The following is a 57,671-nucleotide window of genomic DNA, read 5'->3' as shown; positions in this document are numbered from 1 at the left end:
AGGGGCTAAAAACAGATTTAGTACTTTAAACACGGTTTTCAATTTAAAAAGTAATATAAGATCTTATGAAAAAACCATATCCTTAATATGCAAAGAAGAATTTCAGTGTGATTACTTAAATGACTTAAAAAGTATGCTATTTAAAAAACAAAATGGAAAATTAAAAAATGCAGCAGAAGAAATATATAAACTAAAAAGGATATCAGAGAGCATATCTCAGCGCCAGAACATTGCCTATATAATACTTAATATATTTTTCCTTTGGGATTATCAGTGTATGTTTGCCTTTGAAAAGTGGAGGGAACAAAATGGCAGTGAGCTTTATGGATGGATTGAAACTGTTGGAAAATTTGAAATGTTGAGTAGTCTTGCAGTTATAGCATTTGACCATTCAAGTTGGACAATGCCTGAAATTTTGGATAAATCCTTAGTCTTAAAAGCAGATTCCATGGCACATCCTCTTTTAGGGGATAAGGCAGTTTGTAATAATCTAGATTTGGGCAAAAATTCTAAAGTAGCACTTATCACAGGATCAAATATGTCGGGGAAAAGTACTTTTTTAAGAACAGCAGGTATAAATTTAGTACTTGCTTATTCGGGGGCACCGGTTCGTGCAAAATCATTTTGTTGTTCTATAATGAGTATTTACACCTGTATGCGAATAAGTGACAATTTAGAAAAAAATATATCTTCTTTTTATGGAGAAATTTTGAGAATAAAATCTATTGTAGAAGCTGCTAATAGAGGAGAAAATATTTTTTTCTTATTAGATGAAATATTTAAAGGTACTAATTCTATAGATAGGCACACTGGAGCCAAGATACTTATAAATGAATTGATGGACTCTAATACCTGTGGTATGGTATCAACTCATGATTTGGAATTATGTGATATAGAGAATGAAAGTAATGAAAGAGTAAAAAATTATCATTTTAGAGAATATTATAAAGATAATAAAATACAGTTTGATTATAAATTGCATAGAGGTGCATCGAAAACGAGAAATGCTCTGTATCTTATGAAAATGGCAGGAATTAATGTACCTGACAATTAATCTGATATATTTTTTGCATATTCAATAATATTTTTACAAAATGTACTTTAGAGTATAAAATCTATTGACTAACTTAAAGTTTTAGTTCATAATATATTAATATAAGTGAATAACTGAGGTAGAGGTGCAGAATTTAAGAGTAGAGTTGAGGAGTTAAGCACTATGATACAGCTTGAAAGGAAATTTTGCCGAAGTTATTTAGCAAATGCTTTAATGCTAAGTAATTGGGTTTACATAAAATATATGTAAAACTGTCACAAGGTTAATTTGTGGAGAGCTATCATTCGTTATAGGATTAATATGTCTTTATATAACCTTGAGTGTACTCTCAAGGTTATTTTTATGATCACCTTATGTCCGTCTTAGTTATATCACTTATCGGAAATTAAAAACCGATAAGGGGGGAAAAAAATGCAGAGTGTTGCAGAACAAAAACAAGAGGGGACCTATGAACTTAAAAGAGGGCTTAAAGCCAGACATTTAAATATGATTGCTTTGGGTGGAGCTATAGGAACAGGGTTATTTTTAGCTCTAGGAGCTACGATTAAACAGGCAGGTCCTGGAGGAGCACTTGTGGCTTATGGCTGTATAGGAGTTATGGTTTATTTTTTAATGACAAGTTTAGGAGAAATGGCAACGTACATGCCTGATTCAGGTTCCTTTAGTACATATGCCACTAAGTTTGTAGATCCTGCACTGGGGTTTGCACTTGGATGGAACTATTGGTACAATTGGGCTATAACTGTTGCAACAGAAATGGTAGCAGGGGCCTTGATAATGAAATTTTGGTTTCCAGGTGTACCATCTATTATATGGAGTATATGTTTTTTAGTACTTATAGTTGGACTTAATTTATTGTCTGCAAAAGCTTATGGAGAATCAGAATTTTGGTTTGCAGGTATTAAGGTCTTTACAGTTATCGTATTCTTAATTGTAGGTGTGGCAACTATTTGTGGAATATTTAATGGAAAACCTGTAGGATTTAAAAACTTTACAGTAGGAGATGCACCTTTTGTAGGTGGTTTTAAATCTATATTTTTAGTTTTCTTAATTGCAGGATTTTCTTTTCAAGGTACAGAGCTTATAGGTATAGCAGCAGGAGAAAGTGAAAATCCAGAAAAAACTATACCAAAGGCAATTAATGCTGTATTTTGGAGAATAATATTATTTTATATAGGTACAATATTTGTAGTAGGAGCTCTTATACCTTATATGAATGCAGGAGTTGATACAAGTCCTTTTACGATGGTATTTCAAAAGGCAGGTATAGCAGGGGCAGCTTCTCTTATGAATGCAGTTGTTTTAACCTCAGTTCTATCTGCAGGAAATTCTGGAATGTATGCTTCAACAAGAATGTTATATTCTATGGCTAAAGAAAAAAATGCACCTGCATGTTTTGCAAAAGTTAATTCAAGGGGAGTACCAGTAAATTCACTTATACTTACTACTATAGTGGCATCTGCTTGTTTTTTAACTGGATTTTATGCAGAAACTACAGTGTATGTATGGCTGGTAGCAGCTTCAGGACTAGCAGGATTTGTAGCATGGGTTGGAATAGCACTTTGCCATTATCGCTTTAGAAAGGCATATGTTTTTCAAAAACGTGATTTTAGTAAATTAAAATATAAAGCTAAATTATTTCCACTGGGTCCGATTATAGCACTTGTACTTTGCATTGTGGTTATCTTGGGTCAAGGTATTACTTATTTTGGAGAAGCTAAAATAGATTGGGGTGGAGTTATTTCTTCATATATAGGACTGCCTTTATTCTTAGGTCTATGGATATGGTATAAAAAAAGGCATAGTACAAAAGTTATTAAATTAGAGGATGTAGATTTTAATAGTATTGAAAAAGAAGTAGAAAATATGAAGTAATATTTTGGCAAAAAGTTTCTAGGGAGTTTACTTTCCTAGGAACTTTTTTATGTTTTATAGATTAGACTATTATAGATAATTTATGGTAGAATTAGAAGAGCAATGATGAAAAAAATCATGTTCTTGTCTAGTATTGTATTTTTAAATTAAAATTAAATCTGCTAAAATATTTAGCTAAGCTTAAGGCTTTATCAATAAGGGGGGGGTAATAGTATTTATAAAAAGGTATTTACAAATGTTATCCTTATATTGTTTACTGCATTACTTTTAAAAGTTATGGCTGTAACTTTTTATTACAATACCAATTCTCTTTCTCTTAAATATTCGTCTAATATAAGAATTAATAAATTAAATGATATAAGTTACAAAAGAAAAGACAATATACCAAAAAAAGTTAATAATACTGTAATGCAAAATGAACCTATAGTAATAGCTCATCGTGGAGCAAATAGATTTGCTCCTGAAAATTCCATTCCTGCTATTGATATTGCAGGTAAAATGGGATATTGGGGAGTAGAATTAGATGTATGCTCTTCCTCCTATGGTGTTTTATATTTACTCCATGATCCTACACTTAATAGAACAACTAATGGAAGGGGACCAATAACAAAAAAGTCGTCAGACGAAATAGATGAGCTTAAGATTGATAAGGGGGCAAATATAGCTCAATATCCTAATTTAAAAGTACCTCGATTTGAGGAAGCATTGACGGAATGTTCTAAATACAATCTCGTACCAATATTTGAAATTAAATTTCTAAGTAGAAGAAATAGAGATATTAATACATTTTTAGATATTATCCATGAATATGGTTACGAAAAAAAAGTCATTGTTCATTCATTTAATTATCAAGCTTTGGAATATTTAAAAAGTAAGGATAATCAGATTCGTATAATGCCAATTATAAATCCAAATAGCAGACTCCATGGTTATATGTATGCGAAGTCTATAGGGGCTGTAGCTTTAGATTCCAGATATGATTTTCTTACTAAGAAAATTGTACAATTGGCTCATAAAGATGGGTTAAAGGTATTTTGTTGGACAATTGATAGAAGACAAGATTTTAAAAGAGCTGCTAAAATGGGGGTAGATTATATATATTCTGATACCATTTATCCAACTAAGAAAGAAGTAAAATTAAGAAAAAATCCTGTATAGGTATTAAAGTGAAATTAAAAATTGAGAATTAAAAATTAGTAGTTATGGATGATTCCCTTCCGTTAACACTACAGAAGATCTAAAATATAGTGCTATTGCAGCTTTACTTCAATAAGATTTAAATTTAAGATTTTTTAAATTACAATGGGCATTGCTTGAGACCCTTTGTATGAAAGATTATTAGTCCTAAGGAGTTTACTAACTTAAAAATCAACTTATACGTAGGAACATTTTTACAATAATGAAGCTTTTTTAAAATTTTTTTCTTAGCCTTATCAAAATATTTAATTGAACTGAATGTTGTAAAAAATATTTGGAGTATAAGTTGATTTTTTTGTTCGAAACTCTATAAATCATTGACATTACTTAAATAAGACATGAATTAAATCAATAGCTGTTTTATTACAAACACTGTAATTAACTTCAAGTCCATTTCTAGTTCCTTCTATAATTTTTGCTGTCCTTAATTTTTGTAAGTGTTGTGATAAAGTTGACTGAGGAATTTTAAGGCAATTTTGCATGTGTGTAACATTACAGCAGCCCTTATCTAATAGCCCTCTGACTATACATAGTCTAATAGGATGTGCCAGTACCTTAAGAAGTTCAGCAGTATCGGCATACTCTTTATAATTATTGTCCATAGTTCTACCTCGCTATATTTCTATATTTAAATCTTTACATTTATATATTATGATATACAAATATAAACGTCAATATATAATAATTATAAAAGATTTATTAAATTTTAAAATAGTAAAATATAATTATGTAATATATAATATAGGCAAAACTAATTAGTGTACAAGCAAGTACACTAGATATGTGAAGGAGATTAACTATGAATTATGATAAGATCGATAAAAGTGCTATAAAATCATGGATTATTGGAAGAACAGTAATTAGTGTTATATTTATAGCTTTATATGTGCTATGTGTGAATTTATTCTTAATGCCAAGAATTGAAGATATGAAAGTACTAAAATGTGGTTTAAATCTTTTAACTGCAATAATAATATTTGTTTCAATTTTGGATAGTTTTATATGGCCCTTTTTAGAGTATAAACAGTGGAAATACGGAATATTTGAAGATAAAATTGAACTTATAGAAGGCATAATCATAAGAAAAAGAACAATAATTCCAGTTTCTAGAATCCAGAATTTAAAAATAGAACAAGGACCAATTGAAAGAATGTGCAAAATAGCTTCTGTAAATATAATAACTGCAGGGGGTACACATAAAATCCCTGCTATAGCTGTGGAAGATGCTGAAAAAGTCGCAAATAACCTTAAAAATGTTATAGAATTGGGTGATAAAATTGGATAGGGTAGAGAGAAATCATTTCTTTAAATTATTTTATAGTTTAGGCACAATATTAAAAGAAATGATAGGAATTATTTTTGCATCAGGATTCTTGATTAAGTGGATTGGATTTAGATTGGGAATTTTAATTGCAGTAATTTTATTAATACTACTTCTAGCATATGAGATTATAGAATGGAGAAAAAACATTTTTATAATAAGAGAAAAGTATATTTATCACAAAGAAGGGGTCTTTAGCGTAAAAAAAATAGAAGTTCCTTTAGAAAAAATCAATACAGTTGACATTTCAACAAATTTTTTTGAACAAATTTTTAATGCAGCAACTATAAAAATTGATACAGGAGATGCAAAGGATCATGGAAATGAATTGAAATTCACTTTAAATAGAGGTAGGGCTGAGGAGCTTAGAAATATACTGCTTAAAGAAAATACGAATACACTTAAAAATAAATATGAACAGGAATCTTATAGTTTAGGTTCAAAAGAATTATTTATATATTCTATTATTTCTAATTCACTGTTTAAGGGACTAGCTATATTGCTTGCTATACAGCAATTTTTTGAGGAACGTGTTAAAAGATTACTTAAACTTAATATTGATATATCTAAATATTTTAGAGGGTTTAATTATACAACTTTTTATGAAAAAATTTATACAATCGCAATTATAGTTTGTATTATATTATTTGTAAGTTTATGTTTGTCTATTATATATAATTTTATAAAATATTATAATTTTAGAATGTGGGCTGATAATAATAAAATTTGCATAAATTATGGAGCCTTAAATAAGAAAAATTATAGTTTCGATAGAGAAAAGATTAAAGGGATACATCTTAAACAGACTATTTTAATGCAGGTTTTTGGCTATTTTACTATAGAAATAGAAAGTATTGGATACGGAGATGAAAAAGGAGAAAAAGCTATACTATATCCCATATGTAATAGCCAATTGAAAGATAAAATATTAAAAGATTTACTTGATGAATTTTTATATGAAGATAATTTTAATAAACCTCTTAGTAATGTATATTTTGGCTTTTTTTATAAGAAAATTGTATTTTGGGTAATTGTAACTTGCATGATTGCATTTATAAAACCAAGCTTTATTTTATTTAGCATAGCCATGTTTATAATATTATTTATTATAGGACATATGGAATTTAAAAATACGGCATTGGGGATAAATAGAAGTTTAGTTTGCATATGTCATAATAGTTTTAATAAAACTCAATCTGTTTTAAAGATGTCGACTATACAATCTATTACTTCATCATATAATTATTTTCAGCACAATAAGAGAGTTTGCAATTACAAGTTTATTTTATATAGTTCTAATTATGGTAAAGAATTAAAGGTTAAAAATTTAAAAGATAATGCTGTTGAGAAATTTTTTAGATAAGGAAAGACAGCTACACTTAGAATGATTGCAGGCTTTGAAAAACTCAATGGAGTTTATTATGTAATAGTTAATGGACATGTAGTAGTTGAGTATGGTAAAATTAAAAAAGATATTTTGCCTTGAATGGTAATTAGAATGAATTAAATTATAAAGAGCATACCGTTTTTTAATTAGGCTATGCTCTTTATAACATTATATAGAGCATAATTACAACTATAGTAGACAAATAGGATAAAATAGATATAAAATATAAAATATAGTATTTAAATGACTATAAAGTTATAATTTATATTGGAGGTTTTATAATGGCAATTTTAGTTTGCGGTGGAGCCGGATACATAGGCAGTCATATGATTGCGGAGTTATTGGAAAATAAAAAAGAAGTTATCGTATTAGATAATTTTGAAAAAGGACATAGATCTGCAATTTTAGGTGGAAAGGTATATGAGGGAGATTTAAGAGATGATAATATACTTGACAGAGTATTTGGAGAAAATGAAATTGAAGCTGTAATAGATTTTGCTGCTTATTCTCTTGTAGGGGAAAGTGTAGATGAACCTCTTAAATACTTTGATAATAATGTAGGTGGAACTTTAAATTTGCTTAAAGCAATGAGAAAGCATAATGTAAAGTATATTGTATTTTCATCAACCGCAGCTACTTATGGGGAACCAAAAAGTATACCAATTTTAGAAAATGCAGTTACATATCCTACCAATCCCTATGGAGAATCAAAGCTTACAGTGGAGAAAGTTTTGAAGTGGAGTGATAGGGCATATGGTATAAAGTATGCTGCGCTGAGATATTTTAATGCAGCTGGAGCACATATAAATGGGGTTATAGGAGAAGATCACAGACCTGAAACTCATTTAATTCCAATAATACTTCAAGTAGCTTTAAAAAAGAGAGATAAAATATTCATATTTGGGGATGATTACAATACAGAAGACGGTACCTGTGTTAGAGATTACGTTCATGTAACTGATTTAGCTAATGCTCATCTTTTATCACTGGATAAAATTATGAAAGATAATGAAAGTAAGATTTATAATTTAGGTAATGGAAAAGGATTTTCTGTAAAAGAAGTAATTGAAGTTTCAAGAAAAGTAACTGGAGAAAAAATAGAGGCTGAAATTGCACCTAGGAGGCAAGGAGATCCAGCAGTACTTGTGGCTTCTTCTAAGAAAGCCCAGGATGAACTTGGATGGAAGCCAAAGTATAATTCTTTGGAGAACATTATTGGAACTGCCTGGAATTGGCATAAGAATCATGTAACTGGATATGAAAAGTAATAGAATGTAAACAGGAGAGGAGTTGAATATTGTTAAATAACCATAAAGTTATTTAACATAAAGTTATGGATTATAAAGAAATAATAGCAGAAAGAATTAAAGAAAATGTAGATTTAGAATTGGATTTTATAAAAGGTTTAATAGAGATACCTCCAAAGCCTGAGATGGGAGATTATGCCTTTCCATGTTTTCAATTGGCAAAAACATTAAGAAAATCTCCAAATATGATTGCAGAAGAATTAAAAAGTAAATTAGGCAAAGAATATTTTGAAAAAGTTGAAAATCTAGGACCTTATTTAAACTTTTTTGTAGATAAAGCAGCTTTTACAAAAGATACCTTGGAGAAGGTATTAAAAGAAGGAGAAAATTACGGAAAATCTGAGCTAGGTAAAGGAAAAAATATAGTTGTAGAGTTTTCGTCACCTAACATTGCAAAGCCATTTCACGTAGGACATCTTTTTAGTACATCTGTTGGAAATGCGTTGTATAAAATGATAATTTCTCAAGGGTATAACTGTACCAGAATAAATCATTTGGGAGATTGGGGAACTCAGTTTGGAAAACTCATATCTGCTTATAAAAGATGGTGTGATGAAGATTCCCTACATAAAGATCCAATAAAAGAGCTTTTAAGGATATATGTTAAATTTCATGAAGAAGCTGAAAAAGATCCTTCACTCAATGAAGAAGGTAGAATGTATTTTAAAAAATTGGAAGATGGATGTGAGGAAGAAGTTACTCTCTGGAAAAAGTTTAAGGATTTAAGCCTTAGAGAATTTAAGAAGATATACGATCTTTTAAATGTGAATTTTGATTTCTATACAGGAGAAAGTTTTTATTCAGATAAAATGGATGCCGTTGTAGAGGAAATAGACAAAAAAGGGCTTTTAGTAGAGAGTAATGGAGCAAGAGTTGTAATGCTGGATGATTATAACATACCTCCTTGTATTGTAAAAAAATCTGATGGAGCTACTATATATGCAACACGTGATTTGGCTGCAGCTATATATAGAAAGAAAACCTATGATTTTGATAAATGCATATATGTAGTAGGGCTTGACCAGTCACTTCACTTTAAACAGGTATTTACTACACTTAAATTAATGGGAAATGATTGGGCAGATTCATGTACACATGTAGGTTTTGGTCTTGTAAGATTTGCAGATAAAAAACTTTCTACAAGAAAGGGAGATGTAATATTTTTAGAGGATTTATTAAATAGATCTATAGAAAGAACCCTTGAAATAATAAATGAAAAAAATCCTGAACTTGAAAATAAGGAAGAAGTTGCAAAAAAGATAGGAATAGGTGCTGTTATATTCACTTATTTAAAAAACAACAGAGAAAGAGATATAGTATTTGACTGGAATGAAATGCTAAGCTTTGAAGGAGAAACTGGTCCTTATGTACAATATAGCTATGCTAGAGGAAAAAGTATATTAAGAAAAGCTCCTGCCTGTATAAGTGAAAACGTAGATTACAGCAAATTAAGTAGTAAAGAGGAATTTGAACTTGTAAAAATACTTCATGGTTTTAATAAGGCAGTATTAAGTGCTATAAATAAGTTGGAACCATTTATAGTAACTAGATATGTAATAGATGCAGCTAAAGCTTTTAATAAGTTTTACAATGCACACAGCATTATAAATGCTGAAGATGAAGGTGTGAAGTCAGCTAGGATTCAGCTTGTAAAGGCTTCCTGCCAGGTAATAAAAAATGGCTTGAATTTACTTGGAATAGATGTAGTAGAAAAGATGTAAAAATAGCATTTGTATTTTGAATTCAATTCTACAGCAGAATGGAGATGGAGAAGTTACTTAGTAACTAGGTTATGGAAATCAAAGAGTATAAACAGCGTATAAATATTTCACAAGATATATTTTTAAGTTGTAATATGGATGATGTAGCATATTTTGATATAGAGACAACAGGATTTGACAGAGAACATGACAACATAATACTTATATCTTTTGGGAGATTCTTAAGCAGGGATGACTTTGAAATGAAACAGTATTTTTCGGATGTTTTAGAAGATGAAAGAGAAGTTATATATAATTTTGGATTAGATGTAAAAAAATATAGCAGCTGGTGTTCCTATAATGGAATAGCATTTGATGAGCCTTTTATAAAAGAAAGGGCTCATCAAAACAACATGTGTTTTAAAGCTCCTGGACATCACATAGATTTGTACAGGCTTATAAGACCATACTATAAACAACTTGGAATGGAAAGATGTAATTTAAAGACTGTAGAAAAACATGTGGGAATAGACCGAAAAGATAAAATAGATGGTGGAATTAGTGTAGATCTGTATAAAGAATTTCTAGAAAGTAAAAATGAAAACATAAAGAAAACTATAATGCTGCACAATTATGAAGATGTTTTAAATTTACCCAAAATACATGAATTTGCTTGCAAAATTAAAAATAATAATTTGCTTGTAAGGGAAGATTGTATTACAGAGAAACAGTTAAAATATTTAAAAATACTTTTGAAAAAGAATAATATACAACTAGATGTTCAATTAGAAAAAGTATCTAAAAGAGCTGCTTCTCATGTTATAGACCATCTCCTAAAAGGTGAAAATGATTGTGATGAATTAGTAAATATAATAAATAATAGTTACTAATACTTTTAGTATAAAATTAAATTTTTAAAATATTTGTACTTTATATTGAAAAATAATTGTATAATTGAAATAAGGAGGGATAATAGTATGGTAGGAGAGATAATGCATTCTGATATTGTAAAATTGAAGAGAGAAGATAGTCTCCATAAGGCTCTAGATGTAATGTATGACCATAATATAAATGGAGCACCCGTAGTTGATGAAAACGGTAAACTAACAGGTATGATAGTAAAAGCAGATATATATAGGTTCTTAATGGAAGAAGGACATTATGATACATGCCCTGTTGACTGGGTTATGGCAAAGAATGTAGTTACAGCTAAAAGTGACGAGGACATTTTAGCTGTTGCAAAAAGGCTGAGGGAAAAGAACATAGTATCTATTCCTGTAATCGATGATGAAAATACGGTTAAGGGAATTATATCCATCGAAGATATAGTGGATTATATTATAAAAAAGTTCTGATATTTATCCGATGACTACCTGCTCTAATACTCCCGCTTTTCCAAGTGGGAGTAAAGAGCAGCTACGTCCCTGGATAACGATTTCTAAGCATCAGATGGAGTTAAAACTCCATCTGATGCTTAGAAATCTGTTTATATCAGAACTTTTTTATATTATTACAATCTTTTGTATGATAGGGACATTTTGAACCAGCACAGGATCCGCAATCACATTTACCTTTGGCTTTATTTTTAATATTTCTATAAAGTATATACAAGGCTGTCCCTGCAATAATTATTGTTACTATAATTTCTAACAATTAAAACGCCTCCATTACTTAAATATAAGTGAAGCTATATTAAATACGGTAAAAGAAGATATCCATGCTAGTAAGAGTTGATATGTTACGGAAAATACTGCCATTTTGTTCCCGTATTCTTTTTTCATGGTTGCTATTGCAGATATACAAGGGGTATATAGTAATACAAAAACTAAGAATGCATAAGCGGAAATAGGGGAAAATTGACTTTGAAGAGAAGTGATTAAATTTCCACCATATACAATACTCATAGTACTTAATACAATTTCTTTTGCGGTGATACCTGTAATAAGTGATACTGAACTTTGCCAGGTGCCAAATCCCATTGGTGAAAATATAGGACTTATTAGTTTACCGATAGAAGATAGAATACTTTTATCCATGGATACCATACCAGATAAATTGAAGTTAGTCAAAAACCAGATTAAAACCGACATGGAAAATATTATGGTACCTGCTTTTTTTAAGAATCCCTTAGCTTTTTCCCAGGTGTGAAATAACAAACTTTTTAATTCAGGAATATTGTATTCAGGAAGTTCTATTATAAAAGGTTCTTCGTCTTTTTTAAATAAGGTATTTTTAAAAATGAGGCCAATTAAAAAGGCTATAAAGATTCCAAGAATGTATAAAGAAAATACTACAGTAGTTTTATTTTTAGTGAAAAAAGCTGATGCAAATAATGCATATATAGGTAACCTGGCGTTACATGACATTAAAGGTATAAGTAATGCTGTTAATTTTCTATCTTTTTCACTTTCAAGTGTTCTAGAAGTCATAATTGCAGGCACGGAGCAACCAAAACCTACTATAAGTGGTATAAAAGCTTTTCCAGACAACCCCATTTTTCTCATAAGTTTGTCCATTATAAAAGCCCCTCTTGCCATGTATCCACTGTCTTCCAGAAAAGATACTCCTAAAAATAAACAGAATATAACGGGGAAAAATACAACTACAGATCCTACACCAGATAGAATACCATCTACTAAAAGAGAACTAAACCAGTTACTTGTTCCTGCTAAGAGTATCTTTAGATCCGGTTTTAAGAAGCTTTCTAAAAAATTGTCAAAAATATCTGCAGTAGGTTGACCTACCCAGCTAAAAGTAAATTTGAAAATCAATATTAAGCATATTAAAAATATTGGATAAGCTAAAAATCTATTTAAGACTACTTTGTCTATTTTTTCAGTAGTTGAAGTAATATTTTTTTTTGTTTCCTTAACACATTTGTTTAAAATATTATTTATATAGGAATAGGCTGCTTTTTCATTTTCAAAGATAAATTTGCTATTATCTGTTTCCTTTAAAAAGTTACCACTTTTAAGAATTTCAAGAAGGTTGTCTATACCTTTTCCTTTAGCTGCTACAATTGGAACCACTGTTACTCCTAGTTCTTTAGAAAGTGCTGAAAAATCTATTTTTAATCCTTTAGATTCTGCTGCATCCATCATATTCAAAACTAATATAATAGGTTTATTAAATTGTTTCAATTGAGTTGTAAGATATAGATTCCTATTCAGATTTGATGAATCTACAATATTTATTATTACGCTTGGATTTCCTGTAAGTAAAAATTCTTTGGATACTTTTTCTTCATTAGAATATGTGTCCATGGCATATATCCCGGGCAAATCTACAATTTTTATAAAATTATCTACGTAACCTTCTTTTTTTTCAACGGTTACTCCAGCCCAGTTTCCAACATATTGATTTGAACCAGTTAGATGATTAAATAAAGAAGTTTTACCTACGTTTGGGTTGCCAAGTAAAGCTGCTACGATCATATTACTCCTCCCGTCTATAACTTCATTATTAATAATTTTACGCAGGGACATTTACTGATATATTTTGTGCATCCTTTTTACGTATAGCTAAATTGAAACCCCTTAAGTTTATAACTATAGGATCCCCTAAAGGAGCACAATTTTTTAATAATACTTCAGTTCCTTCTATGCATCCAAGAGCAAGAAGTCTTTTAACTAATTTTTCATTACCCCTTATACTTTTTATCATTCCAATTTCACCTAGTTTTAAATCGCAAATACTCATATAAAGCCACCTCCCAATTTGTTAAATATAATGAAAATCATTATCATTTCTGATATTATAATATCATATTAGAAATATACTGTCAACCGATTATTTTTTTTCGAATATTGATATTATAAGTATGTATGTTAAAATAATAAGATATATTTATGTTTTTTAAAATAATAGTTAAGGAGAATAAAGAGTATGAGTATAGCAGCTTTTTTTGATATTGATGGTACTTTATATAGAGAGGGTCTTATAACAGAGGTATTCAAAAAACTGGTAAAATATGAAGTAATACCTGGAGAGAGATGGTATAAGGAAGTTAAACCAGAATATGAAAAGTGGGATAAAAGAGAGGGAAATTATGATAATTATCTTTTAAAGATTGCTGGTATATATATTGAAGCTATAAAAGGTCTTCACAGATCTCAAATAGAATTTATAGCCAAAAATGTAGTTTCACAAAAGGGACATAGGGTGTATTCTTATACTAGGGATATGATAAAATGGCATAAGGAGCAGGGACACAAGGTTATAACTGTATCCGGAAGCCCAGTGGAACTTGTAAGGGAGATGGCTGTTAGATATGGATTTGACGATTATGTAGGAGCTGTGTATATTATAGATAGTAGGGATATTTATACGGGAGAAGTTGTTCCTATGTGGGATAGTGTTAGCAAGAAAAAAGCCATACAATTATTAGTTGAAAAATATGGTATAGATTTAGCAAAAAGTTATGCATATGGGGATACTTCAGGAGATTTTGCAATGCTTAATATGGTTGGAAATCCTGTCTGTGTAAATCCAACCCGAGAACTTTTGAAAAAAATAAAAGATAATAGTGTTTTAAGCGAAAAGGCAAAAGTAATAGTAGAAAGAAAAGATATGATATACAAACTAGAAACAAAGTGCATAAATGATATATAAATTGTTTATGTTTTAAAATGAATTGGAGAAGAGTGATAAAGTGATAGAAAGACTTAATGATGTTGGTGTTGAAATGCCTATGACAGAAAGTTCACTAAAAGTAGAGAATAATAACTGTGTTTTTAAAGATTCTATATTTTTTGATTTAGAGCATTATATATATAAGAAACCAATATGTATAGGAGTATTTGGATGTTGCTTTTATGATTACAAAAATCAAATTTTAAAAGTAACTCAGTATATGATAGAAAACAGCAAAGATGTAAGAGATATACTTGATTTAGCAAGAAGTTACTTTGAAACTATGATTGAAATGGGAAAAAAATATATAGTGACTTTTTCAGGTAACAATGATTTTACAGTAATAAACTATCTTTTTGAGAAATATGGTATAGAATTTAATATAAAAGATTATTTTATAAGTATAGATTTGCAAAAAGAATACGAAAAAGAAATGCATAAATCCATAGGGCTAAAAGCACTGGAAAAAGAATTTGGAATAAATAGGGAAAACGAAGTAATAAGTGGTTCAAATTTGGCTAAAACCTTTAGTAAAATAGCAAAAGATGATGAATATATAAAGAGAATGCCTGAAATGAAAAAACAAAAAATATTATTATATAACGAGCAGGATGTAGTAAGCTTATTTGGTATATATACAAAGTGGAATGATGTTTTTGCAGGCTCTGCTCAAAATATATAGAAGACTTATGCAAATATAAGATAAAATGAATTGAGGTGGCTCATTTGATGTTTACACCTATAAAGAGTACAAAGGTATATGAACATGTAATAGTGCAAATTGAAAATATGATTATGGATGGTACTTTAAAAAGGTGAGACAAACTTCCTTCCGAAAGAGAGTTAGTTGATAACTTTAAAGTTAGTAGGACTTCTATAAGGGAGGCTTTAAGGGCACTTCAAGTTATAGGACTCATAGATAGCAGGCAGGGGGAAGGAAATTTTATAAAACAAAGCTTTGAGGATAGTTTGTTTGAACCATTGTCCATAATATTTATGCTCCAAGGTGGGAAACCTGAAGAAATAATGGAAGTTAGAAAAATTATAGAAGTGAGGACAGCAGCTATAGCTGCAGAAAAAATAAATGATGAGCAGCTAAGTAATCTGGAGAGATTAGCAAATGCTTTCAAAACTTCTAAAGATGAGAAAGATAATGTAGAACTTGATAAACAATTTCATTATCAAATTGCCCAGGTTACTGAAAATTTTTTGATAAAAAATATTTTAAATTCAATGTCTTTTTTAATGGATTCCTTTTTAAAAGAGGCTAGAAGTAAGATATTAGTAGATGAAGGAAACTTATCAGTACTTGCAGCACAGCATATTAAAATATGTGAAGCTATTAAAAACCATGATGCTGCAATGGCTTCAGAAGAAATGAAAAAACATTTAGATTTTACGGATAAGTATATTAGAAATAATATGTAGTGATCTGACAAATGTAAAAAAAGCCTTTTGCTTAAATAAAATAGTTAACTTATTAACGTTAATAAGTTAACAGCTAGTACACTATAATATGAAAATTAGGGTACAGATAAAAATTTTTATCTGTACCCTAATTTTATGAAAACGTTACGACCACAACATAATTTAATTAATTCAATTTATTATAAGTAATGTTAACAATATAACAATTGTAGAAAAATTGAAATGATTATGCTAATATAATGTCAAAAGTGGTATTACCATAATACCAATAAGGTTTTTTCAAGGGGGATTAAAATGAACAATTATTTACTTTTTCTTATTGCACTCATACCAATTGTTTGGCTAATGGTATCACTTGGGGCTCTAAAAATCCCGGGACAAAAGACATGCCCTTTCACATTAGTTGTTACTATGATTTTAGCTATAATTGTATGGAAAATGCCAATTTTTAATGCAATTACAGCGGCACTTGAAGGTGTAGCTCTTGCAATATGGCCTATTATGATTGTCATTATAGCTGCTGTCTTCACCTATAATATTACAGTTTATACTAAAAGCATGGATGTAATAAAAAAAATGATGACAGGAATTACTACAGATAAAAGAATATTAGTTCTAATTTTAGCCTGGGCCTTTGGAGGATTTATGGAGGCTATAGCAGGATTTGGAACTGCAGTTGCCATACCTGCAAGCATACTGGCAGGACTTGGATTTGATCCTGTATTTGCAGCTATAATATGCCTTATTGCAAATACAACGCCTACTGCTTTTGGAGCAATAGGAATCCCTGTAACAACTCTTGCAAAAGTTGCAAATATTAATGTAACTCAGCTAAGTTATGCAGTAGGACTACAGCTTGTAATTTTAATTGTGGTTGTTCCAGTTGTACTAGTAATGCTTACAGGAAAAAGTGTGAAAGCCATAAAGGGATTTTGGGGAATTTCCCTTGCATCAGGAATTTCTTTTGCAGTTCCGCAGCTTTTAGCTGCAAAATATCTTGGAGCTGAGCTTCCAGCTATACTTGGATCTGTTTGCTGTATGATAGTTACAATTGCTGTAGCTAAAATATTTTATAAGGATACTGCTGATAAGCAAGCAGAAAAGGTTTCCACAAAAGAAGGAGTACTTGCATGGATGCCTTTTATACTGGTATTTCTATTTGTAATATTGAGCAGTGCACTGTTCCCACCAATAAATAAGGCGCTGTCTTCTGTAAAAACTTCAGTACTTATTTATTCGGGAAAAGGAGGATCACCTTATACATTTAACTGGCTGTCAAATCCAGGAACCTTAATTATAATAGCTACATTTATTGGTGGACTTATCCAGGGTGCTAAGATTACTGAAATAATTGGAGTTCTGGGAAGTACCTTTAAGCAGATGTATAAATCAGCTATTACTATAATTGCCATAGTAGCTCTTGCAAAGATAATGGGCTACAGCGGGATGATAAAGTCCATATCAATTGTTTTAGTAGCAGCTACCGGAAGATTTTATCCACTTATTGCTCCTATAATTGGTGCACTTGGAACTTTTGTAACTGGAAGTGATACTTCAGCTAATGTACTATTTGGAGGACTTCAGGTTGAAGTTGCCAAATCGCTTGGATTAAATCCGTACTGGCTTGCAGCGGCTAATACTGGAGGAGCAACAGCAGGAAAAATGATTTCACCTCAAAGTATAGCAGTTGCAACAGCGGCTACTGGACTTGTAGGGCAAGAAGGAAAAATACTAAATTCAACTTTAAAGTTTTGCATAGTTTATGTAATTGTTTTAGGGATTATTGCTTATTTTGCAGGACCTATATTTGGATTTAATTAGATTAATACTAGGTAATTGCGAAACTCGCTAATAAAAATGAATAAAAGATGTTTAGAAGTTGCAAAAGTATTGTTAGAAGTTTAAAGACAAATTTTTATGATTTGAAATAGCCATATTGATAAAAAAGGGCGCACGAAATAAAGCAAAGTTGGGTTTCTATTTTTTACAAATAAAATTTATGCAATTAATGGTTTTAGGCTTCTAATATATTCATTTTTATGTATTTTATTTGCTACAATAACTGTTATTAGCTGAGTTATACCGGCTAGAAGTAAGTCAGAATGAAGCGTTAGCTCATTTTGTGTCTTACGATCCGCAACGCAATAACTGCCTTTGAAATGGTTGATGTTTTTCTCGACAGCAGTCCTGATTTTATAAGTGTTTTCCCATTGGAGAGTTCCACGAGTAGTTCCAGGATATGCACGAAGATTCTTTTCAGGATAAATGTAAAACATTCTGCCGCAAGAAGATTTTGTACATGGATTTTCACATAGAGTTACACGTTTGCTCTTTTTAGTTTTTTTATTGTATACCCATTTCATTTTGGGACATACGAATTTCATTGATGGAATTCCAGAACGTAAGTGTGTTTTACTGCCTTCTCGTTTCATTGGAAGCGAATGGTCATAAGGACAGCATGGAATACCATTTTCATTTAAAGGGCAGTCGAATTCTTTTGATGCAAGTTTAGTTTTTAATGGAATGAATGCCTTTTCAAATTTCAAATCATGCAAAAGGTATCGATAAATCAGAATGCTGTCAAAAGCAGCATCACCTAAAAAGATTTTTGGATTTATCAAAGGATGTTTTGCAAAGAAATCCATAAGAACAGGTATAAGAGCTTTAGAATCAGCAAGAGATTTATCTTCATCCGGTGAATCAGATTTTTTCTCAATAACAATATCAGGATGTGCTTTTAGAAAATCCTGATTGTAAAATGAAATATCTCTTACAATACCAAGTCCGTTGGTTACAATGCCAAATTTAAAAGCATAGCAAAAATGACCGTTAATGTACATTTGTTGAATGGCCGGATTAGCTGAAGCGTGTGGAGGCATAGAACCATAGGCAGCTTTATAAGGATCATAAGAATCATCTAAAGCATGTACTTTCTTAAAAGTCTTAAGCTGTTTTATGATGCGGTTAGCATACTTAGGGTTGTTTTCAGTAACAAAAGCTTCGATACCAGAAGTATCAAAAATAGTCATAGAAGCAAGTTTGGGGTCAATTTGCTGGCATATTGGTTCAGTAATATCAACGAGATTATCAAATATCAATTGTAAGTCCAGAATAAAATCCTGTTTAAAACGTGTGAATTTAGAAGCATCAGGGACTTTAAGGAAACCGCAGAAATCCCTTAACTCTTGAGAATATTTAAGAAAAATAATCAAAAGGGAATCCGTAGGAATAGAAAAAATGTGCTGCAAAATCAAAGCACGGAGCATGGCGTAAAGACTGTATTTACGGGGCCTTCCAGTAGAAGCATAAAAATGATTTATGAAGGAAGCAGGGATTAAATCATCAAGGTTAATAGTATTTTCAAGTAAAGAAAGAAACTGAGGCTTGTTATTTTCAAATTTTTCTTTGCAATCAGAAAAAATATCTGCCAAAGAAAGCTGTTTATATGGTATCATAAATATATAACTCCTTTCTGAGGTATATGGTGATTTTGTTTCTTTGCAATTCAATTTTACCATAAATCAGTGAGGAGTTATTTTGTTTTGTAACAAAAAATACACCGCATTTATACGGGTTGTAGCGTTTCGCAAACGCCTAAGATTAATACTTACGAAAGGAGAATTTGATTATGTCTAAAGTATGTTTACCTTATAGTAAAAAGACAATTGAAATTCAAATTGATGATAAAAATTTAGTTGGAGTTTTAAGATCAAGGGCAGAACATTACAAACCTCAATTTGGGGAAGCAGAAATAGTTGAGAGGGCACTTGATAACCCAATTGCTTCATCTAAATTGGAGGATTTAGTAAAGGGTAAAAAGGATATGGTTATAATAACTAGCGATCATACAAGGCCTGTACCAAGTAAAATAATAACACCAATACTTTTAAAAAGAATAAGAAAGGTAAATCCAGATATTGATATAAAAATTTTAATAGCAACAGGATTTCACAGGGCTACTACTAAAGAAGAACTTATAGCTAAATTTGGAAAAGATATAGTTGAAAATGAAAATATAATAATACATGATTCTAGAGACGAAGAGAGCCTTGTTAAAATTGGAACACTTCCATCAGGTGGAGATCTCATAATAAACAAAATTGCTGCTGAAACTGAACTTTTAATGGCAGAAGGTTTTATAGAATCTCACTTCTTTGCAGGATTTTCAGGAGGAAGGAAGAGCATTTTGCCTGGAATAGCTTCTGCAAAGACCATAATGGCAAACCATTGTTCTGAATTCATAGCAAGCCCTTATGCAAGGACAGGTAAGCTTAACAATAATCCTATACACAGGGACATGTTATATGCTGCAAAAAAAGCAAAGCTTGCATTTATAGTAAATGTAGTTATAGATGAAGATAAGAAGATAATAAATGCTTTTGCAGGAGACAGTAGGATTGCCCATGAAGAGGGATGTAAATTTGTGGAGGATTTATCTAAAGTTGATAAAGTCCAAGCTGATATTGCCATTTCGACAAATGGAGGATATCCACTGGACCAAAATATATATCAGTCAGTTAAAGGCATGACTGCAGCTGAAGCTACTTGCAAAGAAGGCGGTGTAATAATAATGGTAGCTGCCTGTGATGATGGCCATGGCGGTGAAGGATTCTATAATAATTTGGCAAATGTAAATTCTCCAAAGGAGTTTTTAGAGAAAGTTTCTAAAGTGCCTAGAGGAGAAACAGTACCTGATCAATGGGAATCTCAAATACTTGCTAGAATATTAAGTACACATACTGTAATAATGGTCACAGATATGTGTGATCCTGAAATTATAAAAAATATTCATATGCAGCATGCTTCAACTATTTCTGAAGCTTTAACTAGAGCATATGACATTATGGGAAAAGATGCTAAGGTAGCAGTTATTCCTGATGGAGTTTCAGTTATTGTAAGTTAATTTATAAATTCATATAAAAATTTTGGAGGTAACTTAAATGGATATATTAGTATGTATAAAACAGGTACCAGGAACTTCTAAAGTTGAAGTTGATCCTGTAACTGGTGTTTTAAAAAGAGAAGGGATAGATTCCAAAATGAATCCTTATGATCTATATGCACTTGAAACTGCACTTAGGATCAAAGAAGAAAAAGGAGGAACAGTAAAAGTTATAAGTATGGGACCTCCCCAGGCTGCTGAAGTTATAAAAGAAGCTTATATGATGGGTGCAGATGAAGGTGTGCTTCTTTCAGATAGAAAATTTGCAGGAGCTGATGTACTTGCAACTTCCTATACTATTGCTCAAGGAATAAAGAAAATGGGACATATAGATTTAATATTATGTGGAAAGCAGACTACAGATGGAGATACTGCACAAGTTGGACCTGAAATGGCTGAATACTTGCAAATACCACATATAGCTAATGCACTTAGCATAGAAAAGGTTGAAGAAAAATCAATGGTAGTGAAAATGGATATGCCAAATACAGTTGAAGTAGCTGAAATAAAATATCCTTGCCTTTTAACAGTGGAAAAAGATATATTTCAGCCTAGACTTCCATCGTATAAAAAGAAACTTGAAACCAAAGATAGAGAAGTAAAAGTATTTGGATACAAGGATTTTGAAGATAAAGATGAAAATAAATATGGATTAAATGGATCTGCAACCCAGGTAGAAAGAATATTTCCACCAGAAGTGAATAATGATAAAGAAATGTGGAAGGGAAATGGAATTGAACTTGCAGACAGACTTTCACAAAAACTTAAAGAACTTAAATTTATCTGATGGCTACCTACTGTAACACTCCCACTTCTATCAAAGTGGCAGCTAACAGTAGCTACGCCCCTAGATAATTCATCTAAACTTAGTGGGAGAAACAAGCTCCCACTAAGTAAGATTCATTGATAGATTAAAATTTCAAGGAGGAATTGATATGGGTAAATTAGTAATAAATGAAAATAAGCTTACTCCTTCAATTATAGAAGAATTGGTTGGAATATGTCCATTTGGAGCAATGGAAAATAAAGATGGAAAATTAGAAATAAGTGCTGCTTGTAAAATGTGCAAGATGTGTGTGAAAAAAGGACCTTGTGGGGTAGTTGAATTTATAGAAGATGAAATTAAGCAAATAGATAAAAGTTTGTGGAAGGGAATAGCTGTATATGTAGACCATGTAGAAGGAAATATACATCCTGTAACCTATGAACTTATTGGAAAAGCAAGGGAGCTTGCGGCTAAAATAAAACATCCTGTTTATGCAGTATTTGTTGGATGCAATATAAAAGACAAAGCAGAAGAATTGCTCCATTATGGTGTAGATGAAGTATTTGTATATGATTATAATGAACTTAAAGATTTTAGAATAGAGCCTTATACTGCAGCTCTTGAAGATTTTATAAACAAAGTAAAACCTTCTACATTTTTGGTTGGTGCAACTACAGTTGGAAGGTCACTGGCACCTAGAATAGCAGCTAGATTTAGGACTGGGCTTACAGCTGACTGTACTGTACTTGACATGAATGAAAATACAGATCTGGTTCAAATAAGACCTGCATTTGGAGGAAATATAATGGCTCAAATATTGAATCCAAACCATAGACCACAACTTGCCACTGTTAGATATAAAGTCATGAATGCACCTGATAGATCAGAAAAAATATCAGGTAAAATAACTGTAGAATCTATGGACAAAAATAAACTTAAATCGGATATAGAAGTATTAAAAATAATCAAGAAGAAAATTGAAGAGGAAATATCTGAAGCTGATGTAATAGTTGCAGCAGGAAGAGGAGTTAAATCCGAGAAAGATATGGAACTTATAAAAGAACTTGCCAGTTTAGTTGGAGGACAAGTTGCTTGCACAAGACCTCTTATAGAAGCAGGATGGTTAGATGCAAAGAGACAGATTGGTCTTAGTGGAAGAACAGTTAAACCAAAACTTATAATAACTTGTGGTATATCCGGTGCTATACAATTTGTAGCAGGAATGAACAATTCAGATTTGATTGTTGCAATAAATAAAGATCCAAAAGCTCCTATATTTAATGTAGCAAACATAGGGATTGTAGGAGATATATATGATATTATACCTAAACTTATAGAAAATATAAAGTCTGGTAAAAATTTGTGTGAAGCAATTTAAGACATATTTTAGTTTGGAGGAAATGATATGGAAAAGTGTATTGAAAAGTATAAAAAATTGGACAATACTGATATAGATTTTTTAATAGATTTGCTTGGAAAAGATAGAGTTTTTGTTGGAGAAGACATAAACTCAGATTACAGCCATGATGAATTAGGAGGTGTAAGTAAATATCCTGATGCAATGGTAGAAGTACTGAGTGCACAAGAAGTATCAAATATAATGGCCTATGCATATAAAAACAACATTCCAGTAGTGGCAAGAGGGTCAGGCACCGGTCTTGTTGGTTCATCTGTTCCAATAGAAGGTGGAATAATGATAAATTTAACAAAGATGAACAATATACTTGAATTGGATGAAGATAATCTTACATTGACATTAGAACCTGGAGTCCTTCTAATGGATATAGGCAAATTTGTAGAAAGTCATGATTTATTTTACCCACCAGATCCTGGTGAAAAATCTGCAACAATTGGTGGAAATGTAAGTACTAATGCAGGAGGAATGAGAGCTGTTAAGTATGGAGTTACAAGGGATTATGTAAGAGGACTTGAAGTAGTTCTCCCTAATGGAAAGATCTTAGAATTTGGTGGGAAAATTGTAAAAAATAGCTCCGGTTATAGCATAAAGGATTTGATATGCGGTTCAGAAGGTACACTAGGAATAATTACAAAGATAATATTGAAACTAGTTCCACTTCCTAAAAAGTCAATAAGCCTTCTTATACCATTCCCTGACTTAAATAGGGCTATAAGCACGGTACCTAAGATAATAAAGTCAAAAGCTGTACCTACTGCTATAGAATTTATGCAAAGAGAAGTAATACTTGCAGCAGAAGAATTTTTAGGCAAGAAATTTCCGGATAACTCTTCAGATGCCTATTTACTCCTTACGTTTGATGGAAATAGCAAAGATCAAATAGAAGGAGATTATGAAAAGGTAGCAGATATATGCTTAAAAGAAGGTGCGCTTGACGTATATATTACAGATACTGATGAAAGAAAGGAATCCGTTTGGTCTGCAAGAGGTGCTTTCCTTGAAGCTGTTAAGGCAACTACTACAGAGATGGATGAATGTGACGTTGTAGTACCTAGAAATAGAGTAGCGGAATTTGTTAAGTACACAAATGAAGTTCAAGATAAATTTAATATTAGAATAAGAAGTTTTGGACACGCAGGTGATGGAAATTTACACGTTTATATTTTAAAAGATGACTTGTCAGAGGATGAGTGGCATAAGAGATTAAGCGGTGTATTTGACTGTCTGTACAAAAAATCTGAAGAACTGGAAGGTGCAGTTTCAGGAGAACATGGAATAGGATATGCTAAAAAGAAATATATAAGAAGACAATATGGAGAAGAGTATATTGAACTTATGAGAAATATAAAACTTGCATTTGATCCTAAAAATATACTAAATCCAGATAAAGTATGTGAATAGTTAGAGGGAATCTCTAAAGAAAATTTGACATATGCAGCGGGATATACTGTCAATTTGAACACCATTAAGACTTATGAAAAAGTTTTTAAATGTGTTTTGAATTTTGGCAGTATATTTTTGTATAAGTTTAAATTGCATTCTAAAATTTAAGTCCTTATTTGATATTCCAATTGGAACTAATAATTCTTGTCCTTCAGATATTTGATGTGGCCCAAATATATTATTAGACATTGCAAGCATTCCAGCACAAATTCCGAAATGATGTGCTATAGTATATAGTGTATCACCATGTTTAACTTTATAAGTTATCATGAAACTTCTCTCCTATAGAATAATAAATCTTCTTTATTATTCTATTCGTTACCTTATTAAGTAGTTACAAAGAAGCGCTGGAAAACGAATAACTAAACATTTGAATATTAACTGATTTTTGTTTTTATATCTAAGGATACTTAATATAAAAAAGGCTAATCCTATAATAGTATAAGTATAATAAGAAAGGTATGAGTTTATGGATGGAATTGATTTAATGATTGAGGAACATAAAAACATAAAAAGAATGTTAGTTGTTATTAGAAAAGAATGTTTAGGTATTATGAATGGAAAAGAAATTGATTACGGGGATTTTGAAAAGATAATTGACTTTGTAAGAAATTATGCAGATAAAAATCATCATGAGAAGGAAGAAAAAGTCTTATTCAATAGAATGATAGATGAGATTGGAGGAGCAGCTGAGAAATTAGTTAAGTTTGGAATGCTTGTTGAACATGACTTTGGAAGACTATATATTAAGGAGCTTGAGGAAGGAATTGCTAGGGTTAAGGTCGGTGACAATGAGGCCAAACTTGACGTAATTGCTAATGCTATATCTTATACACATTTATTGAATAGGCATATAGATAGGGAAGACAATGTTGTTTATTCTTTTGCCAAGAGAGAACTTTGTGAAGAAACATTAAATAAAGTCAATATAGAATGCGATAAATTCGAAGAAAAAATGTATAGAGATGGTGTTCAGACTAAGTATATTCAGATATTAGAATTGCTTGAACAAAAGTACAAATAAGATCTAATTACTTATAAAAATTAACTGTAGTTTTATTAACTATGTCTAAAAAGGCAAGAAAATGAAATAGTAAATTATTTAATGTGAAGTTTCTTTAAATACTGTCGTTGTCCACCCTTGCAAATTATAAATTGAAGGACACACACATCTTTAATTGACATAAATCTTAATAAGCTATAACATATGTATTGGATTTCTATCAAATATACTTTGTATAATGTTTCCTTTCCTCAATAAACTGCATATGTAGAGACAGTGGCAAAGCAATATAAAAAATAAAAAAGAGGAGTAATATTATGGATGGAACGATACGAAAAAATATAAAAGTAGGAATAAAAGTCTTAGTTGTACAAAAACAAGATCAGCGTTCTGGGAAATTAACTGAGGGTGTAGTACAAAGGATACTTACAAACTCACAGGTTCATCATCGAGGCATCAAAGTTATGTTTGAAGGTGGTATTGTAGGAAGGGTTAAAGAAATTAAACATGAGATTAGATAAATTTTTAGCAGAATCATCCCTTGGAAGAAGGAAAAAGGTTAGGACTTATATCAAAGAAGGTATGGTTAAGGTAAATGGAGACGTAGTAACAGAACCAGCAGTAGAAATTAACGAAAGTTCTGATGTTATTGAATATCTTGGTAAGGTAGTTACTTATACTGGAAAAGTATATTATATGTTTAATAAACCTGCTGGTTATATTACTGCAAGGAAAGATAAAGTTCATAAAACAGTATTTGATTTTTTTAACGATGTTAACATGAATGGAATATTTCATGTTGGAAGATTAGACAAAGATACAGAAGGATTATTGCTTTTTACCAACGATGGTGAATTTGAACATCAATTAATGTATCCCCAAAAGCATGTTGAAAAAACTTATTTTTTTTGGGCTTTGGGTTCTTTAGACGAGGAAGATAGGAAGCAATTAGAGCAGGGAATTTACATAGGGAAAGGTAAAATACTAACGAAGCCTGCAAAAATAGAAGTGCAAAAATGTGGAATATATAAAGAGTTTAAACATGAAATGCCTGCTCGAAATTTACATAATATAGATTCAGACCAGTATAACCAGCCCGTTGTTTCTGGATATCTTACTATTTCAGAGGGACGTAAGCACCAAGTGAAGCGCATGTTAAAGGCAGTAGGCTGCTATGTGGTGTATCTAAAAAGAGTTTCCATTGGAGGGTTACTGTTAGATGAATCATTGGAAAAGGGCCAGTATCGGTTCTTGACAGAAGTTGAAATTCAAAAGTTATTATTAACGATTTAATTAAAGAAATTAAAGAAAAGTAGAATTCAACAACAATTAAATATCAAGTGTGAAAAAGTATGCTAAAATTGCTTAATTAGCGTGCTTTTTTTTACTTTCAATCAGTTATAACTTATTTATCCGATGACTACCTGCTCTAATACTCCCACTTCTCCAAGTTGGAGTAAAGAGCAGTTACGTCCCTGGATAACGATTTCTAAGCATCAGGTGGAGTTCAAAACTCCATCTGATGCCAAGAACTCTGTTTATGATATAATAAAAGGATTGAAAAATTTAAATTTATAGGGAGAAGTTATGTTAACTGAAGATGCATTGTTACAAATATTTAATGAACAAACTACAGGTGAAAATTATTTAAAAGGTCACAGAGTTCTAGACAATGATCTAGTGTCCTCCATAGATATAATAGATGAAGACAAATTAATTTGTATAGAGGGAAATGTGATTTCAGAAAATCTTTTTAACGAATACAATACTAAGATTGAAATGGATATGGGTAATAAAAGCATTTTTTCTACATATTGCAGCTGCCAGGATTATGAAAAAAATGAATTTAAAAAAACAAACTACTGCTGTAAACATCTCACAGCAACTTTTTATAAGGCTCTAGGGGATTTAGTTCAGCATGAAGCTTTAAAAGATGATGATATAAATAGTATATTTAAAAATAAAAGTAATGTTTTATCTTTGCTTTTAGGAGATGAAAAAGATAAGGAAGAATTAAAAATAGAGGTTTATATAAATAAAAACCAATGGAATGGTAATATAACAGCTGAATTTAAAATAGGGGTGAAGTCCACAAGTTCAAGTAACCTCTATGTTTTAAAGGATATAAATCATTTTTTTACATGCTATTATAATAACGTTCCTATAAAATATAGTAAAAATTTTACCTTTGATATAAAAAAGCAAAAGTTATCCACTAAGGATAAGAGACTCATTTCCTTTATAGAAACTTTGAAGGAAATGGAAAAGGATTATAAATATTTTCGTAAAAAAGGTGACGAATGTGTAAGTGGAAAGTATATTATCATTCCCAAGTATTTAGTTAGAGAATTTTTTGAAGTTATAAAAAAGCATAGAATATATCTAAATGAAGGATTTTTTTCTAGACCTATAGAAACAGAAATCCTATTTGAAAATCCATCTGTGGAGTTTGACTTGAAAACCATAAAAGACAATTATGTTTTAAAATCTTTATCGGGCATGCCAGAGTCTCTTAGCTCTAAAAATGATGTCTTCTTATATGGTTCTACTATATATCTACCAGATTATGAATTCTGCTATAAAATAAGTCCTTATTTGAAGGTATTTAACGAAGCTAGGGTAGTAACTATTGATAAAACTCAGGAAGATACTGTATTAAAAAAGCTCATTCCCAATCTTAATTTTTTATCAGATAGAGTTACTTTGTCAAAGACTATAAGAAATAAGGTAGTAATTGATAAGTGTAAGTTTAACTTCTATTTTAACAAGGAAGGTAAGGACATCACACTTGTTTTAAAAGTTAAATATGGACAATTTGAATTTAATATTTTTGAAGATTGTGATGAAAAGATTATATATAGAGAATCTAAAAGGGAATCTCAGGTTATTGGAATTCTCACCTCACTAGGATTTGAAGAGGTAAATGGGAAATTTTATTTCCTTATGGGGGATGATTATATTTTCAATTTCTTTAAAAATGAAGTATTTAAACTTCAAGAAATAGGGGAAGTTTACTATTCAGAAAACTTTAAAGGCATAAAATCCATAGGAAGTAAAGGTATAAATGGCGATATCAAAACAGGTAAATATAATTATTTTGAAATGAATTTTAAAATAGGGGATATAGATCCAAGAGAAACTACAGGTATATTAAAAGCATTTAGAGATAACCTGAAATATTACAAGCTGAAAAGTGGAGAATATCTTGATCTTGAAGAATTAGAACTTAAGAAGTTTTTAAAACTTTTAGATGCTGTTTCCTATAATAATATAGAAGATAATAATATAAAGATAGATGCAAACAAGGCTATCTTCATTGATGGATATTTGGAAGATAACAATATTACATATATAAAGGGAAAAAAAGAAATAAATAAAATAAGAAATAAATTTAGAAATGTAGACAAATTGGAATTTGAAGTCCCAAAAGAATTACATGCTTCCTTGAGGGAATATCAAAAAGTAGGGTATAAGTGGTTAAAAAATTTAGATTACTTTGGATTTGGTGGAATTCTAGGAGATGAAATGGGACTTGGAAAAACACTGCAAACTATTACTTTTATACTTTCCAGCCAGAAAAGCAAATCTTTAATTATAGTCCCCACATCCTTGGTTTACAATTGGATAGATGAATTTGAAAAGTTTGCGCCTACTTTAAAAGTATTACCTGTTGTAGGAACAAAAGAAGAAAGAGAAACAGATGCTTTTCATATGGGAAACTACGATGTTATTATAACTACATATAATCTTTTAAAAAGGGATTTGAAAATGTACTCTGAAAGAGAATTTGATTACTGTATATTAGATGAAGCACAATATATAAAAAATCCAAATGCTCAAAATACAAAGGCGGCAAAACAAATAAAGGCAAAGACACGGTTTGCTCTATCTGGAACCCCTATGGAAAACTCTCTTATGGAACTATGGTCTATATTTGATTTTATAATGCCAGGTTATCTATATGATAAAAATAGATTTAGTGTAAGATACTATAAAAAGCTTAAAGAGAGTCCTGAGGTAATTGAGGATTTAAATAGACTCATAGCTCCTTTTATACTTAGACGGAAGAAAAAGGATGTTATAGTGGAATTACCTGATAAAATAGAAAAGACACTTATGGTTACTTTAGATGATAAGCAGAAAAAAGTTTATAAAACTTATGCAGATCATGCAGTTGACCTCATTGAAAAAAAAGTAAAAGAGGATAAATTTAAGAATAGTAAAATAGAGATACTTTCCTATATAACGAAACTTAGGCAATTATGTTTAGATCCTAGTATATTAATAAATAATTACAGCGGTGGAAATGGAAAAATGGATGCACTAGTGGAGCTCCTTCATAAAAGTATAGCACAGGGACATAGAATACTTGTTTTTTCTCAATTTACATCTGTGCTTAAAAATATAGGAGAAAAAGTTTCTGGAGAGAAAATTCCATTTAGTTATTTAGACGGTACTATAAAATCAGAAGAAAGAATAAATATAGTAAAAAAATTTAACAAAGGTAAAAATCCAGTGTTTTTAATAAGCTTAAAAGCTGGAGGAACAGGATTAAATTTAACTTCAGCAGATGTGGTAATTCATTTTGATCCCTGGTGGAATACAGCTGTAGAAGAACAGGCTGCAGATAGGACTCATAGAATAGGACAAAAAAATGTAGTGGAAGTTATAAAAATTATAGCTAAAGGTACAATTGAAGAGAAGATAGTACTTCTTCAAAACGAGAAGAAAAAGCTTATAGAAAAATTAATGGAAAGTAAATTGGTGGCAGGTGAAAGTTTAAAAAGTTTTACTGAAGAGGATATACTTGGATTATTTCAAAATAGATAAACAAAGTTATTGGCATCAGATAAATTTTTGTATAGTAATCTTAAAAATTGCATATTTATAATTAAATGAAATTTAGAACAAAGTGCTTTATACATTGATGATATTTGATTTATATGAAGTTTACTAAAAAAATATATTTATTTTTATAAAAAATATTGCATATTTATTTATAAAGTCATATAATAACTACATATTTATAAAGTTATATTACTTTTCACATGGAACTAAAAGGGGGCAAATTATATTGGTACAAGTAGGAATTATTGGAGGAACTGGCTATGTAGGTGCAGAGCTATTAAGACTTTTATCAAATCATAATAAAGTGAAAATATCAGCTGTATCTTCTACCAGTTATAGTGGAAAAACTATTTCTAGTATATATCCAAATTTTTATGGAATAAATGAAATTGTATATGGAAATGAAGATGAAGTTATAGAAAAGAGTGACCTTATTTTTTTAGGTCTTCCAAGTGGATTAAGTGAAAGTATTGTGGAAAAGGCAGTGAAAAAAAATAAAATATGTATAGATATGGGAGCGGATTTTAGATTTAAAAGTGAAACTGCATATAAAAAATGGTATAAAAAAGATTTTGAAATAATGGATTTACACGAGAAGTCCGTATATGGGCTTCCTGAGTTAAATAGAAAATATATAAAAGAAGCAAAAATTATAGGTAATCCAGGGTGCTATGCTACATCTGTTGAACTTGCTCTTCTTCCGCTTATTTCAGGTGGTTTCATAGAGGAAAAAGGAATAATTGCAGATTGTAAATCAGGGGTAACAGGTTCAGGAAGATCATTAAAGGAAGGCAGCCATTTTGTAAATTGCAATGAAAGTTTTAGTGCTTATAAAGTAGCAAATCACAGGCATACTCCTGAAATAGAAGAAAATTTAAGCAGTGTATCAAAAAAAGATGTTAAGTTAACTTTTATTCCTCATTTAATTCCTATAAACAGGGGAATATTATCTACAGTATATACAACTCCTAAGGATAAAATAGATATGGAAAAACTACATGAAGATTACTGTAAATTTTATAAGGCAGAGCCTTTTGTAAAAGTACTTCCTCTAGGAGAAGTAGCAAAAATAAATAATGTTAGGCTCTCAAATTACTGTCACATTTCTCTTCACTACGATGAAGAAAACAATAAACTTATAATGATATCGTGTTTGGACAATATGGTAAAGGGTTCTGCAGGTCAGGGAATTCAAAATATGAATATTGTACTGGGGTTTGATGAAAAGGAAGGACTTAATGCTGTTCCAGCCATTTTTTAATCAAAGGCACATTCAAAAAAATAACTAGCCACAATGCTAGCCTATTTTGAATCTTTGAATTGCTATTTTCTTTTATATACTTAAATTTTAAGGAGGACATTAGAATGAATTTTGAAATTATAGAAGGAGGGGTTACTTCTCCAAAAGGATTTGTATCTGCAGGGATTAGCTGTGGTATTAAAAAAAGAGATTCGAAGGACCTGGCTCTTATAAAATCAATTAGCTCTTGTAATTCAGCAGGAGTTTATACAAAGAATATAGTTAAAGGAGCTCCACTTATAGTTACTAAAAAGCATCTGGAAAATAAAAAAGCTCAAGCTGTGATTGCAAATAGTGGAAATGCCAATACTTGTACTGGTGAAGAAGGATTAAAAAATGCAGAAGAGATGTGTGAATATGTAGCAAGAGAACTTAAAATTGAAAAAGAAGATGTACTTGTAGCATCTACTGGCATTATAGGAGTTAAATTAAATATTGAAGCTATAAAAAATGCAGTACCGGATTTGGTTAAAAAACTAGATAAGGATGGATATAAAGATGCATCCAAAGCTATAATGACTACAGATACTTTTCAAAAAACTATAGCTATAAAATTAGAACTTGGAGGAAAGACAGCAACTATTGGTGTTATGGCCAAAGGATCAGGAATGATACATCCTAATATGGGAACTATGCTTTCTTTTATAACTACAGACGTAAATATAGATCCAGATCTTTTAGACAAGGCTTTGAAAGAGAGTGTACGAATAAGTTATAATAGGGTTTCAGTAGATGGAGATACTTCAACCAACGATATGGTTGTTATACTGGCAAATGGATTGGCTGAAAATCCACTTATAAATGAAGAAAATGAGGATTACAGATTATTTTTACAGGCACTTAAAAAATTAAATGTTGAAGTAGCCAAAATGATTGCAAAAGATGGAGAAGGTGCTACTAAATTAATAGAATGTAAAGCACTAAATGTTTCTAGTGAAGAAAAAGGTGAGATACTTGGTAAATCTGTAATTTGCTCTAACTTAGTAAAAACAGCCTTATTTGGATGCAATGCAAATTGGGGCAGAATACTTGATGCTATAGGATATTCAGGAGTTGAATTTGATATAAACAAGATTCAGGTAACAATGGAAAGTAAAAAAGGAAGCGTCTTAGTATTTGAAAAAGGAGAACCTGTTCCATTTTCAGTAAAAGAAGCAACTGATATATTATCAGAAGATGTAATAGATATAATTATAAACTTTAATTCAGGTAATTATAATGTATGCTGTTGGGGATGCGATCTAACCTATGATTATGTGAAAATTAATGGAGAATATATGTCTTAAAAATAAAATTATTATAATGCATAGGGGGCACGGGAGTTGAATTATAATGAAGTGGCTAAAATTTTAGCAGAATCGCTGCCATATATTCAGAAATATAGAGGAAAAACAATAGTTGTCAAATATGGCGGTAATGCAATGATAGATGAGGAACTCAAAAAATATGTTATAAATGACTTAGTACTTATGAAATGTGTTGGAATAAATTTAGTAGTTGTCCATGGAGGAGGTCCTTTTATTTCATCTTATTTAAAGAAATTAAATAAGGAAAGTGTATTTATAGACGGACTTAGATATACAGATGACGAAACTATGGATATAGTACAGATGGTTTTAAGTGGAAAAATAAATAAAGACCTTGTTAAATTAATTCAAAGCTATGGTGGAAAAGCTATAGGTCTTTGTGGGCTAGACGGGGCTATGATAAGAGCTAAAAAACTTTGCGAAAAAGTGGATTTAGGAAGAGTTGGAGAAATAACTGAAATAAATACTGAAGTAATTAAAAACTCTATAGACAGCGGCTACATTCCTGTAATAAGCAGTGTGGCACTTGCAAATGATAATGAAGGTGTCTACAACATAAATGCAGATACCTGCAGCTATAGAATAGCTTCTGCACTAAAAGCACAGAATTTAATATTGCTTACGGATGTACCAGGAGTAATGACAGATATAAAGGATCCTTCTACACTTATTTCAGAACTTAAGTTAAAAGATATTTCAAAACTATATGATAATAATATTATAAAAGGTGGAATGCTTCCTAAGATAAACTGTTGTGTTGAAGCTATAAAATCAGGGGTTAAAAGTGCACATATTATTGATGGTAGAGTACCTCACTGTCTTTTAGTAGAATTATTCTCTAAGCAAGGTATAGGAACTATGATTTATTAAGGAGGAAAAAATATGAATTATTTAGATTGTGCAAAGGAATATCTTATGAATACCTATAATCATCTTCCTGTAGTGTTTACTCATGGAAAAGGATGTAAGGTATATGATACTTCAGATAAGGAATACTTGGATTTTACATCAGGTATTGGAGTAATGTCACTAGGTTATGGAAATGAAAATTGGATAAAGGCTGTAGAGAACCAGCTTGAGAAAATACCACATACTTCTAATATATTTTTAAATATTCCAGTACTTGAACTTGCCAAGAAATTTACAGAGCTTTCAAAAATGAGCAAGGTATTTTTCTGTAATTCAGGAGCAGAAGCCAATGAAGGAGCTATAAAACTTGCGAGAAAATATAGCTTTGATAAATATGGGAAAGGTAGATCTACTATAATTACATTAAATAAGAGTTTCCATGGTAGAACTATAACTACACTAGAAGCAACTGGACAAGAAAAATTTCATAATTATTTTTATCCTTTTACAGAAGGATTTAAGTATACTGATGTTGATGTTAAGTCACTAGAAGATACTATTGATTCTACTTGTTGTGCTATTATGATAGAAGCTGTTCAAGGTGAAGGCGGAGTAAATCCTTTAAGTAAAGAGTTTGTAAACAAAGTATTTGAAATAGCTGAAAAGAATGATATTTTAGTTATATGTGATGAAGTACAGTGTGGTATAGGCAGAACTGGAAAGATGTATGGCTTTAATAATTATGATGTACATCCTGATATCGTATCTACAGCAAAAGCTCTTGGAGGGGGTCTTCCTATGGGTGCTGTACTCTGCAATGAAAAACTAAAGGATACCTTTAAATATGGAGATCATGGATCTACATTTGGAGGAAATCCAGTTTGTACAGCAGGTGCTATAGAAGTTTTAAATACAATTAGTAAAGAAGGTTTCTTAGATAAAGTAAGTGATAAAGGACAATTTATTAAGGAATACTTTAAAAATAAATCTTCTAAAAATGTAGTAGAAGTACGAGGAATAGGGCTAATGATTGGAGTAGAAATTAAAGGAGAATCTTCAAAGGTACAGAAAAAGGTACTAGAAAAAGGACTTCTTGTTTTAACTGCAGGACCAAATGTAATAAGGCTTCTTCCTCCACTTGTGATTTCAGAAGAAGAATTAGAAAAAGGACTTAACATACTTTATGAAGTTATAGAAAGTATGTAATTTATATTTTTATGCTGCTGTAAAATTATTTTATAGCAGCATATTTTATTGCACATATCAATCATTGTGAACTGTCCATTGCACATTATGAATTCCAGTTAAAAATTCTATAAACGTCTAAAGTAGCATATATAAATATTGAATATTTATTCATTTATAGACGTTTTAAAGATGTATTTAATTTATAATTACAAATATCAAATGAAAATAATCTACAGTAAATTTAAGGAGGCAATTGATATGTCAAAGTTGGTAGAGTGTGTTCCAAATTTTAGTGAGGGAAGAAATAAAGAAATAATAGAAAGCATTGTAGATGAAGTTAGGAAAACTGAAGGTGTTAAACTTTTAGATTATTCATCAGATAAAGACCATAATAGATCTGTAGTAACTTTCTTGGGCGGACCAGAAGAAGTAGAAGAAGCAGCATTTAAACTTATAAAAAAAGCTGCTGAGCTTATTGATATGAGAAATCATCAAGGTGCCCATCCTAGAATGGGAGCTACTGATGTAGTTCCATTTATACCTATTAAAGATGTAACTACAGAAGAATGTGTTGAGATTTCTAAAAAACTTGGAAAAAGAGTAGGGGAAGAATTGAAAATTCCAGTTTACTTATACGAAGATGCAGCTACATCTGAAGAAAGAAGAAATTTAGCTGCTATTAGAAAAGGACAATATGAAGGATTTTTTGAAAAAATAAAACAGCCTGAATGGAAACCAGATTTTGGACCTTGTGAGATGAATGTAAAAAGCGGAGCTACAGTTATAGGAGCTAGATTCCCACTTATAGCATATAATGTAAACTTAGGTACAGATAACATAGAAATAGCTAATGCTATTGCTAAAAAAATAAGATACATAGGTGGAGGATTAAGGTATGTTAAGGCTGTAGGGGTAAAGGTAACTGAAAGAAATATAGTTCAGGTATCTATGAACCTAGTAAACTATGAAAAGACTCCTATATATACTGCACAGGAAATGGTTAGAATGGAAGCTAAAAGATATGGAGTGCCTATTGTAGGAAGCGAAGTTATAGGCTTAGTTCCTATGAAATCTTTGTTAGATTGTGCAGAGTATTACCTTCAAATAGAAAATTTTAGTGTAGATCAAGTACTTGAATCCAGACTAAGTGAATAAACAGAGTTCTTGACATCAGATGGAGTTTTAACTCCACCTGATACTTAGAAATCGTTATCCAGGGACGTAGCTGCTCTTTACTTCAACTTGTGGAAGGGGAAGTATTAGAGCAGGTAGTCATCGGATAAAATTTAACTTAAAAGACTGCAGTTGAGTTTTGCTTGAAAACAACCAACTGCAGTTATATTTCCATAGTGTAAATTAAATTTTCTCCTTTAATTTCATAAGTACGTCAATTTCATAGTTATCTAAAGATTTTTTTAAATAGGTAATACCCATATCACAATAGTTTTTTGCATCTTTAGGGAGATATTCTCTGAATATACTATTTAATTTCTTATTTTCCTTAAGTTGTGTACTTATTTTAGCTTTTACCCGATAAACTAGGCCTATTTCATGAGGGCTCTTTAACATTTGAGAATGAGTATGGGCATCTTTTAGATAGCTTAAAGCCTTAGTGTAATCTTTTTTATTTATTTTTAGTAAAGCCATAAAAGCCTCAGCTATGGAACGTCCCCAAGCTAGATCAAAATGCTTGTATATATTAAGAGACCTTTTAAAGTACTCATTTGCAGCAGCATAATTTCCCATGTCAAAGGCTGTTTCACCTGCATTTATACTAAATATAGCAGTGCTGGACATAACACCTTTACCTTCACACATTTTAATGGCCTTATCGTAGTAGCAAATAGCTTTAGAAAACTCTAAGGAGTGTCTCCTAATTTCACCTATATAATTGTAACAAGCAGCTATGTTAAGTACATATTTGTCCGATGTTATTGCATCTCTAGTAAATATATGTATTGCTTCGTTTAACAGTTTTTCTGCTTCCTTATAATTTCCACACATATTATTATAAAGAGCTTTTAATTTTAATATTATGGCTTTTTCATCCTCATAGTTTTGTTCTTTAGCAATGGAAAGTGCTAGGTTTATGTACATGATCATGTTTTCTACGTTATAAGTTTGAATACAATAATAAATCATTTGTTTATAACCTTCAATGGCATAACTAAGAGCATCTATATTAAGAGCTTTATCTATCATATTTTTTATTATGGAAGTTCCATTTTCGTAATCTCCTATTTTAATTAAGTATCTTCCCTTCATAAGTAGAAATGTTATTTCTAAATCTACAGTTTCCTTGGATCTACTTTGATTTTCAACTTTATTTAAGAGTTTTTCCACTTTCTCTAAACTTTTCAAAGTTTTTTCATCACTAAAGTATAAATTGTTGTACTTATTTTCACCATAATGAAGTACAGGAAAGAGTTCATGGCTGAAACTAAGATATATATTCAGATTTTTCATCCTGTATGTTAGTTCCTTAATACGATTATTAGAATTTGAAAAATGATATATTAATTTATAGTAGGTATTTAGATCATTCTTATCTTTAAGGAGATTTTTCTCCAAAAATTCACCTATTTTATTATGTAAAATTTTTTTTCTAGCCATAGACTGGTTTGAATATATGAATTCTCTAAATTTTTGGTGGGTAAATTTTAAGCTTATATTATTGTCATTTAGTACTTCTTTAAGTATAAATTTGTTTTCCAGTTCTTCAACCACATCAATTATTTCAAGTTCATCCTTGCCAATAATGCTAGCTAATATATTAAGGGGTACTTCGTCAAAAAACATAGAACATATGTTTAAAATCTTTCTCCCTTCCTCAGAGACGTCCAAATATCTGCTCCTTAATATATCTTGCATTTTAGAGGACATTAAGTTTATATTTCCATTGGATTTTATTATATTCATGTATTCAGTTAAAAAGAATAGATTTCCTTCTGTCTCGCTGTATATTTTATTTGCCATTTTTTTAGACAAATTGTAGTTAGGTAGTGCTTTTTTTATGAAATCTTCTGTTTCTATGTGACTGAGCCTCTCTAGTTTAAGTGTATTTAATTTGTTATATCTATTCATGGAAGTCATGAATTTATCCAGATCTTCATTGTATTCATTTCTACAGGTACAGATTAAAATTATATTTTTAGATTCACTTAAGAGTATACTATTTAAAAGAGATAGACTCATTGAATCCAACCATTGAATATCTTCAAAAACTAACATTATTTTTTTATGAGAACTAACTATCCTCAGTATATCTCCTAGAGCATTTCCTATTATTTCATATTTCAAATTATTGCTTTCAATAAGTTTCAAATTACCCGAATAGTTTTTGCTAAACTCAGGAAAAAAGCTAGCTATTATGTTTTCACAAGATAGAGGTATACTTATATTAGTAGTTCTTATTATTTTTGATAATTTTAGTATAATATTATTCCAAGGCTTTAATATGTAGTCCTTTTCAAGGGGATAACAGAAGGTTTCTAAGATAAATATATCATTTTGAGAAATGCCTTCTAAGAACTTTTCTTTAAGTTTTGTTTTACCAATGCCAGCTTCGCCTAGTATCAGAATAGATTTTGCTTGTATTTCATTTTTAAATTTTAGGTAAGCAGCTTCTAAACATTTTAGTTCTTCATACCTTCCAAAAAAGAATTCTTTTGATTTTAAACTGCAATTTGTAAGACTTATTTCATTTAATATTTCGTTAAATAGTTTTTTTGTAGCTGGCTGTGGTTCTACATCTAATTCTTTGTTTAAAATTTCTGAAAGTTTGTGATATACTTCTACAGCTTTATTGCACTTATTGTTATTTTTTAAACTTTTCATAAGCTCTCTGTATGATTCTTCATCAAACTCATCCATTTTTATGAGCATTTTACAGTAGTTTTCTACTTTATTGTAGTTTTTGTTTTCCTTTTCAATAGATATATTTTCTTTTAGTCTATTTGTATATATTTGCTGGAAATGTTCCCTAGTTTCTATCACCCAAGTTTGAAAAGTTTCTGCATTTTTTACATAAAAACCAGTTAAAAAGTGTCCCTTATATGTATTTAAATCATCTTTATTACTCAAGAAATTATCTATATCCGTTTTTATTTCTATATTGGGATTTATCATAACTGTTGACTTCCTTGGCGATATTAATACTTCTAAGTTAAAGGCTTTTTTTATTTTATAAATAGCATTTCTTAAATTCTTTTTTGCTATGTTTTCTTCTTCTTCTGGCCATAGAAGACCAGCTAGCTTTTCTCTTGTACATTCTTTATTAATAATTAAATAACAAAAAAGAGCTTGTACTTTGTTATATGGGAACAAAATTTTTTCATTGTCTATAGTTACATTAAAATTTCCAAACATTTTTACGTATATAATGTTCAATATATCCCTTCTTTCGTAACTCCTCAACCTAGTATATACTATATAATCATTTAGTATATGTATTATATTATAATACAATATCAGCGTAAATTTCCATTGATAAATTAAATTTTGTTCATAATGATTAGAAAAAGTTGAAACTAAAAAATGATCTAACGTCTACAATATAAAAATATTTAAAAATATTTTTTTTATATTGTAGACAAATTTGACTTTTTAAAGACGTAAACGTTTTATTATATAAACAAAGATAGATTTCATTAAATTTTTTATATTACAAATAGTTTAAATATAATGAAATTATTACATTTAACATAGGAGGACATGATATGATTAAGAACATTGATGTTAGTGAAGCTATGACTGTAAAACTAGATGATGAATTACCTGAAATGCCAAAATTTGTAGAAGGCATAAGAAGGGCACCGGATAGAGGATTCAATTTGACACAATCCCAGACGGAAATTGCTTTAAAAAATGCTCTAAGGTATATACCACCTAAATACCATGAACAATTAATACCAGAATTTTTAGAAGAGCTTACCACAAGGGGAAGAATTTATGGATATAGATTCAGACCTGAAGGAAGAATACATGGAAAACCTATAGACGAGTATAAGGGAAAATGTACAGAAGGTAAAGCCTTCCAAGTTATGATAGAAAATAACTTAGATTTTGAAGTAGCTCTTTATCCATATGAATTAGTTACTTATGGAGAGACAGGAAGCGTTTGTCAGAACTGGATGCAGTATAGACTTATAAAAAAATACTTGGAAGTTATGACTCAAGATCAAACTTTAGTAGTTGAATCAGGACATCCTCTTGGACTGTTCAAATCAAAACCAGAAGCACCTAGAGTAATAATAACAAATGCCATGATGGTTGGAATGTTTGACAATCAAAAGGATTGGGAAATAGCAGAAGAAATGGGAGTTGCAAACTATGGACAGATGACTGCAGGAGGATGGATGTATATAGGACCACAGGGTATAGTTCATGGTACATTTAATACATTATTGAATGCAGGAAGAATGAAGCTTGGTATTCCGAACGATGGAGACTTGAGAGGACATTTATTTATAACTTCAGGTCTTGGAGGAATGAGTGGAGCTCAGCCAAAGGCTATAGAAATAGCAAATGGAGTAGGCATAATAGCAGAAGTAGACCAGTCTAGAATTGACACAAGACTTAATCAAGGATGGGTAAAAGAATCATCTTCTGACCTTGATAGAATATTTAAGGTTGCAAAGGAATACATGGAGAAAAAAGAACCTATGTCCATTGCATACCATGGAAACATAGTAGATTTGCTGGAATACGTAGTTAAAAATAATATAAAAGTAGAGTTATTGTCAGACCAGACTTCCTGTCATGCCGTATATGAAGGTGGATACTGTCCTCAGGGAATTAGCTTTGAAGAAAGGACAAGACTTCTTGCAGAAGATAGAGAAAAATTTGATAAATTAGTAGACAAGAGTTTGAGAAGACATTTTGAATTAATAAAAGCTCTTGTAGATAAGGGAACATATTTCTTTGACTATGGAAATTCCTTTATGAAAGCAGTATATGATGCAGGAGTTAAAGAAATATCCAAAAATGGAATAGATGAAAAGGATGGATTCATATTCCCTTCCTATGTAGAGGATATAATGGGACCTCAACTGTTTGACTATGGATATGGACCATTTAGATGGGTATGCTTAAGTGGAAAGAGTGAAGATTTAATAAAAACAGATAAAGCTGCCATGGAATGTATAGATCCAAATAGAAGATACCAGGATAGAGATAACTATAACTGGATAAAGGATGCAGAAAAGAATAAGTTGGTAGTTGGAACCCAGGCAAGGATACTATACCAGGATGCAACTGGTAGAATAAATATTGCACTTAAGTTTAATGAAATGGTAAGAAAAGGTGAAATTGGACCTGTAATGATGGGAAGAGACCACCATGATGTAAGTGGAACAGATTCTCCATTTAGAGAAACTTCAAATATTAAAGACGGAAGTAATGTAATGGCAGATATGGCTGTCCAGTGTTATGCAGGAAATGCAGCAAGGGGAATGAGCTTAGTTGCACTCCACAATGGAGGCGGCGTTGGTATAGGAAAATCTATAAACGGAGGCTTTGGACTTATACTTGATGGAAGCCATAAAGCAGATGAAATAATAAAATCAGCATTAAGCTGGGATGTAATGAGTGGTGTTTCAAGACGTTCTTGGGCAAGAAATGAGCATGCTATTGAAACAGTAGTAGAATTCAATAAAAATAATAAGGGAACAGATCATGTAACTCTTCCATATTTAACAAATGAGGAAGATGTAAAGAAAGCAGTAAGTAAGTATTTTCAAAAGTAAAAGTACTTTTATAAACAGAGTTCTTGGCATGAGATGGAGTTTTGACTCCAACTCATACTTAGAAATCGTTATCCAGGGACGTAGCTGCTATTTACTCCAACTAAGAGAAAAGCAGATATCCCAAATCTTTGATTTGGTGATAGTCGCTTTCGCTGTGTGCGTGGGAGTATTAGAGCAGGTAGTCATCGGATAAAATTTTTGAAGGGAGGGAATTAGTATGATAATTAAAGATATAGATTGTCTTGTAACTTGTGCCGGCAGTTATCCAAAGACAAAAGAAAAGTTAAAAGATGCACAAATAATTAAAAATGGATACATAGTTGCAGACAATGATACAATAGTAGATGTTGGCAGCGGCGATGGATACAAAAAGTATTTAAATGACCGTGAAGTTGTAATAGACGGAAAAGGTAAAACTGTTACGCCAGGTCTTGTAGACAGCCATACCCATGTGGTATATGCAGGGTCAAGGGAATTTGAATTATCTTTGAAGCTGAAAAATGTAAAATATATAGATATATTGAAAGCTGGAGGAGGAATATTAAGCACTGTAAACAGTGTGAGAAATACTTCTCTTGAGAAGATCCAAAGTGAAACTAAAAAGAGATTGGATTTAATGCTTTTACACGGAACTACTACTGTTGAGAGTAAATCAGGTTATGGACTTGATTTTGAAAATGAAATAAAAATGCTGAATGTAAATAAAAATTTAAATGACGAACACCCAATTAGTATAGTTTCTACTTATCTAGGTGCTCATGCAGTTCCAGAAGAATTTAAAGATAACAGGGATGGATACATAGACCTTATAATAAATAAGGTAATTCCATATGTTAAAGAACAAAACTTAGCAGAATTCATTGACTGCTTTTGTGAAAAAGGTGTATTTTCAGTAGAAGAGGCAAGAAAAATTTTAGAAGCAGGCAAGAAAGCTGGATTTAAGGCTAAAATTCATGCAGATGAAGTGGAATCCATATCAGCAGCAGAACTTGCAGGTGAGATTAAAGCAGTATCTGCAGAACATTTAGTGTCAGCTTCTGACGAAGGTATAAAATCACTTGCAAATAATAAAGTAGTTGCAGTACTTTTACCTACGACTTCTTTTTACTTGATGTTAAATAAATTTGCACGGGCAAGGAAAATGATAGAAGAGGGAGTTATAGTTGCACTTGCTACAGACTGCAATCCTGGTACTTCTCCTACAGAATCCCTTCAAAGTACAATGACTTTTGCATGCTTTGGACTTAAAATGCTGCCAGAAGAAATAATAAATGCAATGACTATAAATGCAGCAGTTGCAATTTCAAAAGAGAAAGAAATAGGAAGTATTGAAAAAGGTAAAAAAGCCGATATATCTATATTTAATGCAAAAAACCTAGATTATTTAATTTATCATTTTGGTGTAAATGCAGTAGATACAGTAGTTAAAGATGGTACAGTTGTAGTAAAAAATGGACAGTTAGTATATTAAAAAGTAAAGATAAAAAACAGAAAGTTATAGAAAACAAATTAGCATAATGACATTAGGAGGTAATATAAGATATGAAAACTATTAATTTAAATGGAGAAAATCTTACTATAGAGGATATTATAAATGTTGCATACAACGGATATAAGGTTTCTGCTACAGAAGAAGCTAAGGAAAAAATTAAAAAATCAAGAAAAGTAGTAGATGGCATAGTTGAGAGAAATGATACAAAGTATGGAATTACTACTGGATTTGGAAAATTTTCCGATGTAACTATATCAGGAGAAGAATGCAAAACACTTCAGAAAAACTTAATAATGTCCCATTCATGCGGTGCTGGACGAAAGTTTCCAAAAGAAGTAGTAAGGACAATAATGTTATTGAGGGCAAATAACCTAGTTAAAGGATATTCAGGAATAAGACTTAGTGTTTTTGAAACTCTCTTAGATATGTTAAATAAAGGTGTACATCCATGTATACCGGAAAAGGGTTCTTTAGGAGCCTCTGGTGATTTAGCACCTTTAGCACATATGGTATTACCTATGCTTGGGGAAGGAGAAGCTGAGTTCCAAGGTGAAATTTTACCTGGAAAAGAAGCTATGGAAAAGGCAGGAATAGCTACAGTAGAACTTGTAGCTAAAGAAGGTTTAGCTCTTATAAATGGGACTCAGGTAATGACTGCAGTAGGTTCATTAGCTTTGTATAAAGCTATAAATCTTTTAAAAGTTAGTGATATTACAGCAGCACTTACTATAGAAGCTTTAAGAGGAGTAAGAGATGCTTTTGACTTAAGGACACATATGTTAAGACCGCATGCAGGTCAAATTCAAACAGCTAAAAATATAAACGCACTAACGGAAGGCAGTTCTTTTATGACTAATCAAGGTGACTTAAGAGTACAGGATGCTTATACTTTAAGGTGTGTACCACAAGTTCATGGTGCCAGCAAAGATGCTGTAAATTATGTTAAAAATAAAGTAGAAATAGAGATAAATTCCGTTACAGATAATCCCATTATATTTGACAATGCGGATGTAATATCGGGAGGAAACTTTCATGGACAGCCTATGGCTTTAAGTTTTGATTTCCTTGGAATTGCAATGTCAGAGGTTGCTAACATATCAGAAAGAAGACTGGAAAGATTGGTAAATTACCAATTAAATGATTTGCCTCCTTTCTTAGCAAAGAACGGTGGACTTAACTCAGGATTTATGATTACACAGTATGCAGCAGCAGCATTGGTATCAGAAAACAAAGTGCTTGCACATCCAGCAAGTGTAGATTCTATTTCTTCATCAGCTAACCAAGAAGATCACGTAAGTATGGGCACTATTGCAGCAAGAAAGAGTTTAGCAATTGTAAACAATGCAACAAGAGTAGTTGCAACAGAACTTATGGCTGCTTGTCAGGCTATAGATTTTAGAGATGGACTTAAGCTTGGTAAAGGTACTCAGGAAGCATATAATGTAGTAAGAAATAAAGTAAGCTTTATAGAAAAAGATAAAATTATGTATAAAGAATTGGAAAAATGTGATGAACTTATAACAAGTGGAGAACTTCTAAAAGCAGTTGAAGAAAAAGTAAATTTAGGAATATAAAATAAAGTTCAGGATACTTGAAAATCATAATTCTATTAATAGTAGAAATAGATTGAGGCTAGGTATTTAATAATTTATGGCTGGCATTAAAATGAATATAAAATTCATTTTGTGTCCAGTTATAAATCAAGTACCTTATACAAATCATGCTGTAATATGTTATACTATGGAAAATTAAATTTTTATCAATGTAATCGTTTATCTAATTTTAACATTTTTAACACCAATAAAATATAGCTAGTCCGTTAAATTTGAATAAAGATATTCGATGAACAGGGTTATTATTAAAGTGTTATTTTCATCTACCACTTTTCTAGTACGCGTTTTGGTTATTGAAAATATGTTTTAAATTAACTACTAAACTAATTATATGGGGGGATTAGATGTGAATTTATTTAGGAAAAAAACCGTGGAGGATTTTAGCGTTTCTGTAAAAAAAAGTGGACTTAAAAAGGAACTAAATTATATGGATTTAGCATGCTTAGGAATTGGTTCCGTAGTAGGCAGCGGCGTCTTTGTTTCTGCAGGACAAGGGGCTCAAATAGCAGGACCTGCAGTTATAATGTCATTTATAATAGCTGCTATTACAAGTGGATTCTGCGGACTTACTTATTCAGAACTTGCTACTATGTTTCCTGTTGCTGGAAGTACTTATTCCTATTGCTATGTTGCTTTTGGTGAAATTATAGCCTGGATTATTGGATGGAATTTAATGCTTGAATATCTTGTTTCTGGAGCAGCAGTTGCTTCAGGATGGTCTGGTACTTTTGTTGGGGTTTTAAAATCCTGTGGTATCAATTTACCTGCAGCAATTACCGCTTCTCCACTTAAAGGCGGAATTGTTGACTTACCTTCTGTTTTAATTGTTGCTGCTATAACATGGGTATTATATATTGGTGTAACTCAAAGTACTAAAGTAAACAATATTATAGTTGCTATAAAAGTAGCTGTAATACTTATATTCATATTTATTGGCGTAACTCATATAAATCCTGCAAATTATCATCCTTTTGCACCATACGGAATGAAAGGTGTAATGTCCGGTGCTGCAATTATATTCTTTGCTTTTATAGGTTTTGATTCAGTATCTACTGCTGCAGAAGAAACAGCAAATCCTAAGAGAGATGTTCCTATTGGACTCGCTATTTGTTTAGGTGTAACTATTGTATTATATGTAGCTGTTGCATGTGTACTTACAGGAATGGTGCCATTTAAAGCTATAGATATAACTAATGCACTTCCAGCTGCTTTAGCTAGAGTGGGAATCAATTGGGGTTCTGCATTAGTTGGTGTAGGTGCAGTTGTTGGAATGATTTCTACAATTCTTGTAATATTGTATGGACAGGTTAGAATATTTATGGTTATGGCAAGAGATGGATTACTGCCTAAAGCATTTTCTAGTGTAAACAAGAAACATAGTACGCCAGGTATATGTACTATAATAACAGGAGTTATAACAGCTGTTATATGTGGACTTTTCCCACTTGACGTGATTATTGATTTATGTAATATTGGTACATTATCGGCTTTCTTGTTTGTATCCATAGGAGTAATTGTTCTCAGAAAAACTTTGCCTAATGTTGAAAGAAAATTTAAATGTCCGGGAGTTCCGTTTGTACCAATATTAACAGTACTATGTTGTCTATATCTTATGATAAGTTTGCCAGGTGTTACTTGGATTAGATTTGCTATATGGACTGGAGTAGGTTTGTTATTATACTTTGCTTATGGAATGAAACACAGTATATTAAATGATGAAAAACATAATTGTGTTGGAGATAAAAATTAGGGTATAGATTTTTAATGTATAAACAAAAGATTGTAATATATAATTAAAATAATTTATAAAAGGCACATTTTATAAATAGTGAAAATGTGCCTTTTTATAATAAATAATGAATTGAATTTATTTTAAGCACATTTTACATTGTGTTTGATGGAAGATAAAGTCGACTGCTAGTATATTAAAAAATTTTTTTGCTTAGGAGGAAAAAATATGCTGCAAGATTTAAAATTAAAAGATTTTATAAACGAGTTAGGTTCTAATTCACCAGCACCGGGTGGGGGAAGCATTGCTGCTCTTTCAGCAAGTATGGCTAGTGCTCTAGCAAGTATGGTTTTTAATTTGACTATAGGTAAAAAGGAATATTTAGAATACGATGATTCTATAAAAAAGAATATTGATACTTCCTTAGAGGAAGTTAGCTTGTGCAAAAAAGATTTCTTGAATTTTATGGAAAAAGACACAGATGCTTTTTTATCCTTGATGAAAGCATACAAGATGCCTAAAAAAACAGAAGAGGAAATAAAGTTTAGAAAAGAAGCTATAAAAAAAGGTAATGAAAATGCACAAAATATACCTTTTGAAGTAGCAAAGAGTGCTTATAAATTATATTCCTATATAGCCATAGCAGTAAACTATGGAAATAAAAATGCAATTTCTGATGCTGGTGTTGCAGCTTCATTAACGGAGACGGCAATAGAAGGAGCACTACTTAATGTAAAGATAAATATTCAGGGCATCAAAGATGAAGTTTATAAGAAAAAAATGACGGATGAATGCAGCAAGCTGTTGAAAAAGAGCACTGATAAAAAGAAAGAAATTATGGAAATTATAGAGGAAAAATTAAAATAGAGTTTAATTTAAAACAATTTATGATGTAATGTAGTAATATTTAGCATATGAAAAGGCACTTTTTAAAAATGTGTCTTTTCATATGCTTTAAGTTAGTACATTTTATTGTGATAGCTATAATAATTTAAGAAAAATATAACAAAATAGGAGAATATTTATGAAAAGTATTAAATCAAAAATAGTATTGCTTGCTTCATTAATATGCATTTTTAGCTTATTGATATCGTCTGCAGTTACATATTACATATCTTATCGAGTTGTTACTAGTCAAGCCAAAGATAAGATTTTAGTTTCATCAGACAAATATGCAGAGTCAATTGATAAATGGTTTGATGGCGAGGGAAAAATAGTAAATGAAATTGGAGACTCTGTAGAAAATATAGGTATTGTACAAAAAAGTAGTGAGCTCAGTTATCTTCAGGAAAAATTAAAAGATAATAAATCTGCTACAGACATATATATAGGAGCTGCAGATAAAAGCAATATTGATGCCGGTGGATGGGTTCCTCCAGCTGGATATGATTGTACACAGAGAGACTGGTACAAGAAAGCTGTAGAAAAAAAAGGAATAATCTATTCTTCTCCTTATTTAGATATGGATATAAAAAAAATGGTTATAACTATAGCTAGACCTATATTTCAAAATGGGAATATAGTTGGTGTTTTAGCCTGTGATATTAATTTGGAAACAATTACTAACATCATTCAAAAAGCAAAGGTAATAAATAATAGCTATGGATTTCTAATAGATAATGATAATAATTTTATAATTCACCCCAGCAAGGATTTTCAGCCTAAGGAAAAGAAACTTGAAAATGTGAATAATGTCATGAATGGACAATTTAAAAATATTTTAAGTAATAATTTTGTAAAGTTAAAAGATTATGATGGTGGTGAAAAATATTTTGTAACTTCCCAAATACCATCTACCAGCTGGACAGTTGGATTTTCAGTACCTGTATCCGAACTTACTAAAGCACTTCAAAGTTTAGTAAAATCCTTTATAATAATTATTGCCCTATGTATAATTGCGGCTTTTATGGTTTCTGTATATTTTGGTAAAAAAATAGGGGATCCTATATTGTCTCTATCAAAGATGGCAGATAAAATATCTAAGTTTGATTTGACTTATGATGATAAATATAATTACCTGCTAAATTATAAAGATGAAATAGGAAAACTATCAAATTCTTTTAATATAATGCATAAGGAGCTAGTTCAACTTATAAAAGAAATACTGGGTGATTCGGATGATATAAATAAATCCAGTACGGAATTAACTAAGCTTGCAGAGCAGTTATCTTTAAAGTCTGAAACTATGAATAGTGCAGTGAAAAATATAGTAGACAGCATACAGGAAACAAGCGCAGTATCAGAAGAAATCAGTGCCTCTATAGAAGAAATAGGTGGGAATGTAAACCAATTATCTGAAAGGGCTGTAGAAGGAAATAGTAGTGCAGAACAAATTCAAAATACAGCTGTGGATATACGAAATAAAACAGGTGAATCCATAGAGAAAACAAGAAAAATGTATGAAGAAAAACGAGAAAAAATGCTAAAAGTAATTGAGGACATCAAAGTAGTAGAAAATATAAAAGTTATGGCAGATACCATTGCAAGTATAGCAGAAAACACAGAATTATTGGCATTAAATGCAGCTATAGAAGCAGCTAGAGCAGGGGAAAAGGGCAAAGGATTTGAAGTAGTAGCAGGTGAGGTAAGAAGACTTGCAGAACAGTCCTCACAGGCTGTTGTAGCTATTCAGGGTACTATTTCAAAGGTATATGAAGCTTTTAAGTCTTGCTCGGGTAACGGAAATGATATACTAGATTTTATACACGAAAATGTAGATCCCCAATTAGAAGCTTTCAGAGATACAGGAGACAAGTATTACAAGGATGCTGAATTCTTAAATAAGATGTCTTATGATGTAGCGTCTATGTCAGAGGAATTAAATGCTACTGTAAGCCAAATGAATGATGTAGTACAAAATATGGCACAAAATGCATTTAAATCTTCTGAAAATGCAGAGACAATAAGAGGAAACATTGATGAAACCTCTACACATATAGAGAAAATAGTATCAACAGCCGAAAGGGAAGAGCAATTAGCAGAAAAGTTAAATAGTATAGTTAAAAAATTTAAAATTTAAAAAATGTGTCCTGTTTTTAAAGCAGGACACATTTTTTAATAACCTACAAATAGATTATTTATTGTAGATAATGTATTTACTACTGAAAATATTATGACAGCAGCTAAATTTGCCGTAGTTTTATCCTGGTCAAACCTAGGAGAAACTTCACATATGTCAAAACTTACTACTTTGTTGGATTTTAATATGTATTTTAAGAATTTTAAAACTTTTTCTGGGTCAAGTCCCAGGGATTGGGTAGCACTTACTCCAGGTGCATAAGATGAAGTAAATACGTCAGAGCATATTGTTATGTAAATGTCCTCATGCTCTTTAATAAAGTCATTCAGCTTATCTAAGGTATTCCACTCAGTATCGTTAGTTACATCTTTAGCTAGTACATATTTTACTCCAAATTTATGTGCTGTTTTAAAAAGATCTACAGTGTTACTGTGATTTTGTATACCCATGCAAAAATAGGAATAGTCAATTCCCTTATCTGCATTGAGATCATGAATTTGTCTGAACATTGTTCCTGAACTGGCACCTTTTTCATAAGGTCTAAGGTCAAAATGAGCATCAAAATTTATAATACCAATGTCAGGAGTTTTAGTATGTTTACTTAAGTTATTTAATACTCCTTTGTAATTTCCAAAAGTAGTTTCATGACCTCCTCCTAGAATTATAGGAAAAAGATTTAAACTTAATATTTTAGATACTGCTTTTGAAAGTAGATCTTGACTTTCTTCTAGAGAATTATCATCACAAATAATATTGCCAAAGTCAAATAAATTAACGTCTTTTGTAAAAAAACAAGGAAGGTTTGCCATTTCTTTTCTAATACTTTCTGGGCCTTTTGAAGCACCTGTTCTTCCATTATTGCGTCTTACACCTTCATCGCAGCAGAATCCAATAAAACCAAATCCCAGCTTACCGGTATAAGGAGAAAGATTATCTTTTCTTAAATCAATGCACTTAATCCATTGATGCCATCTGAAGGCATCAAAATTAGTTTCACTATCAACTCTACCTTTCCATAGTATTTTGTCCATAGGTTTGTAATTAGAATCAAACATTTTAAAAAGTCTCCTTCTAGCTAATTTTGTAGTTTAAATATATAGTAGCATATATATATTTATAGTATATATTTTTTTGATAAAAATGAATGAATTTTTTTAGTAAAATCTTATATTTGTCTTATAAATACAATTAGTTAACAGTATAAATATTATGTAAATTAAAAAAATGTAAACCAAACTAGATATTACAAAAAATAAATGATAAAATATAAAAGAAAACGCACTTAGGAGGGAAAAACTTGAAAGAAAAATATACAGCAGTAATTTTGTGTGGTGGAAAAAGTAGCAGGATGGGATTTGACAAAAGTAAAATAAAAATAGGAGATAAATTTCTAGTAGAAATAACAGCAGAAAAGTTGGAGAATATATTTGATGAAGTAGTTTTTGTAGCTGAAAACAAATATAAATTTGGAAATATAAAATACACTGTACTAGAAGACTTAAAAAAGGAATATGGACCCGCAGGTGGAATATTTACAGGACTCAATTATTCTTCATCTCCATATACATTTTTTATAGCCTGTGATATGCCTTTTGTAAATTTAGAATATATAAAATACATGATGAATTTTACAAAAGAAAAAAAATTTCATGTTATAATGGCTCACAATGGAAAAGATATAGAGCCCTTGTATTCTTTTTATTCTAAAGATCTTGTACCTTATTTCAAACGGGGTATAGATTCTGGAAGATTATCTATTAGAAAAATAATAGAAGGCACTAATATAAAATATATACCAGAAACTATAAAAGAAAAATATGATAATTCACTAAGCATGTTTACCAATTTCAATTACAAAAGCGATCTAGACAACATATATGGTAAATATACACAAGATTAATGCCATATTTCTTTACAAATTAAAAAGACACAGACTAAAATATAAGTAATTAAAGCCTGTATCTTTATATGAGTTTAGATATCTATTATATCTTTTATTACCTCTCCGCCTATTATCATTCCTGCTACAGGAGGTACAAAAGAATTACTAGCCGGTATCTGACGTTTGGCAAGGCATTTTCTAGATCCTCCTGCACATACACATCCTTCTTTGCAAGTTACAACCTCATCTATCTTGGGTTTTCTAGGGACTTCTTCTGAATAAAGTACTTTTACCTTATCTATACCTCTTTTTCTAAGTTCATGCCTCATAACTTTAGCTAAAGGGCATATTTTCGTATCATATATATCAGCTATCTTAAATTTAGTAGGGTCTAATTTATTTCCAGTACCCATGCAGCTTATTATATCAACATTGTGTTTTTTACACCACATTATTAAGGATATTTTCGAAGATACGGTATCCACTGCATCTATTACATAATCCGTTTTATCTGGTATGATTTCATCTATATTGTCTTCCTTTACAAAGGTTTTGTAAGCTTCTATTTTACAATTAGGGTTTATATCTAAAACCCTGTCTCTTAAAACATCTACTTTATATTTACCTATTGTGTGAAAATTAGCTTGTATTTGTCTATTTATATTTGTTAAACAAACAGTATCATCATCTACAATTACAATGTGGCCTATACCTGCTCTGACTATAGCCTCAAGGCTAAAACTACCTACGCCTCCTAATCCAAATATAACCACTGTACTGTCCTTCAATTTTCCCAAAGCTTCTTTACCAATTAATAATTCAGTCCTTGAAAGTGAATGTTGTTTCATTAAATAATCTCCCTCTTATCTATATTAATATCATAAAAATTATATAATTTTACCTATTTTTAAGCAATAGATTTTTCACAGTAATTCTAAAAGTAATAAATATTATTAAATTATGAAGTTTTTACGAAAACTCAAATAGTTTGGAGTAATAAATTATAGTTAATGTTATAATATAAAGTATACAACTTACGGCTATAATATGTTTTAACGATTAAATAAAACGATTTAATTTTAAGAGGTGTTTTTGTGGTAAAGATAGGTTTATGCCAAATGAAAGTTTTAAGTTGTTCTAAAAAAAGCAATATAGAAAAGGCAAAAAGCATGATAGTACAAGCTACAGATAAAGGGGCAGATATAGTAGTTCTACCTGAGATGTTTAACTGTCCTTATGACATCAAAAATTTTAGGGAATATGCAGAAGCAGAATATTTTTATGGAGATACCTTAAAAATGCTTTCCTCTGTATCAAGAGAAAAAAAGATACTTTTAATAGGAGGTTCTATACCAGAACTTGACCAGAAGGGGAATGTCTATAATACTTCCTTTGTATTCAATAAGGACGGAAATTTAATCGGCAAACATAGAAAAATGCATTTATTCGATATAGATATAAAAAATAAGATAACTTTTAAAGAATCTAAAGTTTTAACTCCAGGTAATAAAATTACAATAATAGATACGAAATGGGGAAAGATAGGTATAGCGATTTGTTATGACATAAGATTTCCTGAACTCATACGATTAATGGCTCTTAATGGTGCTAAAATACTATTTATTCCAGCAGCCTTTAACATGACTACTGGTCCAGCTCATTGGGAACTTTTGTTTAGAAGCAGGGCAGTGGATAATCAAATTTATATAGCAGGAATATCACCTGCTAGAGATATAAATTATTCTTATGTAGCTTATGGACATTCCCTTGTAGTAAATCCTTGGGGAACAATAACAGATATATTAGATGAAAAAGAGGGAATACTAATATCTGAATTAGATTTAGACTATATAAATGATGTTAGAGAGTCTTTACCCATTATTAAAAACAGAAGAAAAGATATATATGACCTAACTCTTTTACACTAAAAATTAATAAGTTGATTAATTTTTAAACTGCGTGTTGTAATTCAATCAGATATAATGAAAAGAAATAGGTAACTTTTCGTTATATCTGATGAACAGGTGAATGTAAAAGCTTAAATTATAGCTTTATGGTTTTGTCTGAAGAATTCATTTTTTCAACTATATCATACATATTAGTTATTTCACCTACAGATAATTTTTCTTTTAAACCATAAAAATCAAGGCAAGTTCCGCAGCTGTATATATTTACTCCTTTTTTATTGAGCACTTTTAAATTGTCAATGCAATCGGAACCTTCTACTGTTAGTTTTACACCACCATTTAAAAATATTAAGTTAGTTGGAATATATTTACTTTCACTCAGCGCATATAGATAACTTTTCATTAAAGTGGTTCCAAGTTCATCATCGCCAAGTCCAAGTTTATTATTTGATATAACTATAGTCAGTTTTTGTTGACTAGACTCACATAACTCACAATTACTAGCATCTTTTTTAATAGTTATATAGAATAGATCTTCCTTTTGTTCTACTTTGGCAGTAAAATTATTGTTCTTAGCAAACTTGCATACATTATTTTTTGAGACTTCATTGTCCACAACAACAGTAGCAGTTCCTTCTTCTATAGAATCAAAATACTTTTTAGTATTTATTACTGGTTGAGGACATTTTAGACCTTTACAATTTATTATATGTTCCATTATTTTATCACCCCTTAAAATATCTATGTTTCACGATAATTATAACATAGTTGAAAATATGCAAATTATATTTTTTAGTAATATAAAGTCACTTGACTATTAAAAAAATTTATAGTATGGATATATATATTAATCAGAATATTACAACAAATACAGTATGACTAAAAATTTGTGGTATTATGATATACGATAATTATGTTTATTCGTTATATAAAATAATAGAGTAAATATATTAAGGAAGGATTTTATGATGAAAGGGTTTATTTTTAATTCTACATTTGTTTTCCAAATATTAGTTTGTATACTTGCATCTTACTATCTAATACTTTCTCTATTTGGATTATACAAAAAAAAGGATAATGGCGCTGAAAAATGCACACCTAAAAATACTTTTGCACTTTTAGTGGCAGCTCATAATGAAGAAATGGTAATTGCACAAATAATAGAAAGTTTAAAAGACATTGATTATCCTAAAAATATGTATGATATCTTTGTCATTGCAGATAATTGTGATGACAATACTGCATCTATATCAAAAAAATACGGTGTTAATGTATGCGAAAGAAAAGTTCCTGATAAAAAGGGAAAAGGTTATGCTCTTGAGTGGATGTTTAACAAAATATTTAAAATGGATCGTAAATACGATGCCATAGCTATCTTTGATGCAGATAATTTAGTTTCAAAAAATTTTTTAACTGAAATGAATTACAAATTGTGCAAAGGATATAAAGTTGTTCAAGGTTACATAGATAGCAAAAATCCAAATGATTCATGGATAACAGGTTCCTATTCAATTTCTTTCTGGTCTACAAACAGACTTTTTCAACTTTCTAGATCAAATCTTGGATTGTCAACTCAAATAGGTGGAACTGGATTTTGTATGAAAACAGATATATTGAAAAAATTAGGTTGGGGTGCTACCTGCTTGACTGAAGATTTGGAATTTACATGCAAACTAGTATTAAATGGCGAAAAAGTTGGTTGGGCTCATAATGCAATAGTTTATGATGAAAAACCTTTGACCTTAAAACAATCTTGGACTCAAAGGAAAAGATGGATGCAGGGGTTTACTGATGTTGCTTCTAGGTTTTTCTTTAAGCTTATAAAAAAATCTATTGTAAATAGAAGCTTTACAGCATTTGATTGTGCAATATATACAATACAACCTTTTGTAACCTTATTACTTGGAGTTTCAGCACTCTTAACTATACTGCAAAACAACAATCCACATGGCCTAAATATATTTGTTATAAATTCGCTGTTTACATCGATTGAATGGAAAATTTTTAGTATATTTCAGTTTTTATTTACTCCTTTAATAATGCTTTTGGAGAGCAAACTTTCTAAAAAGATGTTTTCTGTATTTGCATTGTATTCTTTAAATATAATTGTGCTTTCATACGTATTTACATCTCCAACTTTTTCTCAAATGTTAATTGGAAATGTATTATATCTCTTAGTGTTTTTAATAGGTGTATCTTTGCTATGTGGTAAAAATTGTTTTAAAGTATTTATATGGTATCTTTTATATGGTATCTATACCTTAACTTGGATACCTATAACAATACAGGGTATATTGGACAAGAATAATAAAGAGTGGAATCACACGAAACATATAAGACAAATAAGCATACAAGAAATGGAATAATATAAATAATCCTTAATGGCAATGTCATTGAGGATTATTTATATTGTATATAATTGATTTTCTTATTTTAGAAGAAAAATTTTCATTAATTGTGAGCTGTGAATTGTGAATTGAAGAACTTATAGGTAGGTGTTAATTATGGTGGAAAGATTACAAAAATATATGGCTTACTGTGGTATAGCTTCAAGAAGAAAATGTGAAAGCATAATATTACAGGGAAGAGTTAAAGTAAATGGAGAAACTATTAAAAGCTTAGGAACAAAAATTGATGACAAGGTAGACAAAATTACTGTAGATGATCTAGAAATTGAAAAAGAAAATAAGAAAGTATATATACTATTGAATAAACCTACAGGATACGTTTCTACAGTTAAGGATGAGCGCGGAAGAAATACTATTTTAGATATTGTCAAAGTAAAAGAAAGAATATATCCAATAGGTAGGTTGGATTATAACACTTCTGGTATCATTATACTTACTAACGATGGAGAAGTGTACAATAAAGTAGCCCATCCTAAAATGGAGAAAAATAAAGTATATGTTGCAGTTATAAAGGGAATCCCTTCAAAGGAAGATATAGATAAATTTAAAAATGGAGTGAATATAGATGGCTATATAACAGCCAAAGCAGATTTTAATATACTTAATGTAAATAAGAGCAAGAATAATTCCAAAGTTAGAATAAAGATACATGAGGGGAAAAATAGACAGATAAGAAAGATGTGTGATGCCATTGGCCATCCAGTGATATCTTTGACCAGAATTTCTATAGGTAATATAAATGTAGGAAATTTAGAAGAAGGAAAATGGAGATATTTGAATGAGGATGAAATAAAATATATAAAAAATTAAATTTGCGTATTGCTTTATTCCTAATAAAAGTATCAATTATTAAGGAATATACAAAAAATTAAGGGAAAAATTAGATAAACAAATGAATAATCTATTGAAAATTTGGTCAATAGATGTTAAACTGAAGTAAATATTGCAAGAATTATAGCAATGAAAGAAAGGAATGAAGCAAATGGAGAATGTTGACAATCACGACCTGATAAGAACAATTCAAGTTAAATTTCCCAGATTGAGCAAAGGCCAAAAATTAATAGCTGAATATATATTAAAACATTATGATAAAGCTGCTTTTATGACAGCTGCTAAATTAGGTGTGAGTGTAGGTGTAAGTGAATCAACAGTAGTTAGATTTGCAAATGAACTTGGATTTTCTGGATATCCTAAATTGCAGAAATCTCTTCAAGAACTAATAAAGAACAAATTGACTACAGTACAGAGAATTGAATTGTCAAATGATTTTGTAAGCCAGGAAAGTCCATTAAAAAGCGTTTTAAAGTCAGATATGGAAAACATAAGAGCTACACTAGAAAAGATAAATCATAAAACTTTTGATGATGTAATTACAAACATATTCAAAGCTAAAAAAATATATATAATAGGTCTTAGAAGTTCCACTGCAATTGCAGATTTTTTAGGATTTTATTTAAACTTGATATTGGATAACGTAAAAGTTGTTGGATACGGAATAAGTGATATTTTTGAACAGATGATAAATTTAACTGGAGATGATTTAGTAATAGGTATAGGATTTCCAAGATATGCAGTAAGAACCATTGAGTCCTTAACATTTGCTAAAAGTAGAAATGCAAAAGTAGTTGCCATTACAGATAGTCTTCTATCACCACTTGCAGCAAGAGCAGATTACACATTAATAGCCCAAAGTAATATGGCTTCTTTTGTAGATTCACTAGTGGCACCTTTAAGTGTAATTAATGCTTTAATAGTAGCTGTAGGTATGCAGGAAAAGGATAAAATATCTTCCACTTTTTCAGATTTAGAAGACATTTGGAAAGAATACCAAGTATATTCTTTTAGAGAACAAAATTAAAGATGAATTTTCTACAAGGGACGAATTTATTTTGAATTTGTCCATTTTAGATT

Annotated in this window: 45 protein-coding genes, 2 pseudogenes and 1 riboswitch (1 of these 48 cut by a window edge); of the genes and pseudogenes, 37 read left to right on the top strand and 10 right to left on the bottom strand. The window is 30.6% G+C overall.

The genetic code is table 11. The features are described from left to right. The 3 genes from B5S50_RS00815 to B5S50_RS00805 form a co-directional block, all read left to right on the top strand. Positions 1-1,054: the 3' portion of a MutS family DNA mismatch repair protein gene (locus B5S50_RS00815; RefSeq protein WP_217302845.1), read on the top strand. The gene continues 767 nt to the left of window position 1, outside the view; only the last 1,054 of its 1,821 coding nucleotides appear in the window; the start codon falls outside the window, past its left edge; it ends in the stop codon at positions 1,052-1,054. A gap of 111 nt (positions 1,055-1,165) precedes the next feature. Then, positions 1,166-1,342, top strand: a riboswitch (Lysine riboswitch). A gap of 123 nt (positions 1,343-1,465) precedes the next feature. Beyond that, the gene (locus B5S50_RS00810) at positions 1,466-2,929 is read left to right on the top strand and encodes an amino acid permease (RefSeq protein WP_065079235.1); all 1,464 of its coding nucleotides are present in this window, start codon (positions 1,466-1,468) and stop codon (positions 2,927-2,929) included. 249 nt (positions 2,930-3,178) lie between these two features. Continuing rightward, complete coding sequence (locus tag B5S50_RS00805; RefSeq protein ID WP_254306657.1) at positions 3,179-4,087, top strand: glycerophosphodiester phosphodiesterase family protein; 909 nt, start codon at positions 3,179-3,181, stop codon at positions 4,085-4,087. A gap of 362 nt (positions 4,088-4,449) precedes the next feature. Here the strand turns inward: B5S50_RS00805 and B5S50_RS00800 are convergent, their stop codons facing one another. After that, complete coding sequence (locus B5S50_RS00800; RefSeq protein WP_065079234.1) at positions 4,450-4,728, bottom strand: helix-turn-helix transcriptional regulator; 279 nt, start codon at positions 4,726-4,728, stop codon at positions 4,450-4,452. A 197-nt stretch (positions 4,729-4,925) separates the two neighbouring features. Here B5S50_RS00800 and B5S50_RS00795 point away from each other — a divergent pair, with 197 nt between their 5' ends. The 6 genes from B5S50_RS00795 (at position 4,926) to B5S50_RS00770 (ending at position 11,196) form a co-directional block, all read left to right on the top strand. Continuing rightward, positions 4,926-5,411, top strand: a complete 486-nt coding sequence (locus B5S50_RS00795) for a PH domain-containing protein (RefSeq protein WP_065079233.1) — start codon at positions 4,926-4,928, stop codon at positions 5,409-5,411. Next, positions 5,395-6,810, top strand: coding sequence for a PH domain-containing protein (locus B5S50_RS00790; RefSeq protein WP_254306656.1), 1,416 nt, complete (start codon positions 5,395-5,397; stop codon positions 6,808-6,810). The genes B5S50_RS00795 and B5S50_RS00790 overlap by 17 nt, the downstream gene beginning before the upstream one ends. A 305-nt stretch (positions 6,811-7,115) precedes the next feature. Further along, positions 7,116-8,102 (top strand): UDP-glucose 4-epimerase GalE, encoded by a 987-nt coding sequence (gene galE, locus B5S50_RS00785; RefSeq protein ID WP_065079231.1) that lies wholly within the window; start codon positions 7,116-7,118, stop codon positions 8,100-8,102. 65 nt (positions 8,103-8,167) lie between these two features. After that, positions 8,168-9,862 (top strand): arginine--tRNA ligase, encoded by a 1,695-nt coding sequence (argS, locus tag B5S50_RS00780; protein WP_217302843.1) that lies wholly within the window; start codon positions 8,168-8,170, stop codon positions 9,860-9,862. 71 nt (positions 9,863-9,933) lie between these two features. Further along, entirely contained in the window at positions 9,934-10,731 is a 798-nt protein-coding gene (locus B5S50_RS00775; RefSeq protein ID WP_217302842.1) for a ribonuclease H-like domain-containing protein, read from the top strand. An 87-nt stretch (positions 10,732-10,818) separates the two neighbouring features. After that, a complete protein-coding gene (locus B5S50_RS00770) occupies positions 10,819-11,196 on the top strand; it encodes a CBS domain-containing protein (protein WP_217302841.1) in 378 nt (125 codons plus the stop codon). 136 nt (positions 11,197-11,332) lie between these two features. Here B5S50_RS00770 and B5S50_RS00765 read toward each other — a convergent pair whose 3' ends face one another. From B5S50_RS00765 to B5S50_RS00755, 3 genes are read right to left on the bottom strand one after another with little or no spacing between them, the layout of a single operon-like run. After that, on the bottom strand, positions 11,333-11,494 hold the full coding sequence (locus B5S50_RS00765) for a FeoB-associated Cys-rich membrane protein (protein WP_082848338.1): 162 nt from the start codon (positions 11,492-11,494) through the stop codon (positions 11,333-11,335). A gap of 14 nt (positions 11,495-11,508) precedes the next feature. Continuing rightward, positions 11,509-13,275, bottom strand: coding sequence for a ferrous iron transport protein B (gene feoB / locus B5S50_RS00760; RefSeq protein ID WP_217302840.1), 1,767 nt, complete (start codon positions 13,273-13,275; stop codon positions 11,509-11,511). Positions 13,276-13,312: 37 nt separating this feature from the next. Beyond that, positions 13,313-13,540 carry a ferrous iron transport protein A gene (locus B5S50_RS00755; RefSeq protein ID WP_217302839.1) on the bottom strand — a complete coding sequence of 76 codons (228 nt, stop codon included), beginning with the start codon at positions 13,538-13,540 and terminating at the stop codon, positions 13,313-13,315. Positions 13,541-13,726: 186 nt separating this feature from the next. On the opposite strand from B5S50_RS00755, the gene B5S50_RS00750 reads away from it, so the two are divergent. The 4 genes and pseudogenes from B5S50_RS00750 to B5S50_RS00735 all read left to right on the top strand — a co-directional run bounded on the left by B5S50_RS00750 (position 13,727) and on the right by B5S50_RS00735 (position 17,722). Further along, a complete protein-coding gene (locus tag B5S50_RS00750; RefSeq protein ID WP_217302838.1) occupies positions 13,727-14,452 on the top strand; it encodes an HAD-IB family hydrolase in 726 nt (241 codons plus the stop codon). Between the two features lie 73 nt (positions 14,453-14,525). After that, a complete protein-coding gene (locus tag B5S50_RS00745) occupies positions 14,526-15,155 on the top strand; it encodes a ribonuclease H-like domain-containing protein (protein ID WP_217303743.1) in 630 nt (209 codons plus the stop codon). A gap of 47 nt (positions 15,156-15,202) precedes the next feature. Beyond that, positions 15,203-15,901: pseudogene (locus tag B5S50_RS00740) on the top strand (FadR/GntR family transcriptional regulator). 294 nt (positions 15,902-16,195) lie between these two features. After that, positions 16,196-17,722, top strand: coding sequence for an L-lactate permease (locus B5S50_RS00735; RefSeq protein ID WP_065079222.1), 1,527 nt, complete (start codon positions 16,196-16,198; stop codon positions 17,720-17,722). 289 nt (positions 17,723-18,011) lie between these two features. Here B5S50_RS00735 and B5S50_RS00730 read toward each other — a convergent pair. Next, positions 18,012-19,356 (bottom strand): annotated as a pseudogene (locus B5S50_RS00730) (transposase). Between the two features lie 173 nt (positions 19,357-19,529). On the opposite strand from B5S50_RS00730, the gene larA reads away from it, so the two are divergent. The 4 genes from larA (at position 19,530) to B5S50_RS00710 (ending at position 24,427) form a co-directional block, all read left to right on the top strand. Then, positions 19,530-20,804: a nickel-dependent lactate racemase gene (gene larA / locus B5S50_RS00725; RefSeq protein WP_217302837.1), complete on the top strand. Its 1,275-nt coding sequence runs from the start codon at positions 19,530-19,532 to the stop codon at positions 20,802-20,804. 37 nt (positions 20,805-20,841) lie between these two features. Further along, positions 20,842-21,630 (top strand): electron transfer flavoprotein subunit beta/FixA family protein, encoded by a 789-nt coding sequence (locus tag B5S50_RS00720; protein ID WP_217302836.1) that lies wholly within the window; start codon positions 20,842-20,844, stop codon positions 21,628-21,630. A gap of 148 nt (positions 21,631-21,778) precedes the next feature. Further along, a complete protein-coding gene (locus B5S50_RS00715; RefSeq protein WP_217302835.1) occupies positions 21,779-22,987 on the top strand; it encodes an electron transfer flavoprotein subunit alpha/FixB family protein in 1,209 nt (402 codons plus the stop codon). A 27-nt stretch (positions 22,988-23,014) separates the two neighbouring features. Next, a complete protein-coding gene (locus B5S50_RS00710; RefSeq protein WP_217302834.1) occupies positions 23,015-24,427 on the top strand; it encodes an FAD-binding oxidoreductase in 1,413 nt (470 codons plus the stop codon). On the opposite strand, the gene B5S50_RS21370 is transcribed toward B5S50_RS00710, so the two are convergent. Then, positions 24,428-24,739 carry a LysM domain-containing protein gene (locus B5S50_RS21370; protein ID WP_254306655.1) on the bottom strand — a complete coding sequence of 104 codons (312 nt, stop codon included), beginning with the start codon at positions 24,737-24,739 and terminating at the stop codon, positions 24,428-24,430. 199 nt (positions 24,740-24,938) lie between these two features. Here B5S50_RS21370 and B5S50_RS00700 point away from each other — a divergent pair, with 199 nt between their 5' ends. The 9 genes from B5S50_RS00700 to ftcD all read left to right on the top strand — a co-directional run bounded on the left by B5S50_RS00700 (position 24,939) and on the right by ftcD (position 36,119). Continuing rightward, complete coding sequence (locus B5S50_RS00700) at positions 24,939-25,493, top strand: hemerythrin domain-containing protein (RefSeq protein WP_217302833.1); 555 nt, start codon at positions 24,939-24,941, stop codon at positions 25,491-25,493. A gap of 296 nt (positions 25,494-25,789) precedes the next feature. After that, positions 25,790-25,993, top strand: coding sequence for a YwbE family protein (locus tag B5S50_RS00695; protein ID WP_217302832.1), 204 nt, complete (start codon positions 25,790-25,792; stop codon positions 25,991-25,993). After that, the gene (locus tag B5S50_RS00690; RefSeq protein ID WP_217302831.1) at positions 25,980-26,765 is read left to right on the top strand and encodes a pseudouridine synthase; all 786 of its coding nucleotides are present in this window, start codon (positions 25,980-25,982) and stop codon (positions 26,763-26,765) included. Before B5S50_RS00695 ends, B5S50_RS00690 begins: the two co-directional genes overlap by 14 nt. A 294-nt stretch (positions 26,766-27,059) precedes the next feature. Continuing rightward, entirely contained in the window at positions 27,060-30,302 is a 3,243-nt protein-coding gene (locus B5S50_RS00685) for a DEAD/DEAH box helicase (protein WP_217302830.1), read from the top strand. A gap of 244 nt (positions 30,303-30,546) precedes the next feature. After that, positions 30,547-31,581, top strand: coding sequence for an N-acetyl-gamma-glutamyl-phosphate reductase (gene argC, locus B5S50_RS00680; protein ID WP_217302829.1), 1,035 nt, complete (start codon positions 30,547-30,549; stop codon positions 31,579-31,581). A gap of 104 nt (positions 31,582-31,685) precedes the next feature. Further along, the gene (gene argJ, locus B5S50_RS00675; protein ID WP_065079212.1) at positions 31,686-32,906 is read left to right on the top strand and encodes a bifunctional glutamate N-acetyltransferase/amino-acid acetyltransferase ArgJ; all 1,221 of its coding nucleotides are present in this window, start codon (positions 31,686-31,688) and stop codon (positions 32,904-32,906) included. A 36-nt stretch (positions 32,907-32,942) separates the two neighbouring features. Beyond that, on the top strand, positions 32,943-33,797 hold the full coding sequence (gene argB / locus B5S50_RS00670; protein WP_013238802.1) for an acetylglutamate kinase: 855 nt from the start codon (positions 32,943-32,945) through the stop codon (positions 33,795-33,797). A 12-nt stretch (positions 33,798-33,809) separates the two neighbouring features. Beyond that, positions 33,810-34,982, top strand: a complete 1,173-nt coding sequence (locus B5S50_RS00665; protein WP_217302828.1) for an aspartate aminotransferase family protein — start codon at positions 33,810-33,812, stop codon at positions 34,980-34,982. 240 nt (positions 34,983-35,222) lie between these two features. Further along, entirely contained in the window at positions 35,223-36,119 is an 897-nt protein-coding gene (gene ftcD, locus B5S50_RS00660) for a glutamate formimidoyltransferase (protein ID WP_013238800.1), read from the top strand. A 201-nt stretch (positions 36,120-36,320) separates the two neighbouring features. Here the strand turns inward: ftcD and B5S50_RS00655 are convergent, their stop codons facing one another. Beyond that, positions 36,321-39,353, bottom strand: a complete 3,033-nt coding sequence (locus B5S50_RS00655) for a BTAD domain-containing putative transcriptional regulator (protein ID WP_217302827.1) — start codon at positions 39,351-39,353, stop codon at positions 36,321-36,323. Between the two features lie 329 nt (positions 39,354-39,682). Here B5S50_RS00655 and B5S50_RS00650 point away from each other — a divergent pair, with 329 nt between their 5' ends. The 6 genes from B5S50_RS00650 to B5S50_RS00625 all read left to right on the top strand — a co-directional run bounded on the left by B5S50_RS00650 (position 39,683) and on the right by B5S50_RS00625 (position 49,563). After that, positions 39,683-41,710, top strand: a complete 2,028-nt coding sequence (locus tag B5S50_RS00650) for a urocanate hydratase (protein WP_013238798.1) — start codon at positions 39,683-39,685, stop codon at positions 41,708-41,710. 217 nt (positions 41,711-41,927) lie between these two features. Next, on the top strand, positions 41,928-43,181 hold the full coding sequence (gene hutI / locus B5S50_RS00645) for an imidazolonepropionase (protein ID WP_013238797.1): 1,254 nt from the start codon (positions 41,928-41,930) through the stop codon (positions 43,179-43,181). Between the two features lie 71 nt (positions 43,182-43,252). After that, positions 43,253-44,776: a histidine ammonia-lyase gene (gene hutH, locus B5S50_RS00640; protein WP_013238796.1), complete on the top strand. Its 1,524-nt coding sequence runs from the start codon at positions 43,253-43,255 to the stop codon at positions 44,774-44,776. Positions 44,777-45,161: 385 nt separating this feature from the next. Beyond that, the gene (locus B5S50_RS00635) at positions 45,162-46,565 is read left to right on the top strand and encodes an APC family permease (protein ID WP_013238795.1); all 1,404 of its coding nucleotides are present in this window, start codon (positions 45,162-45,164) and stop codon (positions 46,563-46,565) included. Between the two features lie 207 nt (positions 46,566-46,772). After that, positions 46,773-47,411, top strand: coding sequence for a cyclodeaminase/cyclohydrolase family protein (locus B5S50_RS00630; protein ID WP_013238794.1), 639 nt, complete (start codon positions 46,773-46,775; stop codon positions 47,409-47,411). A gap of 157 nt (positions 47,412-47,568) precedes the next feature. After that, complete coding sequence (locus B5S50_RS00625) at positions 47,569-49,563, top strand: methyl-accepting chemotaxis protein (protein ID WP_065079209.1); 1,995 nt, start codon at positions 47,569-47,571, stop codon at positions 49,561-49,563. A 35-nt stretch (positions 49,564-49,598) separates the two neighbouring features. Here the strand turns inward: B5S50_RS00625 and hutG are convergent, their stop codons facing one another. Then, complete coding sequence (hutG, locus tag B5S50_RS00620; RefSeq protein ID WP_013238792.1) at positions 49,599-50,618, bottom strand: formimidoylglutamase; 1,020 nt, start codon at positions 50,616-50,618, stop codon at positions 49,599-49,601. Between the two features lie 242 nt (positions 50,619-50,860). Here hutG and B5S50_RS00615 point away from each other — a divergent pair, with 242 nt between their 5' ends. Further along, positions 50,861-51,463 carry a molybdenum cofactor guanylyltransferase gene (locus B5S50_RS00615; RefSeq protein ID WP_013238791.1) on the top strand — a complete coding sequence of 201 codons (603 nt, stop codon included), beginning with the start codon at positions 50,861-50,863 and terminating at the stop codon, positions 51,461-51,463. Positions 51,464-51,537: 74 nt separating this feature from the next. On the opposite strand, the gene B5S50_RS00610 is transcribed toward B5S50_RS00615, so the two are convergent. Next, positions 51,538-52,293, bottom strand: coding sequence for a ThiF family adenylyltransferase (locus B5S50_RS00610; protein WP_217302826.1), 756 nt, complete (start codon positions 52,291-52,293; stop codon positions 51,538-51,540). A 270-nt stretch (positions 52,294-52,563) separates the two neighbouring features. Here B5S50_RS00610 and B5S50_RS00605 point away from each other — a divergent pair, with 270 nt between their 5' ends. After that, positions 52,564-53,373, top strand: coding sequence for a carbon-nitrogen hydrolase family protein (locus B5S50_RS00605; RefSeq protein WP_217303742.1), 810 nt, complete (start codon positions 52,564-52,566; stop codon positions 53,371-53,373). A 115-nt stretch (positions 53,374-53,488) separates the two neighbouring features. Here the strand turns inward: B5S50_RS00605 and yedF are convergent, their stop codons facing one another. Next, complete coding sequence (yedF, locus tag B5S50_RS00600; protein WP_065079208.1) at positions 53,489-54,070, bottom strand: sulfurtransferase-like selenium metabolism protein YedF; 582 nt, start codon at positions 54,068-54,070, stop codon at positions 53,489-53,491. A gap of 250 nt (positions 54,071-54,320) precedes the next feature. On the opposite strand from yedF, the gene B5S50_RS00595 reads away from it, so the two are divergent. The 3 genes from B5S50_RS00595 (at position 54,321) to B5S50_RS00585 (ending at position 57,618) form a co-directional block, all read left to right on the top strand. Continuing rightward, positions 54,321-55,718 (top strand): glycosyltransferase family 2 protein, encoded by a 1,398-nt coding sequence (locus B5S50_RS00595; protein WP_065079305.1) that lies wholly within the window; start codon positions 54,321-54,323, stop codon positions 55,716-55,718. A 138-nt stretch (positions 55,719-55,856) separates the two neighbouring features. Continuing rightward, positions 55,857-56,570 (top strand): pseudouridine synthase, encoded by a 714-nt coding sequence (locus B5S50_RS00590; protein ID WP_065079207.1) that lies wholly within the window; start codon positions 55,857-55,859, stop codon positions 56,568-56,570. Between the two features lie 172 nt (positions 56,571-56,742). Then, entirely contained in the window at positions 56,743-57,618 is an 876-nt protein-coding gene (locus B5S50_RS00585; RefSeq protein ID WP_063557126.1) for a MurR/RpiR family transcriptional regulator, read from the top strand. Positions 57,619-57,671 lie beyond the last annotated feature (53 nt).

Origin of the sequence: Clostridium sp. 001 (assembly GCF_019056555.1) — a bacterium.
GTDB lineage: Bacteria > Bacillota > Clostridia > Clostridiales > Clostridiaceae > Clostridium_B > Clostridium_B ragsdalei.
Note: the sequence above shows the minus strand (reverse complement) of the source record. Positions and strands in the feature narration are given on the sequence as shown.

Excerpts from the sequence above, each read along its gene's own strand:
- B5S50_RS00810 (WP_065079235.1), top strand. The coding sequence starts at position 1,466 with ATGCAGAGTGTTGCAGAACAAAAACAAGAGGGGACCTATGAACTTAAA.
- B5S50_RS00800 (WP_065079234.1), bottom strand. The coding sequence starts at position 4,728 with ATGGACAATAATTATAAAGAGTATGCCGATACTGCTGAACTTCTTAAG.
- B5S50_RS00795 (WP_065079233.1), top strand. The coding sequence starts at position 4,926 with ATGAATTATGATAAGATCGATAAAAGTGCTATAAAATCATGGATTATT.
- galE (WP_065079231.1), top strand. The coding sequence starts at position 7,116 with ATGGCAATTTTAGTTTGCGGTGGAGCCGGATACATAGGCAGTCATATG.
- argS (WP_217302843.1), top strand. The coding sequence starts at position 8,168 with ATGGATTATAAAGAAATAATAGCAGAAAGAATTAAAGAAAATGTAGAT.
- B5S50_RS00775 (WP_217302842.1), top strand. The coding sequence starts at position 9,934 with ATGGAAATCAAAGAGTATAAACAGCGTATAAATATTTCACAAGATATA.
- B5S50_RS00770 (WP_217302841.1), top strand. The coding sequence starts at position 10,819 with ATGGTAGGAGAGATAATGCATTCTGATATTGTAAAATTGAAGAGAGAA.
- feoB (WP_217302840.1), bottom strand. The coding sequence starts at position 13,275 with ATGATCGTAGCAGCTTTACTTGGCAACCCAAACGTAGGTAAAACTTCT.
- B5S50_RS00755 (WP_217302839.1), bottom strand. The coding sequence starts at position 13,540 with ATGAGTATTTGCGATTTAAAACTAGGTGAAATTGGAATGATAAAAAGT.
- B5S50_RS00750 (WP_217302838.1), top strand. The coding sequence starts at position 13,727 with ATGAGTATAGCAGCTTTTTTTGATATTGATGGTACTTTATATAGAGAG.
- B5S50_RS00745 (WP_217303743.1), top strand. The coding sequence starts at position 14,526 with ATGCCTATGACAGAAAGTTCACTAAAAGTAGAGAATAATAACTGTGTT.
- B5S50_RS00735 (WP_065079222.1), top strand. The coding sequence starts at position 16,196 with ATGAACAATTATTTACTTTTTCTTATTGCACTCATACCAATTGTTTGG.
- larA (WP_217302837.1), top strand. The coding sequence starts at position 19,530 with ATGTCTAAAGTATGTTTACCTTATAGTAAAAAGACAATTGAAATTCAA.
- B5S50_RS00720 (WP_217302836.1), top strand. The coding sequence starts at position 20,842 with ATGGATATATTAGTATGTATAAAACAGGTACCAGGAACTTCTAAAGTT.
- B5S50_RS00715 (WP_217302835.1), top strand. The coding sequence starts at position 21,779 with ATGGGTAAATTAGTAATAAATGAAAATAAGCTTACTCCTTCAATTATA.
- B5S50_RS00710 (WP_217302834.1), top strand. The coding sequence starts at position 23,015 with ATGGAAAAGTGTATTGAAAAGTATAAAAAATTGGACAATACTGATATA.
- B5S50_RS21370 (WP_254306655.1), bottom strand. The coding sequence starts at position 24,739 with ATGATAACTTATAAAGTTAAACATGGTGATACACTATATACTATAGCA.
- B5S50_RS00700 (WP_217302833.1), top strand. The coding sequence starts at position 24,939 with ATGGATGGAATTGATTTAATGATTGAGGAACATAAAAACATAAAAAGA.
- B5S50_RS00695 (WP_217302832.1), top strand. The coding sequence starts at position 25,790 with ATGGATGGAACGATACGAAAAAATATAAAAGTAGGAATAAAAGTCTTA.
- B5S50_RS00690 (WP_217302831.1), top strand. The coding sequence starts at position 25,980 with ATGAGATTAGATAAATTTTTAGCAGAATCATCCCTTGGAAGAAGGAAA.
- B5S50_RS00685 (WP_217302830.1), top strand. The coding sequence starts at position 27,060 with ATGTTAACTGAAGATGCATTGTTACAAATATTTAATGAACAAACTACA.
- argJ (WP_065079212.1), top strand. The coding sequence starts at position 31,686 with ATGAATTTTGAAATTATAGAAGGAGGGGTTACTTCTCCAAAAGGATTT.
- B5S50_RS00665 (WP_217302828.1), top strand. The coding sequence starts at position 33,810 with ATGAATTATTTAGATTGTGCAAAGGAATATCTTATGAATACCTATAAT.
- ftcD (WP_013238800.1), top strand. The coding sequence starts at position 35,223 with ATGTCAAAGTTGGTAGAGTGTGTTCCAAATTTTAGTGAGGGAAGAAAT.
- B5S50_RS00650 (WP_013238798.1), top strand. The coding sequence starts at position 39,683 with ATGATTAAGAACATTGATGTTAGTGAAGCTATGACTGTAAAACTAGAT.
- hutI (WP_013238797.1), top strand. The coding sequence starts at position 41,928 with ATGATAATTAAAGATATAGATTGTCTTGTAACTTGTGCCGGCAGTTAT.
- hutH (WP_013238796.1), top strand. The coding sequence starts at position 43,253 with ATGAAAACTATTAATTTAAATGGAGAAAATCTTACTATAGAGGATATT.
- B5S50_RS00630 (WP_013238794.1), top strand. The coding sequence starts at position 46,773 with ATGCTGCAAGATTTAAAATTAAAAGATTTTATAAACGAGTTAGGTTCT.
- B5S50_RS00625 (WP_065079209.1), top strand. The coding sequence starts at position 47,569 with ATGAAAAGTATTAAATCAAAAATAGTATTGCTTGCTTCATTAATATGC.
- hutG (WP_013238792.1), bottom strand. The coding sequence starts at position 50,618 with ATGTTTGATTCTAATTACAAACCTATGGACAAAATACTATGGAAAGGT.
- B5S50_RS00610 (WP_217302826.1), bottom strand. The coding sequence starts at position 52,293 with ATGAAACAACATTCACTTTCAAGGACTGAATTATTAATTGGTAAAGAA.
- B5S50_RS00605 (WP_217303742.1), top strand. The coding sequence starts at position 52,564 with ATGAAAGTTTTAAGTTGTTCTAAAAAAAGCAATATAGAAAAGGCAAAA.
- yedF (WP_065079208.1), bottom strand. The coding sequence starts at position 54,070 with ATGGAACATATAATAAATTGTAAAGGTCTAAAATGTCCTCAACCAGTA.
- B5S50_RS00595 (WP_065079305.1), top strand. The coding sequence starts at position 54,321 with ATGAAAGGGTTTATTTTTAATTCTACATTTGTTTTCCAAATATTAGTT.
- B5S50_RS00590 (WP_065079207.1), top strand. The coding sequence starts at position 55,857 with ATGGTGGAAAGATTACAAAAATATATGGCTTACTGTGGTATAGCTTCA.
- B5S50_RS00585 (WP_063557126.1), top strand. The coding sequence starts at position 56,743 with ATGGAGAATGTTGACAATCACGACCTGATAAGAACAATTCAAGTTAAA.